The following is a 48242-nucleotide window of genomic DNA, read 5'->3' as shown; positions in this document are numbered from 1 at the left end:
CGGCGGCGGCGAGCGCCGGCGGGGCGACGGCGGCGGCGAGCAAAGCCAGCGCGGGAACGGCGACCGCGACGGTCCGTCCGCGCAGCAGGGCAGAACGCATGAATTGTCCTTCCGAACATCAAGAATGGAGCCGCCGCACGGATCCCCGAATCCACGCGTGACCGAGCACAACTGTCGGTCCCTGGCAGGCCGCGACATTATCAAGACGCCCGGGAAACGCAAAGCAAGATCCGTCGCGCACCGCGCCCGCCCGCCGGTTCCGGTGACCACAATTATCGCAATTTCACCACTAAAGAGTGATGTAACGCGACGCTGGCTCCGCGGTTTTCTCACGCTGAGCTACCGGAACCGAGGCCCCGATGGCGGATTGCCCTTCGCCCCACCCGGAGGAGTGATCCTGCGGAGGGTATTCGTTGACCACCCTCCGCAATGTGACCGCTACCGCCCCTGGTGCCGCCATTCCCGGTCCGCCAATTCGTCCCGCAACCGGGTTCCGGGCGGGCGGAAATTGTCCACAATGGAATCAGCGGGAACGGAACGAGCGAACGGGAAAAAGGGTACGATTTTCTTGCCCAGGGCGGTGACCTGCGGCGACGCTCAATCCGCGGCGTCGCTCCGCACCCGCCGGGCCAGTTCGCCCAGCAGTCCTGCTGCGACGAACACGGCCCGGCCCTCTTCCTGTCTCTGCGGCTCACTCCTGATCCGCGCTCGAGCTCCCGGGGTGGGCGACGCGATCGGTCTGCTCTCCCGGCGCACCAGGATCCGGCCAGAGCAAAGCCGGTTCCGCGCCGTCGTGCGGCGAGCCGGAGCCCGGCCTCCCGTCCGAGTTGTCGTGCCTTGCTTCCGGAACCTCTGGTTGTGTGCCGTCGCCCCCGCCGTCCGAAACCGGATCAGGTGTCTCACCCCGACCGAACTCCGCCTCGTCGTCCGGAACTCGGCCAGCCGCGACGTCGTGCGGCGACCTAGCATCAGCGTCGGCACCTTCTTCGTCCCGTTGAAACCATGCCCGCGCAGCCCCGCTGTCTTGGGCCTGCTGAGCGTCGCCGTCGTAAGCCGGGGAAGCCGAGCTTCCCTGGGCCGATCCGTCCTGGGGCAGCTCCACCTGAACCGGTCCGGACGGCGACGGGTCCGGGTCCAACGCGCCGAAGGCCTCGCGGACCTCATCGGCCGGGTCCGGTTTGCCCGCCGCGGCAAAAGAACTGGCCAGCCGTTCAGCCAGCAGCTCCCGTTCGGGTGCGTCTGCGTCCAGGCCAATCCCGTTCATCAGCGCTTCGACGAGATCGACCACGCTGTCCCGCGGTGACGGCTCGGAGACCGCTGGCGTGCGCTCGGGCACGGTCAGGTCCTCCGGAAACGCCATCTGCCCATAGCCCAGTTCCCGGCCGGCCACCGGCCGCACGTTGTTGGCGGCCGCCGTCAGCTCGGCGAGAGTGTTGATGTCCTTCACTACGTTCGCCACGTCGTTGTTCTGCTTCACCAGCCACCAGACGACCGCACTGCCAGTGTCGCTGAGAACATCTTCTCCGAGATAGCGCCGCCGGTCTTCCTCATGCTTGCGCTCGTACTCCCACACCAGCGCGTCTTTGCGCGTCCTCGCGAACAGCTCAAGCCGCTCCCGGTCGGCGGTCTCGAGATCGAGGCGCACGTCGGCAGCCGAAACCTCGACGAATCCGGAGCTGTCCGGCTGGACCTTGCCCAACACGCTGTTCAACCGGTGGCGGACCTGTTCGTGGTCAAGAGGCAGTTCACCCGCGGTGATCGCCTTCGCTCGTTCCACGACCTCGTTGATCGCTACCGCACCGGGGCTGGCGTGCACCGGCCCGCGCACCCCTGGGCACAACCGCCACCACACCGTCGCCGAGAACAGGAACCGGTAGTCCTCGGACCGGCTCGGCAACGCTGTCGCGGTCACTTCAGCCCGCTCGAACTGAATCGGAGCAGGCTCCGGCACCGGCTCCGGCACGGGCGGTTGCACAGCAGCCAGGTGCGCCGTCATGCGCCGGTCGAGCTCGGACTCGTAGGCGATCCGGGCCCTGATCCGCTTGTAAACGGCTGCCGGGACGATCGCCAGCGGAAGCACGAGCAGAAGCCAGAGAAAAGAGTCCAGTGCGATCGTGAGACCGATCGGAACACCGGCGCAGACAAGCAGTGCGATGGAGAGCGTGGCCTTGTCCGATGAAGTCATGATCGGCCTTTCTTCTCGCGGAGAGTGGCATCCGGATCGACCACACCCTGCGCTTCGTTGATCAGCTGGATGACAAGGAGCGCGAGGCGGGCGTCTGAAACGCGATCACCGCTCCGCGCCCAATCCCTGGCAGCCACATAGACGGCGGCGAGGGTCCGGGGGTCGCCGCCTGCTCCGGCGAGCACCTCGCGAACGAGCATGGCCGCGTCCGGAGCTTCCGCATCAACGCATTCGGTCAGCCAAGCCCGCAGAAGCTCCTGCCATTCCCGTTCGGGCAGGCTGGTCATGAGCGCGCGCCAGACCGCTTCTACGCACCTGCGCACAGTGGGATCGGCCCCGAAGCGGCGGCCTCGGACGTCAGTGCTCAGCACCAGCTTCGGACTGAGCACTCGCAGCGCCAGCTCGGTCTCGGATCGCCCGCGCCCCGGCCGGGGAGGATGCTGCCGCAACCGCCAGGCGAGACGGCGGTAGAGCCGGAGATCGCTCGCGACCAGTTCGAGCAACCGCTCCAGCGCATAACTGTCGATGCTGTCCCGATTTCGCTTGACCAAGTGGTTGAGCCTGGTGAGCGCCTCTTCGGGGTACTCCGCCGCCATCTCCGCCGCACACAGATCGGCCAGCACCGCGGCAAACTGGTCCGGCAGGTCGCGCGCCCGCGCCCACGTGTAGAACTGCTGCCGGAAGAATCGGCCGTGCCGCGGATGTGCCAGGCTTCTCGACAGGACGGTCTGCACCTGGTCCGGCCAATCCCGCGCCCGCGGCCAGTTCCTGACCAGCTTCGCCAGGTCGTCGTGCAGATCCGCGTCGAGCAGTTGGATCGCCACCCGGTCAGCCAGCCGAAGCCGGGACCGCCTGCTCAATTCCTCCATGCCTACGAGGCTGGCGCTCCAGTCGCGGAGAACATTGTGCAACCGCGGGTATTCCCGCCAGAAGTAGGCGGCGACCGCGGCGCCGTATCCGGCTTCCCGAAACCGGATCCCGCCGTGCTCGTCCACGGCCACCGCGGTGACCTCGCCCAGGTATCCGGACAACGAGGTGCGTTCCAGCAACGGAACCTCGCTCTCCGGGTGCTCAACCTGCGTCAGCAGCTTGGCGGCAGCCGCGAAGACCACTCTGCGATGCTCGCCCTCCAGCATCGCCACGGCCAACGCGAGCGCGCGGACCACGCCGTCCTTCTTGCCGTCGAGGAGCTTTCGCGCTTCTTCAGTCCGGTCGGCAACCGCCTGCTGCGCTTCCCTGAGCAGATCCAGCAGCCGTTCGCCACCTCGCGCCAATAACCGCGCTCTGTCGGCAAGACGTGCCAGGTCGTTCATGCTCGACGAAACCAGCGAAGCGCAGAATGCCTGGTACTCCGCCGGATCGAGGTCGCCGGACAGCCCGTCCGCAGCGAGATGCCGCCGCAGCACCACCGCCGGGTCGGGCCGCCCCAGCGGAACCAGGAACTGGCGGCTCTCGTCGAATTCGAACTGCTCCTCCACCGCTCGATCGACGATGATCACCAATCTGGTCGATCGGGCTTTCGTGTGCGCCCGGAGGTAAAGCGCCTTCTCCTTCAGCTTCGCGTAGTGCTCGCTCTCGACCGCGGAAAGGTCAAGGAGAAGCAGGTCTCCGTCGGCAACGCTTTCCGGATCGAACGCGTCTTCCTCGACCTCTGTCGGCAAAACCCGGAACAGATGACTGGAATCAGCGTAAGTGCGCAGGAGCATCTTCGCCGCGGTACGCGTCCCAGCTCCGGCCGGCCCGGAGATGAGGACCAGCCCGCACTTCTCCAGCTTGTGCTGAGCGTGCGGAAAACCTTCCGGCGGTTCGAACCTTCGATAGAGCCAGCCGAGGTCCGACTCGTGAAGCAGGCCGAACGGCCGGCGCCGGTTGTGCGGGCCAGCGGTGCCAATGTTGTTGATCTGGGTGTACTGATTGACCGGTGCGCCTGCGCCTGGCCAGGGAAACGGGCCGGGCGACTCGCGCTCGCTCGCAGTCAAGGCCGCTCCTCGCCCTCCGCCGAGCCGTCGTCTTTCCCGACGTTGATCGTGCGTGCGTTGTTGAACGTGCCCGTTCCGGCATGGGTCGGGCCGTTGAACTGGGAACCGCCGAAAACGTCGCCGTTGTACTGGTTGCCCGGGCCGCTGATGATCGTCCCGATCGACGGGTCGCCCCAAACCCCGCCTATACCTCCGCCATGGACTTCGTTCCGCGTGGCAGATTCGCCTGCCTGTTTCGCAGGCTGAGTAAGATCTTTCAGCCCAGGGACGGAATCGAGCACATCCTGAGCGATCCGGTTCAGCACAGTGTCAGGGTCCCGGTGGTGGTAAATCTTGTACTGCAGATCCGCGAGCCGTTTGAGCGGCTGGGGCAACTCTTTGACCGGCAGCGGCGACTGCGCCTGTTCGTCGATCACGGGGATCACCCGCACCCCGTGGTCGAAGGCCATCACCAACTCGCGGTGGATCCAGTCTTCCGGATTGTCGATCTTGCGCCTTCCGGTCCCGTCGGCGGCGGTCAGCCAGGCAGGCCCGATGACGCACAACAAGACTTTGCTGCCCCAGACGCCGTTCTCCAGCGCCTTCTGGAACACCGCGCCTGCCTGAATCGACCGATGATCCTTGAAAACGGCTGCGTCGCCGAAGCGACGGCGCAAATCCTGGTCGATGATCGTCGCCAGCTGCTCGCCGTCCCCGGTGCGGTAGTTCACAAATACTTCAGGCATGACAAATAAACCTCCATACACAAAGAAATCAAAAAATGGGCACGCCCAGTGCGACTAGTCCAGTTGGCCGGTCAGCAGCGGATAGATGTTTCGAACCGCTTTATTTCCGTGGAAGCGGGCTAGCGTCCGCCGCAACCGGCGAAGGTCCTGCGCCACGGTCGCCGAGCCGATCGCCCGCAACGGGCCCTGCAACTCGGCGGTGATTTCACAGGCTCTTTCGACCTCGTTCTGCATCGCGTACGCGAGCGCCCTGCGGACGCCGTAGCGGGCTCTGGTCCGCAGCGCGTGCTCCGGCACCGTGAGGAGCTGCCGGTCGAGCACCGCGGCGGCTTCCCGAGGGCGGCCGAGATCGAGCAAGCACCACCCTGCAGCCATGGCCACCGGGTCCTCGAGGTGCATGGCGCCCAGCACCGGCAACGCGGAATCACCGCGGTCGTCCGGGATCACCAGCAGCGAACGCGCGCGGTCGAGAACTCGCATGCACGATTCGTAGTCGCCTGCCAACGCATGCCCTTGCGCCTCCAGTTGCGCGGCCATGCCTTGGATTCGCGCCGGCGTCGGCCCCGCCTGTGCCTCGCGGCTCAGTGCGATCGTCTTCCCGGCATCCTCCTGGTACAAGGCGACGACTGCCTTCCGCACCAGCGCGTAGCGGGCCAGATGACGGTCTCCGCCGGATTCGGCCATGCGGACCGCCTGGTCAGTCCACCACAGCGACGCCCGCTCGTCTCCGCTTTCCTGTGCCATCCAGCCCGCGTACTCCGCGAACCGGGAAGCGAGCAGGAAAAGCTCCGAGTGGTCGCGGCCGACCGCCTGCCTGGCCAACTCGCGAAGCGTGTGCGTCTGCGCGATGACCGTGGGGATGACCGCGCCGGGACTAGCGGCCTGCCCAAGAGCCCGCATCTGGTCGAACTGGAGGCGGAACACGGACAACGCCGTTCCCCCGGCCGAACGCGCCAAAGCCGGCGCCCCCACGCTGAACCCCAGCCCGGCGCCCAGCGCGATCGCCTCGCGTCTTCCCATCGGACGGAACCAGCTGCCGTCCCTGCCGTCGAGATTCACTATCCAGGCCTCTCCGTCCTCGGCCTCGTCGGCCCATTCGGTTCGGTGCTCCCCGGTTTCGGCCAAGGAAGCAAGCCTGCCTCCTGCCCCCAATTCGGCATCGCACCGGCGCGCGAGATCGGGATGCGCTCGTTTCAGCCCGTTCTCGATTTTGCTCAGATAGCCCTTGCTGTAGTGCACCACGACCGCAAGGTCCGCGAGCGATACTCCAGCTCTGGTCCGCCACCGCCGAAGTTCGGCGCCGAACTGTGCGCGGCTATCCGCCACCGACCCCTCCCCGTTGCCTGATGCCCGTGGCGGAGGACTGGTCAAATGCCTCCGCGCGGTGCTGGCACCGCGGCACTTCGCACAGTCCAGCACAGCGAAGCCCCGCATGGGCAGACGAACTCGGCGATTTACAACGGATGGAGTCATGAATTGGCAGCCGGTCAGCGCGAAACCGCACGAACTCGCGCTCACCGGCGTGGAACAGTCGGCTGTCCCGTCGTCGTGCTTTCCGGCCTTTTTCCGCATGTCGCGACTCAGAGCGCACGAAACAGCCACGGCTCGCGTGCGCTGAATGACATCGTCCACAGCGACGATTTTGCAGATCACGACAGCGCGGCACGAGCGTGAAGCGGGGGTTTCCCAGCGCCTGCTCGATGGGAAACGGGAAACCCCCTAGTCAGGCCGCTTGCCCGACAGCGAGCCGAAACCCGGTTGGGGAATATTCCGCGTTCTCGGCTACTCCACGGTGACGGTCACCTGATAGAAAATCCCGGTCCGGTCCGGGAACACGAGCGCGCCGCGTTCGTCGACCATCTTCCACAGGACGTGGCAGACGCCGGTGCCGGTCGGCGTCACCGGGACGCTCACCTCCACCAGTTGCCCCGGCTCGGCGTCCGGGACCGGGACGCGCGGCGGTGACGGGCACAGCACGGTGGTGCCGCCCGCGACCTGCAAGAAGCGGCTGCGCCACGGGACCGAGCCGGTGTTCTTCAGCCGCCAGATCTTCGTGAACGTCTGGCCGTAGCGGGCTTTCGCGCCGTCCGGGAAGGTGACGTCGCCGGGCAGGCCGTCGCCGCCGAAGCCGGACGAGTCGCCGGGCAGCGGGTAGTGCGGGGCGGCGGCTTCCTTGTCACGGGCGGACGGCGTGGCCAGGACCACGACGGCGGCCACGAGTCCGAGGACGACCAGCACGGTCGCGGCGACGACGATCGAACCCCAGCGGCGGGTCTTGGTCTTCGCCGCGGCCGGAGCGGGAGCGGCGGACGCAGCCGGAACGGCGGTCGCAGCGGGGACGGCGGCCGGTTCGGCGGGAACGGCGGACGGAGCGGGCACAGCCGGATCGGCGTCGGGCGGCGGTTCCGGCGCGGAAGAAGTATCGCCCGCCGACGGCATCCGCTCCCCCGCACCGGGCCGATCGGCGGACGAAGCGCCTTCTTCCGAGTCAGAGCCCCACCCCGACTGCCCCTCGGCCGCCTCTTCCCAGCGCGCCAGCCACTCGCGGCGCACCGTCTCCTCGTCGCGGCCGAGGCCGGTCACCGCGAGGCTGCGGACGAACTCCCAGGTCGTCGGCCAGGACGGTGCGCTGCGGCCGCGCGCGGCGGCCGAAAGGGCGGACTTCGACGCCGCCGCGCCGAGTTCCGTGCGCATGCGGTCGTAGGACGGGTCGCCCGCTTCCCGCTTCAGGTCCAGCAGAGCGCAAGCGAAACGGGCCACCGGGCCCGAGCCGGCGTCGGGCACGATGTGCTTGCGACCCCGGCGGGCCCCGGGCTGCCCGGGCGCGGGCTCGCTCATGACACCTCCAATGATCGACATCGACCCTTGGAGGTTGCCAGGCGGCCCGGGGCGGCGCAGCCCCGGGCCCGCCCGGCGAATCAGCCGCGGAGGCTCAGAGCTTGCAGCCCTTCTGGATGCGCGCGACCGTGTGGTCCGCGCCGATGTGGAACTTCTTCTTGCCGCTGGTGCCGCCGTTGGTGGTCATGCACTGGACGCTCAGCGCGCCGTCCATGTCCTTGAGCACGATGCCCGCGGACACCTTGTGCGAACAGTGGTTGTTGAAGTAGACGGTGACGTTCGTCAACCCGTCGCCCCAGGAGTAGTTGGCCTTCTTCCCGGACGGCTTCGTGCACTTGATGCTCGCGGTGTGCTTGCTCTGCGCGCTCGCCGGAGCCGCGGTGTCCGCCGACGCGGCGGGCGCGGCGATCCCGGCGAGTGCGATCCCCAGCGCGGAGGCGGCCATCAGCGTCTTGCCGATCTTCATGGGTGTTCCCCTCGGACGAATCGGAATGGAGTACAGCCGGGAAATCCCGGTGCACTCATCCCAGCGCGCCGTCCGTTTTGTCCTCAACCGCTCGCTGTCCACGGTCAATGTCCGGGGCTGTCCACGCAGGTCAGCGAATTGTCCACGGCTCAGTCAGCCGGGCCGCGCAATGTCAGGACGACGCGTAAGACGTGTTCGACCGCCGACTCGAACATCGCGGCGCGCAGTTCGCCGCGCGTCTCGAGGTTGCGCGCGGCGAAGTCGAGCATCCGTTCCGGTCCGGCGCGGCGGACGAGCAGCGCCGCGACCTCCTCGAGGTCGAGGCTCGGGTTGTCGAGCCGGGCGAGGGCGAACTCGATGATGAGCTCTTCGTCGGTCACACCTGTCAGGGTAATCACAAAGCGGGGTTCAGCCGTCGTTTCGATAGCGGCCGTAGGGATAAGCCTCGACCAGCGTCACCCGCACAAGCGCGCCACTCGGCACCTCGTACTCCCGCTGCTCCCCCGGCCTCGCGCCATGCAACGCCCGCCCGAGCGGCGAGTCCGGCGAGTAAACCTCCAGCCCGCCGCCCACCTCGTCGCGCGCGGCCAGCAGGAACGTCTCGGTCCCGCCGTCGTCGTAGCGGACCGTCAGGACCATCCCGGGCTCGGCGACCCCGTCGTCGGGCGGGTCCTCGCCGACGACCGCGTTCTGCAGCAGGTCCTGGAGCTGCCGGATCCGTGCCTGCCGGTGCTGCTGCCGGTCGAGCCGGTCGTGTTCGCCCGCGCCCTCGTCGAGGTCGGGTTCGCGTTGCAGGTCAGCGAGTTCCGCGGCGAGGCGGGCGTGCGCGTCGGCGGTCAGCCAGGGACGCGAAGAGGTCGTCGACATGAGAGGTGCCTTTCGGATGACGTCCGTGGGGGCCGGGCAAGCAGGAGGCGTCCAGCCCCCACGGACTTTCGAGGAGTCCCGCGGCGGTCAGCGGGGCTCGGGCTCGGTGCGGCGGTCGAGCACGCCGGCGTCGGCGGCGAACCAGCCCGCTGCCTTCACCAGGATGTCCCTTTCGGTGCGCAGCAAGGCGTTCTCCGCGCGGAGGAAGAGCAGTTCGGCGTGCTCGTCGCCGGTCAGCGGGACGGGTTCGGCGGACACGCGCGGGTCACCGCAGCGGGTCGAACGGCCGCAGCGCTTCCGGGAGCCTGCCGGTGACCATCTGCTCGGCGAGCAGCTTCCCGGTGACCGCGCCGTGGGACAGGCCCCACATGCCGTGCCCGCCCGCGACGTACATCCCGGGCGCGCCGGTCCGGCCGATCACCGGCCGCCCGTCGGCGCTGACCGGGCGCGAGCCGACCCAGACGTCGGTGCGCTGGTCCCAGCGCAGGCCCTTGAGCAGCGGGCGGGCCGAGGCGATGATGGCGTCGACGCGGGCGGGGTACAGCGGGTCGTCCGGCTTGCGGAACTCCATCGTCCCGGCCACCCGCAGCCCGCCTTGGTACGGCGTGCACGCGACCCGGATGTCGGGCAGGTACATCGGGCTCGGCACCGGCTCGTCGGTAGGCACGGTGAAGGAGTACCCGCGACCGGCGCGCACCGGAACGCGCACGCCCCACTTGCGCGCCAGCTCGCCCAGCCAAGCGCCGGTCGCGAGCACGACGGCGTTGGCGTTGACGGTCTGCCCGTTCGCCGACAGGACGGTGTAGGCGTACTCGTGCCGGCGGATCGCGGCGACCTCGAACCGGTGCCGGATCGTGCCGCCTCGGCTGACCACCGCGCGGGCGAGCGATTCGACGAACCGGCCGGGGTCGACGTACCGCTGTCCGTCGAGCCGGATGCCGGCCCCGATCCGGTCGGTGACCTGCGGGAAGTGCTCGCGCAGCTCCGGTCCGGCGAGCTGGGTCCAGGACACCTTCTGCCCGGCGTCGCCGAGCCGGTCCAGTTCCTTGACCAGCGTTTGCGCCTTGTCCGAAGTCTCGAACAGGGCGGTGATGGGCGCGTCGATGGTCGGCGCGTCCACGCCGTTCGCGGTCAGGATGTCGAACGCTTCGAGGCATTCCTCGTTGAACGGCAGGTTCGCGCGCACCGCCCGGTTCCAGGACCGGTGGGTGCAGTTCGCCGCGAAGCGGGCGAGGAACTGCCACAGCCGCGGGTCCGGGGCGGCCGGGACGTGCAGCGGAGCCTGCCGGTCGAGCAGGGTGCGCAGGCCGTAGCGGAGGACGGCGGGTTCGTTGAGCGGGATCGCGAGCCCGGGCGAAAGCCAGCCCGCGTTGCCCCAGGACGAGCCCGCCGCGATGCCCTCGCGGTCGACGACGGTCACCCGCACGCCGCGTTCCTGCAGGAACCAGGCGGTCGACAGGCCGACGATGCCCGCGCCGACCACGATCGCCGAACGCGGCCCGCCGTCCTTCCGGTCGAGATCGCCCATGTGTTCCTCCGCCGATGCTGTGCCGCTGGTTGTGCTGGTGCGGCCAGGATGACCCGGATCCGGCGGACGGGCTTTGTCGAGTTCGGCCAAACGGATCAGGCCCGTTTGTCCGGATCGGTCAATCCTGCGGATCGGCGACGGCCAATTCGATGATCATCGCCAGCCGTTTCGCGGGCAGATCGAGCCGCAGCGGCGTCACGTCGGCCATCTTCCGCAGCCGGTAGCGGATGGTGTTGGGGTGCACGCCGAGCCGTTCGGCGGCCTCGGTGAGATCGCCCTGGGTCTCGAGCCACGCGCGCAGGGTCGCGACGTAGCTGGTCGAGTTGGCCGCGTCGTGCCGGGCCAGATCGGCGATCGGACCGCGCGCCGGGGCTCGTCCCGCTGCCGCCGCGGCGCGCAGGCGGAGGATCAGGATGTCGTCCCAGGACTCGTCGTACGCGACGGTCGCGCCGGGTTTCGGGCGGACGTCGTGCAGCGCCAGGCACTCGTCGGATTCCCGCCTGCTCGCGGGCAGGTCCGCGGTGGACGCGGGCGCGCCGATCCCCGCCGCGACCGTGACCTGCGCGGGCAGCGCGTCGCGGATCCCGCCGATCCACGCGCGGGCGGTTTCGACGTCCTCACCGGGCAGAACGGTGTAGACGGTGTTGCTGAACAGCGTGCTCCGGCCCGGCCGCGACCAGCCGAACCCGGTGGTCGCGCGCTCGAACGCGAGCAGCAGCGCGGCGTGCCGTTCGTCGGCGATGTGCGCCTGGAGCGCGACCACGCGGAACCGGCCGGGCGGCAAACCGAGCCTGCTCAGCACGGCCGCCGCGTCCGGAGTGCCCTCCAGCAGACGGATCACCAGGTCCGATTCGACCTGCCGTTCGAGGTCGGCGCTCGCTCGCGACCGCAGCAGGTGCAGCCCGACCGTGCGGGAACTGTCGTGCAGGACGGTGCGCCGGACGTCGGACAGCGGCTCCTCGCACTCCACCCAGATCGACCCGAGCGTCTCGCGTCCGGCCCGGACCGCGACGACCATGCGCCCGGTGAGCCCGTGCTCGGGATCGGCCTCGACGAACAACGGCTCGTCCGAAACGGCGAGATGCGCGAACACGCCGCGGCGCTCGAACAGCTCGCGCACCTGGTCCGGCACTCGCCGCCCGAGGATCGTCTCCAGCCGCACGCGGTCCGCGCCCTGCTGACGACTGGAGTACGCGAGCACGCGGGACAGCTGGTCCTCGATGGTGACCGCGCTGCCGAGTGCGTCGGCGAGGCTGTCGGCCAGCGCGAACAAGTCGGTCGGCCCGCGGCCGGATTCCGTCTCGCGGCCTTCGAGCACCAGGCCGTAGACCACGCCGGCGAGCTGTCCCCACGACACTTCCGGGTCCACGAGCAGCACCGCGACCTGGCTGTCCACCTCGGGTCCCGGCGGCGTCACTCCCCGCACCAGCACCACCGACGCCCGTGCTTGAGCGGCCCGTTCGACGGCTTCCGCCACCGAATCGACGCCGACCGCGAGGTAGACGTCGCCGCGCAACTCGCGCGGGTCGGCGGGGTCGTCCATCACCACGTCCCGCAACGCCGCTTCGCGCGCGACGGGACAGCAGCACAACCGCGCGCCGTACCCACCGAGGACGTTGACGAGCCGATCCAGCGTGACCATGCCCTGTTCATACCTGACGTATCGTGGGGGTCATGCGAGCGCGGGTCGAGGACGTGCACGAGCTGGCGCTGGGGATGCCCCACGTCACGGTGGTGCGCGGCTCGCAGGAAAACCCCGTCTACCAGGTCGGCGGCAAGTCGTTCGTGTTCTTCCGGACGCCGCGACCCGACGCCTTCGACCCGGAGACCGGCGAACGGTATCCGGACGTGATCGTGTTCTGGGTGCCGTCCGAATCGGACAAGCAGGCCCTGGTCCAGGACCCGGACAGCCCGTTTTTCACCACTCCGCACTTCGACGGCCACCTGTCGGTGCTGATCCGCGCCGCGCAGCTGGGCTCGCTGACGCGGCAGGAACTCGCCGAGGTCGTCGAGGACGCCTGGCTGTCCCGAGCGTCACCGCGCCGGCGCGAAGCGTGGCTGGCCGGGACCCGGGCTCGGTAAGCGATCAGGAATCAAGAAGCATCCGGGGTGGCGCCGGATTTAGCGTTTACCGCATGACCTCCTTCGAATTTGTCACCCTGGACGTTCCCGATGTCGCCGCTGCCGAGCGCTTCTACACCGCCGCGTTCGACCTGGGCGACCGTCTCCGCTTCCGGCAGGCCTCCGCGCCGAGCACCGGTTTCCGCGGATTTACCTTGTCGCTCACCGTTTCCCAGCCCGCGAACGCCGTCGCTTACCTGGACGCTGCCCTCGCCGCGGGCGCCACCTCGCTGAAGCCGGCGGCCAAATCGCTGTGGGGTTTCGGCGGAGTGGTGCAGGCTCCCGACGGCGCGATCTGGAAGGTCGCGACCTCCACGAAGAAGGACTCCGGCGCGGGGGTCCGGGAATACGACCAGATGGTTTTGCTGCTGGGCGCGTCGGATGTGGCGGCGACCAAGCAGTTCTACGTCCAGCACGGGCTCGCGGTCGGCAAGAGCTACGGACGCAAGTACGTGGAATTCGAGACGAGCCCGATCAAACTGGCGCTTTACGGCCGGAAGGCGTTGGCGAAGGACGCCGGTGTGCCGGAAGAGGGCTCCGGCGCGCATCTCCTGACCATCGGCGGGGATGCGGGGCGGATCACGGACCCGGACGGGTTCGCTTGGGAGACTTCGGTTCTTGCCGAGTGAGGGGCGCGGGGTCGTGAGTGTTCATGCCGGTTAGAACCGGCGTAAACACTCACGAGAACACGCTCAGCGCGCCCCGCTCTCCGGGCAATAACCGGAACACAGCAACACCATCCGCGTGAACTGCCCGTCCGCGTCGTCGTCCACGTATGCCTGCTGTTCCACCGCGAACCACCCCTCGCCGAGCCGTTCCGCTCGCACTCGTGCCCGCCAGCGCAGGTGCAGTCGCGGGCCGACCCGGTCCACCTCGCCCTCGGCGAGTTCGAAGTCGTCGACCTCGCCGAACCAGCGGGTGAACGCGGCGGTGATCTCGGCCGGTCCGTGGAATTCGCGCAATCCCGGCGGCAGCAGGGCGGTCAGCCGCACCGCACTGTCCATTGCGGACGACATCCGCGCGAAGTCCTGTCTGCTCAATGCTTCGATGAAGGCGCCCGCTCGGGAGATGCGGGAGGCCTGGAGTTGTGTAGTCATGCCTCAGGTTTACGGCGCGCCGCACTGCCGGGGATCGGGCAACTGCCCGATCTTTCACCCGGTCAGCCCGCGGCGCATCGCGACCAGCGCGGCCTGCGTCCGAGTCGTCACCCCGAGTTTCGCGTAAATGTGCTCCAGATGCGTCGAAACCGTCTTGCGGGACACCGTGAGCGCGGCGGCGATCTCCGGATTCGAGAGTCCGCGAGCCAAGTGCAGCAGGACCTCGGTCTCCCGCGCGGTCAACCCGTCCGGCGTTCGACGGACCCGCTGGCCCGCCGCTGCCAGAACCGCGCTCACCGCATCGGGATCGAGACGTCCGGCGCGGGCTTCGGCGGTCAGCACCTGCGCGGCCGCGTCGGGAACCAGCGGCGCGCGGTGCGGACGTGGTTCGCCGAGTGCGTGGTAGACGTCGGCGGCGGCGAGAACCCGGGACGGCATCGGCAGGGCGTCGCCGGAAAGTCCGTGCGGATAACCCGAACCGTCGAGGCGTTCGTGGTGGTGCGCCGCGCAGCGGGCGACCGCGGCGAGGCCGGGCATTCCGGCGAGCATCCGTTCGGTCAGGTACGGGTGCGTGCGGGCGCGTTCGGCCTGCGCGAGCGACCACGGCCGGGTCGCGTTCCAGATCGCGCTCGGGACGCCGATCATCCCGATGTCGTGCACCCAGCCCGCGCGCCGGACCAGCCGGACGTCCGGTGCCGGGAGACCGAGCCGGGTCGCACCGTCCGCGGCGAGTGAAGCGACTCCGCGGGAATGCCCCAGCCGAGGCGGGGATTTGAGGTCGGCGAAGTCGGCGAACGCCTGCAATGCGCGGTCAAGTTCGTCCTCAGTCAACTGCGCGCCGAGCCTCGGGTCGAGGGCGATCACCTCGTCCCAGGCCTGGATCCGGTCTAGTTCGGCCAGGATGTCGCCGCGGTGGTTCAGAAAACAGTCGACCAGCTCCGGATCGAACTGGGTGCCGCGGCGTTCCCGGGCGACAGTAACCGCGCCGTCGACGCCCGCGCTGTCGTGGAAAGCCTCGACGTTGTCGGCGAGTTGCACCAGCCGGATCGCCGGGTCGAGGTCCGCTCCGCCGGCGTCGCCGGGGACGCCGCGGCCGTCCCAGCGTTCGAAGGACTGCAGCAGCGGACGGCAGCCGTCCTCGCCGAGGTCGAGCCGTCCGGCCAGTTCGCTCGCGCTTTGGCAGTGCGCCTGCATGACCTGCTGCACCGACCGGCCCGCCGTCGCGAGGAACCGGCCGACGAGCGCGGCGCGGCGGAGTCGCGGACCGCCGCGGCCGAGGTGCCGCAGGACGAACATCGCCATCGCGACCCCGGCGAGGTCGCCGTCGTGGCTGTCGGCGTACAGCTCGGTCTCGTCGCCGAACAGCTCGGCCAGCTCGCTGGTGTCGGCGGCGCAGCCCACCCAGGTCAGCAACGACGTGTAGTAAGCCGCCGCGCGCACGCTGTCGTCGGCGCCCGCCGCGTCGGCCAGCCGCAGCGCGATCACGGTCTGCCGCAGCACGCGCTCCATCGGGCGGCCCATGCCGAGATCGGCCACCAGCGACAGGGTGGCGACCAGCTCGGACAACCGCACCGGCGCGGCGTTGCTCACCCCGGAAAGTCGCGGCTGAAACTCCCGCTGTTACGCCGGACGGGGCAGCGCCGACTTCCAGGCAGAGTCCGGAGGTGCGCGATGGCGACCGAGGTGCCGACGTTCTGCCCGCTGTGCGTGTCGAGGTGCGGGGCTACCGCGACGGTCGAGGACGGGCGGCTGCTCGCGCTCCGCCCGCTGCCTGGCCATCCGACCGGTGCCGCGATCTGTGTCAAAGGCAAAGCCGCGCCGGAGATCGTCGCGCATCCGGACCGGCTGTTGCATCCCCTTCGCCGCACCGCCCCGAAAGGCGCGGCCGACCCCGGATGGGAGCGCGTCAGCTGGGACGAAGCACTGGCGACGATCGCGTCCCGGCTGACCGCGATCGCGGAGGAATCGGGTCCGGAAGCGGTGGTGTTCGGCAGTTCCTCGCCCTCGACGTCGGCGATGTCGGACACCGTCGAATGGCTGACCCGGCTCCGGCGCGCCTTCGGGAGTCCCAACTTCGTCAGCTACATGGAACTCTGCGGCTGGGGCCGCCACCTGGCCACGCTCTACACCTGGGGCGAGCCGGTCCCCGGCGCTTACCTACCCGATCTCGAAAACGCGCAGTGCATCCTCTACTGGGGCTACAACCCGTCGGTCTCGCGGCTCGCGCACGCCACCGCGACCACCGCCGCGCTGCGGCGAGGGGCCAAGCTCGTCGCGGTCGATCCCCGGCGCGCCGGGCTGGCCAGCAAGGCCGACGAATGGCTGCGCGTCCGCCCCGGAACGGACGCGGCGCTCGCGTTGTCGCTCACCCACGTGATGATCGAGAATGATTGGTACGACAAGGAATTCGTCGAACGGTGGACCAACGCGGCGAAACGGGTCAGCCCGTCGCGCCGGGTCTGGGACCTGATCGCCGAGGAGTGCGCGAAGTACCCGCCCGAGGTCGCGCAGGAGATCACCGGCGTGCCCGCGGAGCAGATCGTCGCCACGGCCCGGCTGCTCTGGGAACACCGTCCGGTCGCGTTCTACACCTGGAGCGGGCTGGAGCAGCACAGCAACGCGACCCAGACCGTACGCGCCATCGGCCAGCTCTACGCGCTCACCGGATGCATCGACGCGCCCGGCGGGAACGTGCTGTTCACGCCCGTGCCGACCAACCCGGTCGACGGCCGGGAGCTGCTGGTGCCCGAGCAGCGCGCCAAGACCATCGGGGTGCGGGAGCGTCCGCTCGGACCCGCCCGGTTCGAGTTCGTCACCGGCGAGGACCTCTACCGTGCGGCGCTGGACGGCGTGCCTTACCGGGCCCGGGCGCTGGTCAACTTCGGCGGCAACCTGGTCATGGCGCACGGCGACAGCGCGCGAGGCCGGGACGCTCTCCGTGCGTTGGATTTCTTTGTCCACACGGATTTGTTCCTCAATCCGACCGCGGAGCAAGCGGATCTCGTGCTGCCCGCGACGAGTGCGTGGGAGACCGAAGCGCTGCGGATCGGTTTCGAGACCAGCCAGGCCGCGCAGTCGACTGTCCAATTGCGACAGCCGCTGGTCGCCGCGCGCGGCGAGGCGCGGCCGGATCTGCGGATCATCTTCGATCTCGCCGTCGCGCTCGGAGTGGGCCATCAGTTCTTCCATGGCGACATCGAGGCGGCCTGGCGACACCAGCTCGCGCCCAGCGGCCTCACCCTCGAGCAGCTGCGCGCCGCCCCGGAAGGAATCCGCCTGCCGTTGCGGACGGTCTACCGCAAGTACGAACGGAGCGGCTTCAAGACGCCGTCCGGGCTGGTCGAATTGTACTCAGAACCGTTGCGGACACACGGATATCCGCCGCTGCCGACCTTCGCCGAACCGTCGATCAGCCCGCGGTCCCGGCCGGATCTGGCGACGCGCTACCCGTTGATCCTCACCTGCGCGAAGTCGCTGTTCTTCTGCGAAACCCAGCACCGGGAAATCACCAGCCTGCGCAAATCCGCGCCCGACCCGGTCGTCGAACTCCATCCCGAAACCGCCGCGGACCGGGGAATCTCCGCCGGGGATTGGGTGCGGTTGGAGACGCCGTTGGGGAGAATCCGCGCGAAGGCGAAGTTCAACGGCAACCTGCGCCCCGATGTCGTGTGCGGACAGCACGGCTGGTGGCAGCCCGCCGACGGACTCGGCCAGCCCGGCTACCCGCCGTTCGGCGACGACAGCGCGAACCTCAATCTTGTGCTGAGCCAAGGCCCGAGCGACCCGACCAGCGGCAGCTCGCCACTGCGCGCTTCCCTGTGCGAGATCACCAAAGACGGCTAGCCCAGAGCCCGCGAAAGCGCACCCAAGCTGATGTCGACGATCGCGCGGAGCTGTTTCTGGCTCGCCCCAGCCCGGCTCATCACCGCCAATGACTGGTTGACCGCCGCGAGGTGCACGGCGAAGTCATCCGCGTCAGGCACCTTCCCGGCACGCAACGCGGTCCGCAGCCGCGTGCGCTGGCGGCCCAGCACTTCGGTCGCGCGCGCCGCGATGCCCGGGCTCAGCACCGGAATCGCCATCGCGGTCTGGGCGACGAGACATCCGTCCGGCACTTCGGGGTCAGCGATGCGGCTCAGGGTGACGTCGAAGAATTCCCGTATCGCCCCCAGCGGTTCCTCGGCCGCCTTCGCCAGAGCTTGGTCGTACCTGTCCCCGTAGCGCGTCGCGTACCGGTCCAGGCAGCGCAGATACAGCGCGTCCTTGTCGCCGAGCGAGGAGTAGATGGAACTGCGGTTCAGCCCGGTCGCTTTGGAGAGGTCGTCGAGCGAGGTGTCGGCGTATCCGGTTCGCCAGAACTGGACCATCGCCGCGTCGAGTGCGACGTCCACATCGAACTGCTTCTTCCCGGCCATCTGCCCAGCGTAGCACATCTTGGACTGATCAGTTCAAGATGCGCTACGCTGGAGTCATGACTGCCGCCGCGAACCCGATTTCCGCACTGCCGCTGCCCGACCTGCCCGGCTTCACGCACCGCTGGGTCGATGCGGATGGCATCCAGCTGCATGCCGTGGAAGGCGGTCAGCCGAACGGCCCCGCCCTGGTTCTGCTCGCCGGATTCCCGCAGACCTGGTGGGCCTGGCGCAAAGCGATGCCGGGCCTCGCCGAGCGATTCCGCGTCGTCGCGATCGACCTGCCCGGGCAAGGACATTCCGACCGTCCGCACGACAGCTACGACACCCACACCGTCGCCTCGCAGGTCCAGGCCGCGGTGACGGCGCTCGACGTGCCGAAGTACTACCTGGCCGCGCACGACGTTGGTGCCTGGGTCGCTTTCTCGCTGGCCCTACAGCACGAAGCGCACCTGCACGGGGTCGCGCTGCTCGACGCCGGCATCCCCGGAGTCACCCTCCCCGAGTCCATCCCGACGGATCCCGAGCGGGCCTGGAAGACCTGGCACTTCGCGTTCCACCTGGTGCCCGACCTTCCCGAGACCCTGCTCGCCGGTCGCGAACGCGAGTACGTCGACTGGTTTCTGAAAGCCAAAACCCTGTCCCCGGATACTTTCGACAGTGCCGAAACCGACCATTACGCCGCCGCCATCGCCGCCGAGGGCGGTCTCCGGGCTTCGCTCGCCTACTACCGCGATGCGGCCGAGTCAGCGTGCAAGAACCGCGCCACCCTGGAGCAACGGCGTCTGACCGTCCCGGTCCTGGGCATCTCCGCCTCCCACGGTTCGATCCCCGACATGGCCGCTTCCCTCAGCCCCTGGGCGGACAACGCGACCGGCGTCGTCATCCCGGATTCCGGACACTTCATCCCGGATGAACAACCCGATGCCGTCGTGGCCGCGTTGACCGAGTTCATCGAGCGCTAGTGCGACGTCGGATTTGCGCCAGCGCATGACGCCCTCGCGGCGGAAGACTGGCGGGCATGATCGACGTTCTCGACCGATTCCTCGCCGCCAGCACCGAATTCGGCCAGCGCTTGCCGTCCGTCCGCCCCGGCCAGTGGACGGCCCCGACGCCCTGTGCGGAATGGAACGTGCGCCAGCTGGTCAACCACATGGTGCGAGGGAATCTCAACTACGTCGATCTGCTGGCCGGGAGCAGCCGGGAGGACTTCCTGCGCATGCGCGACGCCGACGCCCTCGGCGACGACCCGCTCGCTGCTTATGCCGCGTCGGTGCGGCTGGTCGCCGACGCCTTCGGCCGTCCTGGTGCGCTGGATCAGGTGCTCGACTACCCGTTGGGGAAGGTGACTGGGCGCCAGGCGGTGGCTGTGCGTGCTACGGATTCCGCCATTCACGCCTGGGATCTCGCCCGTGCGCTGGGGGTGGATGACCGGCTTGATGCTGACCTGGTCGCTTGGATCAGCGACGGGCTTGGGGAGATTTACGCCGGGTTGACGGAATCCCCCGTCGCTGCCGACACGACACATCGGTTCTTCGCCGCGCCGGGGGTGGTCAGCGGGTCGGTGTCTCGGCAGGAGCGGTTGTTGAACTTGATGGGTCGGAACCCTGGCTGGCACGCGGACTGACCCGCTGCCACCGCGTCGACCCGCTCACTCACCCGAGCCGGGCCATCTGCGGCTTGTCCGCCGAGGTTTCGTTCAGATCCGCCGAACTCAGACGGATTCGCGATACACCCGTCGGGCGATCTGCTCGACTTGTTCGACGGTGAGCACCGGCGCATCCGATCGTTGCACTGCTTGGGTGAGAATCCGCCGCACCAAGGCAGAGGTAGGAATGTGCTCGGCCGCGGCGCGAGCCTTCAGTTCGGCCGCGAGCGCCGCGGGCACTCGCAGAGACAGCGCGGACTGCTCGTTCTCGGCGATGTCATCAGCGACCGCGTCCGCTTCTTCCTCGACGTAGTCGTGCCGGGACCGTGCGTGCCGCAGCATGCGCTCGCGCTTGACGGGATCGGCTTCCTGCCGCGCCGCGGCTTCCTGCTCGGCGATCTCTCCCTGAATCCCGGCCAGCACCTGTTCACGGCTCATGGGCTCAGTCATGATGCATCGTCCTCTCCTCCCAGCGCCGCTCGGTACGCACGCAGGTCAGCGCCGCTGGTCTTCCAGGCGTTGACACCCGAGTGATCCACGTGATCGATGATCACCGTGATCACGAATCCCGCTGCGGACGAGTAGCCGATCACGCGAATGTCCCCCCAATGACTCTTCGGGTCTGGATCGCGGGTGATCCGATGAGGATCGGCTGCCGCCTCCAACGTCCAGGCCGGCTCGATGTCACTGGCACCGGGATATCGAGCCGATCGTGTGCGGATGTACTCACCACCAGCTTCCTCCCACCACAGCCCGATGGTCATAGCGAAATGTAACACATCTGCACACATCTGCACACAGCCGTCTTCGCGAAGCTTCGCGAGCGAGCATCGGAACAGCGGCTCCGCCAGAAGCCGCTCCGAGATCACAACCGGCGCAGCACCCTCTCAAGTGCCTCCCCCGTCGCCTCGATATCCGACGCCGCATGCGCCGTGCTGAGAAAAACCTTCCCCGACGGCATCAACAGCACCCCCTCCCGCACCATCCCCTCCAGCAGCACCGTCCACAGCCCACCCGTGCCGTGCAGACCCGTCGCCCCACCTGCGGGTACGTACTGCAGCAGCGACCCGACCCGGTTGAAGCTCCCGCTGCCGGGAACCGAACCGAGAACACCGCCGACCACGGATTCGAACTCGCCCGAGGTCTTCTCCAGCGTCTCGTAGACAGCCGGATCAGCCAGGATGCGCATCGTCGCCTCGACGGCCGCGAGCGCGATCGGGTTGGCATTGAAAGTCCCGGCATGAGTGACGCCATCCGTCACCTGATCGACCAACTCTGCCCGGCCGACGACGGCGCTCTGCGTGAACCCACCGGCCATCGCCTTTCCGTAGACGGACAAGTCCGGAAGCACCCCGTACTTCTCCGCCGCGCCACCACGCGCAATGCGGAACCCGGCGATCACCTCGTCGAAGATGAGGACAACGCCATGCCGATCGCACAAAGTTCGCAGCGTGGAAAGGAACTCCGGCGAAGGTGCCTCAACCCCTGCATTGCTCATCACCGGATCGACGAGCACCGCGGCGATGTCGCGTTCGACAGACTCGTTCAGAAGCCGCGAAGCCAGCGCGACGTCGTTGAAACGCGCGACCACCAGATCGTCCAGAACGCTCGGCGACTGCCCTTTGCTTGCTGGCTCCGCAGAACGGTCGCCGTCGGACATCCCGGCGTAAACGGTGTCGTGCCAACCGTGGTAGCTCTTCGCGAATTTGAGGATGCGACGCCGGCCCGTCGCGGCTCGGGCTAGGCGCAGGGCTACTTGCACCGCTTCAGTTCCGGTGTTGCTCCACAGCAGACGCTCGCCGTGGGGTACGGCTTCGAGGACCGCCTCCGCGGCGAGGTACTCGAGGGCGTGACCGGTGCCGACTACCTGCATCTTCTTCGCGGCCTCGGACACGGCGTCCAGCACGCGCGGGTCGCCGTGTCCGAGCACCAGTGGGCCCCAGGCCATCACGTAGTCGACATAACGATCTCCGTCCAGGTCCCAGACATGCGCGCCTCGGGCCTCCCGCACGAAGAGCGGATGAGGACGCATCGCGGCGCGCAGGCCTGACCCGACCCCGCCGCCGACGCTGCGCCGGGTCCGTTCGTAGGCGATCCGCGAAGATTCCAGAGCCATGCGGCGAATCCGTGCCTTTCTTCAGCAGGGCTTCAGTACTTGATCACCGAGCGGATGCCGATGCCGCGCTTCATTTCGTCGAACGCCTCGTTGACCTCCGCGAGGTCGATCACGCGCGTCACCAGCGAGTCGAGATCGAGGCGGTGGTTCATGTAGTGGTCGACCAGCAGCGGGAAATCGACGTCCGGCTTGCTCGAGCCGTAGTTGGAGCCGACGAGCGAAAGCTCCTGATCGGACATGACAAACGGGTCGATCGAGATCCGGACGCCGTCCGCCACCTGCCCGGCCACCACGGCTTTTCCGCCTCGGGCGAGCACCTCGTAAACCGCCTCGATGGTGCGCGGCAACCCGATCGCCTCGATGGCGACCTCCACCCCGCGTCCGTCGGTGAGCTGGCGCACCCGGTCCGCGAGGTTCTCCCGCCCGCTGTTGACCAGGTCGGTCGCCCCGAAAACGCGGGCCTGTTCGAGCTTCTCGTCGGAAAGGTCCGCGGCGATGATCTTCCGCGCGCCGACCAGGCGTGCACCCTGGATCGCGTTCAACCCGACCCCGCCGCAGCCCAGCACCAGCACGGTGTCGCTCGGCCGGATCTGCGCGGTGTTGACCGCCGCCCCGACGCCGGTGGTCACGGCGCATCCCACCAGAGCGGCCTGTTCGAACGGCGCGTCGTTCCGGATCGCGATCGCGGCCGATTCGGGCACGAGCGTGTACTGGCCGAACGTTCCGAGGCCCGCGAAGCTGTAGACATCCCGTTCGTCCGTCGACGTGACGCGGGTCCGACCGTCGAACGACAGGTGGTTGGCCGAGTGCTGGCTGACCATGTCGCAGAGAACGGGCCGACCGCTGACGCAGTAACGGCATCGCCGGCAGGAAGGCGTCCAGGACAGGACGACGTGGTCGCCCTTCGCCAGGGTCGTGACTCCTTCGCCGACGCTCTCGACGATTCCGGCGCCTTCGTGGCCGAGAATCATCGGCGCGGGCGTCTCCCATTCCCCGACGAGGACGTGGAAGTCGCTGTGGCACACCCCGCTCGCTTTGAGCCGCACCAGCACCTCGCCGGGCGGCGGCGTGCTGGGAAGCGAAACTCGCTCGACGGTCAGCGGCGCGTCCGGCGAGGTGAAGACGGCGGCGTCGAATTCAACAGTCATCAGAGAGTCCCTCCGGATTCACGCCCGAGCCGTGCGGATGAGCTTCTTGTTGGCGAACTCGTCGATCCCCGCCCGGCCGAGTTCCCGGCCGAATCCGGACCGTTTGACCCCGCCGAACGGCAGTTCCGCGCCTTCGAGGCCGACGCCGTTGACGAAAACCATGCCCGCCTCGATCCGGTCGGCGACCCGCATCGCCTGCTCCGGATCCGTGGTGAACACGTACGAGCCCAGTCCGTACGGAGTGCTGTTGGCCAGTTCGACCGCCTCGGTTTCGGATTCCGCGCGATAGACCGTCGCGACCGGGCCGAACAATTCCTCGGCGGCCGACGGCGAATTCGGCGACACCCCGGTCAGCACGCCCGGCGGGAAGAACGCGCCCTCGCGCCGCCCTTCGCAAACTAGGGTCGCGCCGTCGTCGACAGCCCGCTGCACCTGTGCTTCGAGACGCTCGGCGGCCGCCACCGAGGACAGCGGAGCCAGTCCGTCGGCTGTGGCGAGCACCTTTTTCGTGAATATGTCTAGGAATTCGTCGTAGAGTTCGGCGGCGACGATGACCCGCTTGCCCGCGTTGCAGGCTTGTCCGGCGTTCTCGAATCGCGTGTCCACCGCGGCCTGGGCCGTCGCGTCCAGGTCGGCGGAAGACAGCACGAGGAACGGATCCGAGCCGCCCAGTTCGAGCACTACCTTTTTGAGGTTGCGGCCCGCCTTTTCGGCGATTTCCGCGCCAGCCCGTTCGGAACCGGTGAAGGAAACGCCGCGCACCCTGGGGTCGGCGATGGCGTCGGCGGCCTGTTCGTTGGTCGCGTAGACGTTGACGTAGCAGCCCTCGGGACAGCCCGCGTCGGTGAAGATCCGCTGCAGAGCCGCGGAAGATTCCGGACATTGCGGCGCGGGCTTGAGCACGATGGTGTTGCCCAGTACGAGATTCGGCGCGGCGAATCGGGCGACCTGGTAGTACGGGTAGTTCCAGGGCATGATGCCCAGCAACGTGCCGATCGGCTGGCGGCGGACGAACGCCGTGCCCTCCCCCTCGAGCAACTCGACGGGCTCGTCGGCGAGGAACTTGTGCGCGTTCGCGGCGTAATACGCGTAGATCGACGCGCTGAACTCGACCTCAGCGGCGGCTTCTTCCAGCGGCTTGCCCATTTCCCGTTGTGCGATGCGGGCAAGTTCGCCACTGCGCTCGTTGTGCAACGCAGCGACGGCGTTCAGCACCTCGGCGCGCTCAGCGAGGGTCGTCTCTTGCGACCACTGCCGGTACGCGTTCGCAGCCGCGTCGAGGGCCTGGTCCACGGCCGCGTCAGTCGCGGCCGGATACTCCTGCTCCAGCTCGCCAGTAGCCGGGTTGACCACGGCGTACAACTGCTTGCTCATGACGACGCACCCGCTTCCTGCACCGTCTTCACGCCCGAGGCCACTTTGTGGTTATGCAGCGCGCGGTAAGCGAAGAAGTAGACGAATCCCTGAGTACCCCACGTCGCCAGTGCCGCGGTGTAGAAGAACGTGCGGTTCGCGTCGTCGAACGGGAAGGGGAAGAAGTCGTAGGTGATCGCGATGGTCGTTGCGGCGGCGGTCACCAGCCCGGTCCAGATCGCCGGCCATTTCGCGCCGGCGTTCCAAAGCCGCTTGACGAAGTACGCCAGGAAGACCGCCGTAGCGAGGTTGACCGCGACGTAGAACGCGGCGACAGCGAACGCACCGTGGTCGACGCGGGGGTCTTCGCCGTGGAATTGCCGGAGGAACAGCCCGGCCGCGGTGGCGAGCGCGAACACGCCGACGTCGACGGCGAGGCTCGGCTTGTAGTTGCGGGTGACCTTCATCAGACCCATCACGAGGATGAGCGTGATGCCCAGCGACCGCGAGAAGGCGTCGAAGAAATACGCGATGTCGTAAAGGATGCTGCCCGGGTTGGCCCCGAGCAGCGACCAGACGAGAAAGTTGCTGCCCGAAGTCGCGACGACCATCCATTCGAGACCGAGCAGGTAATTGCCGTAGCGGCGGATGAATTTCCAGCCGAAGAAGTAGCCGACGAAAATCATCCACACATCGGCGAGCAGGAAAAGGATGTCCTTCATCGCGCCAGCACCTCCTGGGATTCGCGCGCCACCGCGGCCGCGACGCGCTCGGCGGCGCGCTGCCCGGTCAGGACGGCGCCGTTCATGCAGCCCGCCCACTCGCCCGCGGTTTCGGTGCCCGCCCAGTGGACGCGCCCGTGCGGTTCGGTGAGAGCGGGACCGTAAGTCGTGGTCGCGTATGGACCGACAGCCGGGTTCGGGCCGCCCGGCGCGAACGGTTCCTCTCCCCAGCAGTGGTCCAGGTAGTCGATCGGCGCGCCCGCTTGCGTGCCGTACAGCTGGACGAGCTGTTCGAGGACCATGCTGCGGCGCCGTTCGGGGCTGAACCCGTCGAACACCCGAGGGTCGCAGAACGTCATCAGAATGCCCGGTCCGCCGGCGTCGGGCGAAACGTCGAAGGTGATGAACACCGTCCCGGTATCGGTCAGTCCCTCGCCGGAAAGTCCATTGGCCCGCCAGAACGGCTTTTCGTACGCGACGAATGCCTTGCTCAGGATGCCCATGCGCCAGTTTTTCGCGAGCCCCGCCGCCTGCTCGGGCAGAGCGGGGCTGAATTCAATCTCGGCGCGCTGCGGAGTCGCGACCGTGACAATCGCGTACTTCGCCGTGATTTCTTCCGAATCGGTGCTCACTGTGACGCCGTTTTCGTCTTGCGCAATCCGGCGAACCGGCGTCCCGAGGACAACGCGGTCACCCAGTTGCTCCGCGACGCGCTTGGCGATCTCCTGGGTGGTTTCGACGTACCGTTCCTGTTGCTGGCCGCCTTCCACGTCGAGCATGTGGTCGACTCCGCCCGCCGCGCGAATGTAGCGCAAGGCGTGCAGCAGTGAAACGTCTCCTGGGCTGCAGCCCCACTGCACCTTGCTGACGACGGTCATCAGGGCGCGGGTGGCCGGAGCCGCGTGCTTCCGGTCGAGCCATTCGCCGAACGAGATCGCGTCGAATTCGCTTGCCTGGGGCGAATTCCAGGCCGCTTCGACGTCGATGCTCGCGACCAGTTTGTTCAGCGCCAGCTGCACGCGCGCCATGTCGACCAGCGCCGCGGGCGAGACCTTCGGAATCGTGCCCTGGTAGGTACGGCGGCGTCCGGCCATCCACAGCACGTTGCGGCCTTCGGCGAACTGGCCGGTCAGGGTGCAGCCCGCCCGGCTCGCGAGGTCGCGGATCGCCGTGTGCCTGCGGGAAACCCAGGTCGCGCCGAGGTCGACCCGCACCCCGGCCACCTCGCCGGAGAACGACCGGCCGCCGACGCGGTCGCGGCCTTCCAGGACGAGGACGGACTTGCCCATGCTCACCAGCCGGTCGGCGGCGCTCAGCCCGGCGAATCCGGCACCGACGACCACGACATCGACCGAAACGGCCTTGGGGCGGGTATTCCGGGAACTCGACATGATTTCCTCCTTTGCCCACGCAGATGCGTGCAGCGAGATGTAGTGCGGGTGAGGCCAGCAGCCGCGGACCGCGCGGGCTGACCATCGCGAAGGGAGGGAATTTCGGCTTCTCCGCCCAAATCCCGTCAAAAATCCTCGTGCCGCGAACCGTCCGCGATCAGCGACCCGGCTTACGGGCAGATGCCGCCCTCAGGAGATCCGCGCATGGTTCCCGCCTTCGGTCACCCGCTTGGCGTGTTCCGCGATGTACTGCGTGATGGGCTCGACCAGCGCCTCGGGGATGTGGTGCCCCATGCCGGGAATGACCACGTGCTGCGCGGAGCGGATCGCCCGCACGGTCGCCGCGCCGCCGCTGGGCGCGACCAGCAGGTCCCGATCACCGTTGATCACCAGGGTGGGAGCGGTGATCCGAGTCAGCTGGGCGGTCCGGTCCCCGGAGGCCTGGATCGCCTGGATCTGCCGGGCCGAGCCCGCGGCCAGGTCCCCCGCGGCACGGTCCCAGCCGCCCGCCGCGACGGCTGCCTCGGCCGCGTCGTCGATGGGGTATCCCGTTCCGGCGATGTGACTGGTGATCCGCAGGTGGGCGCGCACCGCCGCGGTCCGGGTCCGCGCCGGCGGGGCCGCGAGCAGCCGCATCGTCGACCAAGCCGGCTGGCCGATCTTCTTCGCACCCGTGGTCGAGAAGATCGAGGTCAGGGACAGGACTCGCGAGGGTTCGGCCGCGGCGACCGTCTGCGCGATCATCCCGCCCATGGACCGGCCGGCGAGGTGCACCTGCCCGATCCCGAGGTGGTCGAGGACGCCGACAGCGTCAGCGGCCATGTCCGCCAGCGAGTAGGCGTCCGCGCGGGGGCGGGCGAGCAGCTGCCGCCACAGCGCGGGCGGCGGGGTGGCCGCGAACGTGGACTGGCCAACGTCGCGGTTGTCCAGCGTGATGACGCGGAAGCCCCGGTCCACCAGCGAACTGACGAACGAGCCGGGCCAGAAGGTGAGGTCCTCGCCAAGGCCGGCGATCAGCAGGATCGCGGGATCGGCCCGGTCGCCGTGGTCGCGGAAGCAGATCGTCGTGCCGGACGGCAGGGCCGCGTACTGGTCGGTGGCTTCCTCAGACATGGGCCGACCGCCTCTCGCCAGGCAGCGCGACCACGCGGGCGCTGCCGAACTCGAGGTTTTCGTCGGCGACCGGGCCGCGCAGCGCCTTGGCGTCCTCGGGGAACGACATCGCCATCCGCCACGGGGCGGCGGGTCCCTGTTTGGGCAGCCGCTTCTCGGCCCGTTTGGCGTAGCCGGCCTTCAGGTCCATCACCGGCTTGCGCGGCATCCCCGGCACGGCGACCGGGACCACCCGGTCGTGGCCGTGTGCGTCCATGTGCCGGACCAGGTCGATGAAGTAGCGGCACATCAGGCTCACCTTGAGCGTCCAGGACGAGGTCGTGTAGCCGATCGCCATCGCCCAGTTGGGAATCCCGCTCAGCAGCATCCCGCGGTAGGAGACCGAGTCCGCGATGTCGGTTTCGCGCCCGTCGACCACGATCGGCATCCCGTCGAAGAGCCGCATGTTCAACCCGGTCGCGGTGACGATGATGTCGGCTTCGAGCTCCTCGCCCGATTCCAGGACGATGCCGCGCTTGCTGAACCTCGTGATGGAGTCGGTGACGACCGAGGCGGTGCCCGCCGAGATCGCGTCGAAGAAATCGCCGTCCGGGGCCAGGCACAGCCGCTGGTCCCACGGGTCGTACGGCGGGTTGAAGTGCTTGTCGACGTCGAATCCCTTGGGCAGCCGCTTGAGGTTCTCCCGCCGGATCAGCGCGCGCCCGATCTTCGGGAACGCACGCAGGCCCTTGACGATCCCGTGTTCGATCCAGATGTTCTTGAACCTGGTCGCGGCGTACCCGCGCTTTTCTCCCAGCAGCTTCGTGAGCGTCAACGCGAGCCGGTCGACGCGGGCCAGCGACATGATGTAGGTGGGCGTGCGCTGCAGCATCGTGACGTGCTGGGCAGTTCCCGCCATCGCGGGCACGAGCGTCACCGCGGTCGCGCCGCTGCCGATGACGACGACCTTCTTGCCGCTGTAGTCGAGGTTCTCCGGCCAGTGCTGCGGGTGGACGATCGTCCCCCCGAAGTCTTCGCGGCCGGGGAATTCCGGGGTGAATCCCTTGTCGTAGCGGTAATAACCGGTCGCGGCGAACACCCAGCCCGCCCGGATCGTCTTCGTCGTGACCGACCCGGTGGCCGGGTCCGCCGCCTCGACGCGCAGCGTCCACCGCGAGTCCACTGTGGACCAGTCCGCCCGGACGACCCGGTGGCGCAGCCTGATCAGCCGCGCCAGGTCGTTCTCCGCCACCGTTTCCTGGAGGTACTCCCGGATCAGCGGAGCGTCGGCGATCGCGGCCTCGTGGCGCCACGGCTTGAACTCGTACCCGAACGTGTGCAGGTCCGAGTCCGACCGGATGCCCGGGTAGCGGAAAAGATCCCAGGTGCCGCCGATGTTGTCGCGGCCCTCCAGCACGACGAGCGATTTGCCGGGAAGCTCCCGGCTGAAATACGCGGCCGCGCCGATCCCGGAGATTCCCGCACCGATGACGACGACGTCGAACTCCTCGATCGCGTCCGACACCTCATCTGTCATGTCTGCCTCTCCTCGTTGAGCCGGCTGCTGATGTGCGCTCCACTGTCGCGAGACGCGACGCCGGTCACAACGACAGCGGGCACCGGCTTCGCCGGGAGCGTGTGCACGATGCACTCCCCCGGCGCGTGCCGTGCCGATTCGCCGGAGCCGAGGCACACTTCGGGGATGGAAGAGCTGTGGCCCCCGCCCACCGCCGAGGCCGCCGAAGCGATCCGGGCCGTGTGCCAGCGGCTCCTGGCGGACGCCGAAGCGCTGGCCGACGCCGTCTCCGCGTCCACCCGCCGGGTGCAGTACAACCCGGTGGCGCTCACGGACGCGTCGCTGGGCGAGGAAGACCACGAGCTCAACCGCTCGGATCTCGTGCAGTGGCTGACCTCGAACATCCAGCGTCCGGGACAACGGGTGGAGCCCTACGTCGGGCCGAGGATCGCCGCGTACATCGGCGATCTCGTCGCCCGCGGCATCGCACCCGACTTCGCCGAGGGCTGGCGCGCGGCGCTGGGGCTCGGCTGGCGCCGCTGGCTGGAGGAATGCGCGGCGCACTGCGCGGACCGGGACCTGCTCGTGGACGTCCTGGACGTGTCGGCGAAGTCGCTGATGCAGTACGCGCTCGACTCGGTCGCGACCCTGCACGAGACCAGCCTCGCCGCCGCGATGGGCAACGCGGACGCCGAGGCGATCGCCCTGATCCAGATGATCGCCAGCGGCACGCCGGTGTCGGAGGATCTGGCCGAGCGGCGGTTGCGCTACCGAATGGGGCGGTGGCACGTGGGTCTCGTGCTGTGGGTCGACGATCCCGGCCAGCAGGACTGCCTGGAGGAAGCGACCGCCGCCCTGCGCTCCCCCGACGCGAGCCGGAGCACGCTGGTCGCCCGTGCCAGCACCACCTCGCGCTGGATCTGGCTGTCCGGAGCGGACGTCCCGGACCTGCATCCGGCGGAGAAGATCTTGGCAGTCAACGAGGTCCGCGTCTCAGTGGGACGGCCCGGACGCGGGCTCGACGGGTTCCGGTCCAGCCACCAAGACGCGCTCTCGGCGCAGGCGCTGATCGTCCGGCTCGGCTCCGACCGCCGGTTCACGGCCTACGCGGACGTCGAACTGATCGACGCGCTCACGAAGGATCGCGACAGCGCACGCCGGTTCGTCGTCAACACTCTCGGTCCGCTGGCCGAAGCCGACCCGGCGCTGCGGCAGGCACTCCTCACCTACGTGCAGTGCGGCTTCAACACCACGCGGGCGGCCGCCAACCTCTACGCACACCGCAACACCGTGGAGCGGCGAGTCTCGCGCGCCAACGAACTTTCGGTCGTCAAGGTCGAGAACAACCCCACGCATGTCGCGGCCGCGCTGCTGGTGCTGGACATTGCGCCGGAAGTCATGGCCGACGGTTCCGACTGAGCTCGCTACTGCTCCAGCTTCCGGAACCAGTGCAGTGCCGGAAGCGCGAGCAGGGTCGCCCCGGCCAGCGCCGCGAACGCGATGGCCGGGCTGGCGACGAGGAAGCCGACGACCGTCGCCAGCAGCACCCCGCCCAGATTGCCCGCCATCCAGATGAGCCCGGCCGCGGTGCTCTCCGCGTCGAGGGCGTGCCGTTCGCTCAGCGAAAGCACGATGGGCAGTGCGGGCAGCAGCACGAAACCAGTCCCCAGCAACGCGAGGTAGGCCATCGGGACACTCGGCACCAACGCCAGGTGCAGGCACGCCACAGCGGTGAACGCGATCCCCGCGCCCATGAGCCCGACCTCGCGGCCCCGCCGATCCGCCCACACCGGCACGACCGCACAGCCGAGCACACCGGCGATCATGGTGAACGCGAGAATGAGCCCCGCGGTGGACTCCGGAATTCCGGCCGGAGCCAACAACGGTTGCGCGAACGTCGCGAGAGCGATGAACGTACCCATGGGAATGGCAACGACCGCGCACAACCGGCGGACGTACCGATTCCCGAACGCCGCGCGGAAGGCCCGCAGGCCGCCGCTGGGGTTCGCCTGCGCCGGCGGCAAGCGCAACGCTCCGATGACGCACAGCCCAGCGTCCAACGCGATCAGCGCGGTGATGAGCGTGAGGGTGCGGATGTTGCTCTCGCCGGGCAGGAACGCGCCGAGCAGATACCCCAGGACCATGCCGCCGAAGGTGGCCGACGACGCGACGGCGATCCCCGTCGCGCGGTCCTTCACGGCCAGGTACCCGACCGCGAGCCCCGGAATGGCGTTGAGGATGAGCGGCTGGCCCACCGCGGCGACGACCTGTCCGGCGAAGGCCCAGGTGAAGTCGTCGTCGACCAGTCGGAGGAAGGCCCCGGCGGCGGTCAGCACCGCGCCGATTATCAGGGCAGGCCGGAGAAACCGGTCGAGCGCGAGCCCGGCCGGGATGGCGAGAACGACGTAGATCAACGGGAAAACCTGGGACAGCCACCCGATCTCCCCGACGGAAACCCCGAAATGCCGCGCGGCATCCGCGGTCACCGGCGCGTAATTCACGAAAAGCGCCTGACTCGCGGCGGCGAGCAACCCGTAGGCGAGAAAAACCGACCACCGGCTCTTCACCTGCGGCAACGCCTGGGGGATCTTGCGCACGACCCGGGCCTTGCAAGGCCGCGCCTGCAGACCGAACGACTCGTCACGCCTGCGGGCATTGCTTCCGATCAAAACGGTGGCGACCGCGACCACGCCTGCGGCGGCAGCACCACGCACTCGTCGTTGAGTGGGCATCTGAGTGTCCTTGTCGGTCGAACGTGAGGACTCACTGTCGCCATCGCGTTCGCCCTTGGGTACGACACTCCGCACCCAGATTCGAGCCAGGCAGTGCACCCGGCACCACCCGACGAAACGACTACGGCCGTTGAGGCACGAAACGGTCAGCGGGCAAGCCAGGGAGCGAGCAGCTTCTCCAGCGCGTCGCCCGACAGCGCCGCCGCTCCGCCATGGAATTCATGCCACCGCGACGCCTCTAGAGCCGCGTGGTAGTCGAGCTCGAAGGCACGCCCAGGTGTCCCGCACCGCGCACGCCACCCTCTTCTACGTGTCTCCAACCGCCGTCCCAGCAGCCGACCGCACGACGACGACTGAAGTCAGCCCCCGTTCCGGTAGGCCTCGCGCAGGTCGGTGAGCCGGCGACCGTCGGGAAGCAGCCAGAAGTACCAGCCGTTGGTCGCACCCTTGCGCAGGTGATGTCCAGCCGCAGAAGGAGAGCTGAATACCTGACCCCCGAGGGAAAGCGCGCCGTTTTCCAGCACGACGGCCTCGTGATCGCCCCAGTTGCCCGGCCGGCTTCTGAGAGTTGTTCCCGGAGTCAGGTGGCCCGCAGCGATGAGCTGCTTGAGAGATACGGAGGCAAGCGACTCAGCCGGCGCGTCTTTGACCTCCCCGACGTGCCCCTCAGGTACGGGCCACGTCGCCAGCAGCGCGCCGATCAAGTCCGAGGTTCGCCGGTCGATAAGACCCTCGTCCCAGCCATCGGCCGAGATGTCCTCAAGCTTCCGGTTCAACAAGAAAACGTCGTGCTCGCGAAGTTTCGCACGCTTCCCTCCATCGCCGAGCCAAGGGCCATTGGAGATGCTCGAATTCAGCGACTTCGTAAGCAGCGTGAGATTGCCGAGCCGGTGCACGTGTTCACGTCGGTCAACGTCGGCAGCAAGGTCATCAACGGGCCAATACGTCTCCCATTTTTGAGGCATGACGTGTTCGATCGGGTAGCCGACGCGGGCTATCCGACCACCCGAAAGGCCGGATGAATCAGCGTATCCCCTCAGGCAATCCTCTGCGGCTTCCAGGAAGACTCGCAGCCGGCCCCGCTTGAAGCGCCGGTAGACCGGCTCAGTGGCGAGCACGCGCTGGATCTCCGCGTCCCCGGGCCAGTAAGTACTCGCCACATTTAGCCGCGACAGGTAGGTTTCGACCTGGGCCGCGAGTTCGTCCTGCGAGGTGGTCCGATGAGTCTTGATGAGATCAGCGACGACTCGACCCAGATCCGCAGTGGGCAATCGCAAGAGTGCCCTGCGAAAAACCCAGCTCTCGACCGCTCGGACTACTCGATCAATCACAGCGTCGGCATAGCGCCCTTCCGACTCATGCAGCCAGATAAGTATCGGTTTCATGAGTTCGATTTCACTAGCTTGCTGGCGGTACACCGAAAGTTCCACGACACTCAAGTCCGCATGCGGGTCAGCGGCCCGATTAGTCCAACGCTCGTACAGAATCGCTTGACGTTTCAATACCGGAAGCAGCTGCGCCATCGCCATGCCCGATTCGTGTTCGACAAAATACTTGAACCGGGCGAACGTTTGTCGAGGAGAAGTCTCTTCGCCGACCCGCGACATCAACCATTGATTAAGAAAGAGAGAGCTTCGACCGATAGAGTAACGGCCCACGCCGATTTCTTTTTCCCAGAACGCCGACCCGAAAGGCCAATCTTCGACGTACGCCTTTTCCGTGTCAACGCGCTCAGCGGCAAGTCTTTGGAAGACGAAGTTTTTGATGAGATCTGCCGCCGTGAGCGGCGTACCGCGGGCATTGAGGGTCTCGAAAATTTCCTGCGAATTCTCGTCCGCCCGCAAGTCGATAACGACGATCTGCAAAGCTCGAGTTATGACACTAGTGAGAACTTGCGCACGCATCGCAAAATCTGGACGACTATCATCGCCAAGCCACTGCTCAACCTGCCCGCTGAAGAACTTGTGACCGAGAACCAACAAGCTTCGGCTTTGCTTCAGTTCACTGTAGGCGATCGGCGGATCGGCACGCATCACTTCGTCGTAACCGGCCCGATCGCGGTTGGTATGCTGAAGTTTGAGAACGTCCTTGTCAGACTGGACGTAGTGGGCGGAATTGTGCGTCAACGCTTCCAGTTGGAGTGCAAGGTTGTCTTCGGCACGGGATTCCATGACGCTAGCAGTTGCGTCCATAAGCAGTTGCAGTGTCGTCAGCCTCTGCTGACCGTCGATGACCTGCCGAAGCTGAATCGTACCGGTCGGATTGCCCTGGGCTTGGAGCACGATCGCCCCTAGAAAGTGCGTCGCTGTGCTGGCAGGGTCAGCCAGGCGAAGTTCGGCCATGCGCCGCACGTCCTGCCACAGAGACGCCCACTGCTTCTCCTCGTTCCAGACGTAGGGTCGTTGGAAGAGTGGGATCACCAAGTGCTGAGGCAGGTTGAAGATGTCCAGCGGCGTGCGTACTACGGTTTCCACAGCCCTCCTTCTGGTCGAGCCCATCATGCCTTGTCTACCACGCTGGCACATACAAGTCGGCCAAGCTGCTTCACTGCCGCCAAAGCCGAATCTCGGTGTCACGCCGTCCGCCGCATCGAGAATCCTGAACCCCGTCACAGCGGACATGTCAGCGCGTCCAGAGCATCCGGGCGCAGGCAGCACCGACTGATCGGCGAGACATATTGGACGGCGGCGGTTAGCCGTGCTGGGAACTCAGTCGCATCTCGACGGATCCGCGATCACGACCGAGCGCGGAAGCTGATGCGCATCAGCCTGCTGTCAGCCCAGTCTTCGAGCCGAGTCGGCCGGATCGTGCCAGGGTCGTGCGGCTGATTGAGATCCGCCACGATCTCCGCCAGCACGGTCTGACGTTCGGCCGGGTCGGTGACCGGCGTGGCCCGCGCGGGCAGATCCGCTCGAAGCCCGTTCTTGAGGTGGAAGGTGAAGTCGGGATGGGCGAGGAGGTTCGCGTGCCAGTCGGTCGCGGCACCGCCCGCGCCGCTGCACAGGTACGTCGCGCCCGCGGCCCGGTAGAAGAAGATCTCGATGCGGCGCGCCCGCCCGGTGCGGCGGCCCAGCGTCGTGATGTCGATGATCCGTTCCCTGGCGCCCGCAGCGGGAGTGATCTCGATGGCTCGCCGGATGTGATCGGGCAAAGACGCGTCCCGTGCGGCGTCACTCGGCCCGGCCCTGCTCACGCGGCCTCGGCCTGAAGCGCGGGGCCGAGGAGGAGCCCACCGTCGATGACGTACTCCGACCCCGTGACGAACGACGCGTCCGACGACGCGAGGAACAGCAGCAGACGGCTGACGTCGGCAGGTTCCCCGAGCCGTGGGACAGCGAACGGCTCGGGCGAGTAGAAATCGGCGATCGCCGCCGCGGCACCGGCTGCCGGTTCATGGATGAACGGAGTCGAGATCACGCCGGGATGGATGGTGTTCACGCGGATGCGGTCGCGGCCAAGCTCGAGCGCGGCCGTCTGGGTGAGACCTCGCACGGCCCACTTGCTGGCGACGTACGGCGCGTAGTGCGCTGTGCCGCCCAGGCCCATCACCGAGGCGATGTTGACGATGGCTCCCCCAGCCGCGCGGCGCAGAGCCGGGGCTGCGGCCTTGATACCGAGGAAGGTCCCGGTGAGGTTGATGTCGAGGATGCGCGACCACGTGGCCTGATCCGTGTTTTCGATTGTCGCGGGCGGATTCTGCACGCCCGCGTTGTTGACGAGGACGTTCAGCGCACCGAAAGTGTTCTCCGCGGCCAGCACAGCGGCGGACCACGAGCTCTCGTCGGCAACGTCAAGACGGACAAAGCGTGCGCGCGTCCCGAGCTCGTCGACCAGAGCGGTGCCACGTTCCGCATTGAGGCCGCCGATCACCACGTTCGCTCCCTCCGCGTGAAAGGCGCGCACGTGGTTCGAGCCCTGACCGCCGGTCACGAGCACGGTCTGATTTTCGAAGCGGGGCATCAGAGGTTCCTTCGATACGAGAGGAATGACCGGCTTCGATGAGCGACAGCCAGTGGTGAGCCGGTTGACTCACCTCTCCGAGGCTAGGTCGGCAGCAGTGGCGAGTCAAGCCACTCACCTCGTATGCTCGGCCCATGAGCAAGGTCGTGCCGACGTATCACCAGCGCGTCGCCCAGGAGAAGCGCGCGCTGATCGTGACCGCCGCGACCGCCCTGTTTCTCGAGTTGGGCTACGACCGGACGTCGCTGGCGCGGATCGCGGAGCGCTCGGGCGTTTCGCGGGCCACTTTGTTCAAGCAGTTCCCGAGCAAAGCCGCGCTGTTCGACGCCATCGTGACCGAGTCCTGGTCCGCCGCTGACGAGGCGGATCCCCCGCCGCCGGGCAACGTCGTCGACGGACTCGGCATCATCGGCCGCCGTTACGCCGAACTGCTCGGCCGCGCCCAGATGACCGACCTGTTCCGGATCGTCATCGCCGAACTGCCGCGGTTCCCCGAGCTGGCGCATGCGCAGTTCTCGCAGGGAAAGATGCCCTACTTCGAGTCCGTGCGCAGCTACCTCCTGGCCGAACACGAGGCGGGCACGGTGCGGATCGAGGACGCGGACCTCGCGGCCACCCAGTTCCTGGGCATGATCTCGAACTACGTCTTCTGGCCGACCCTCCTGGTGCCAGGCTGGGAAGTGAGCGCCGAACGCGTCGCGCAGGTAGTCGACGAGGCCGTCCGCACCATCGCCGCCCGGTACGCCGTGAGCTGATCTCGGCGTTACCTCCGGGACAGAGATCAGCAACACTCTTGTCCAGACCGCCCCGGACACGGTAAAAGCAGCAGGTCACACCGAAAAATCCGCCGCACGCAGCGGGCACGTCCGGCAGGCCGCCGACCGGGTGACTCCAGATCACTAGGAGAGGTCTTGACCGCGCTCGCTTCCCCCGCCGCCGTGCTGCCCGCCGCCCGAAGACCCCGCGTCGGAATCGCCGCCCTGGCAGCCTTCGCCGCCCTCCCCGCCGCTCTGGCGTTGTGGACCGCCCTGCACGCCCCGCGCGCACACGTCCTGCTCGACTACTGGCACGTCCTCGCGAAAATCACCGACGACCGCGGAAACCTCGTGCTGGGCCAGGTGCTCACCTACCACCTCGACCAGCCCTTCGTGATCCCCTCGCTGCTCTTCTACGCCGACGCCGCCTGGTTCGGCGGCGACAACCGCGTCCTCACCGTCCTCACCGTCGCCGGGATCGGTGCCTGCCTGTACTCGATGCTGCCTGCGTCCATGTCCCTGCACCGGAAAGCGGCACTCGCCGCCGGGATGTCGTGGCTGCTGTTCACCTCGCACCTGGCTGAGATCTGGCTGCAAGGCACCAACGGAATCAGCTGGATCCCCGCGGTCTTCTTCACCGTCCTCGCCGCCGCCCAAGCCCACCGCGGTCGCCTGTGGACCGCCGCGACCGCTGCGCTGCTCGCCAGCCTCAGCTTCGGCGCCGGACTCCCCGCGTTCTTCATCGTCGCCGCGATCTTCCTGCTCCGCCGGGAACACCGCGGCAAAACCATCGCCATGGTTGCCGCCGGGGTCGTCGTCCTCGCAGGCTGGCTGCTCACCAAACCCGCCGGCGCCCAATCGCTGGCAACCACCGCACTCGACCCCGACGGCCGCCTCTCCGTCGCCGCCGCCGCGCTCGGCAGCCTCTGGTCCGGAGACCACGCCGTCACCGCCGTCCTCGCCGGAGCCCTCACCGCCGCGCTCCTGGCCGCCTGCGGGTTTTCAGCGAAGAACGACCCACGCGCCGCCGGATGGATCGGCATCGCCGGATACGCCGCCGCCCTCGCCGTTCTCGTCGCCCTCGGCCGCACCAGCGCACTCGCCCCTGGTGGGAACATCGGCCTCATCAGCCGCTACGCCATCGCCAGTGCACTAGCTACCTCTGCGCTCCTCGCGCTCGCGACCTTCGTCCGTCCACAATGGCCGCTCACCGCCGTTGTCATCGGGATCTGCGCCATCTCCCTGACCACCCACGCCCTCGGCGGCGCCAAAGCAGACCTCACCCGCCGCGGCTACGCCCCGCTCGCCCTGGCCCCCGTCGCCCTGCGCACCGAAGCCACCAGCGTCCTGGACCAACTCCACATCCAAAGCCAAGTCATCCCCGCCGCGAAAGCCCTCGGCGCCTACCCCTTCAACCCCCACTTCACCCTCGGCTGCCACGGCCCCGAACTCGGCACCACCATCAACCCCGCCGCTGCCACCGACCTCCCCGCCGCCCACGGCGCCGTCACATCCGCTGGCGGTGCGCTCATCACCGGATGGACCGACCTGCACCCCGACTGCATCCTCACCACCAACCCCACCGGCACCGTCACGGGCGGCGGCATCACCAACCTGCCCTCCCCGGCCCCCGGCATCCCCGACGGAAACGCCTGGCAAGCCACCGCACAACCCGGCACCGGACCGATCACCGTCTACGCGGTGGTCGGCGACCGCCTCTATCGGGTGCACGAATCCGCGGGTAGCGCGAACTGAGCAAGAAAGCGAAATCGGGAGTCACGCATCGGCAATGTCGCGAACGCCCTGTGCGGCCTTTCCGATGCATAACGAGGTGAAGAACGTGAAGCTGTCGTTTTCCGGATTAGCCGCCCCGGACCTGGACGGCCGTTCGCGAACGGAAGTGTTCGTCAACGTGGAAGCCGATCTCACGGTGCTGGACGGCGGCCGGGAGGTTCTCCGGGCAGGTGCCTTCCCGGTAGTGGAACTCGCGTCAGCATTGTGTGCTTGGAAGGCGCGGCCATCGGATGACCGCGGTGATTTCACGCTCACGAGCCTGTCGCTGGAAGGCCACTGGCGGCTGCGACTGCTCCGTTCAACTGACGGTTGGCAGGTAGTAGACGACGGCCATCCCGACGCCTTCACCGGTGCGCCTCATTCCGCCGTCTTCACCGGTGCGGCCCGCTCTGCCGCTGAGGTGGACGCCGCGATCGACGAATTCACTACCCGTTTGCGGGACGACTGCCTACAACTGCTCGGCCCATGGATCGAGCAGTACTTCGACTGAGACACCAATGGCCGCTTCGGGGGCGCAAAACCGGTCACCACAATTCGCAGAATTCTGGGTTCAACAAATCTTCATCGCCCCACACCGTACCCTGTGACCTGAAAGAATCTGAAGTTGTGACCATTTAAACCAATCAAGCAAGCTCTGCGCCGACTACCCAAATTTCATACTCCTCAGTCGTCACCCCGCAAATCACCCGAGCGTCAACTGACATTGCCACAAACTCCGGTTCACCGGGATTACTCACGAGATGGCGAGCGAGAGAACGGTCTTGATCGGGGCGGACGCGCGCCCAAGGCAATCTCCCCATCGGACTGCCTGCAACACTGATCAAAAACTCCCCATCGTTCCCGAAAATTCCCAGCTCTTCCGCGACCGATTCCCAGCTTCGATCCACTTCACTTAGGTAGTCAAATTCCGAATCAGTCGCCACCCCTACAGTCGGAACAGTGTTCCCACCGATGATGATTCGCCACGCATCCATCGGAGCCGGACCGACAAAAGACGAACTCGCCTCCAACACCATAAGACCCGAGGCGCGGAGCATACCACTCCTAAGGTTTTCCGCCGAAGAATAGTCATTCATTTTAGTAGTATATAATGCTTTCCTCCGACCTGGCTGTAGCGTTCGAGTTCCGTGGATGAGTCCCATCCGAAGTTCACACCGGTGCGGGTCGAGTCAACCTTGGGCTGTCCGGCTCCTCCGGATCGTTAGCGTGCTCACCGTTAACCCTGCTCCCGCCTTCAGTTTCGAATTGCTCGCAGTTGCCGTGAGCGCCGAGGTTATTCGCATCGTATCGAGAGTCCGGCGTTCCACGGCGGGTTATGTCGTCGCCAACCATCCATACGGCGTCAGGTTGAGCACCCGCAGGCACTCCCGCACGGTCGTATGCCGCAGCTTTCGCCGCCTCGCGGCTTGGCTCTACCACGAAGGCAAGGCTTCCCGCACCGACCTCGCCCTCGATAAGACGAGCACCGCCTGCGACGGCCAATTCCCCGCCCCTGACCGCGGCACCGCCGGGGACGAACACGACCCCGACCTCGAGCACACCCTTGATGCACCCGACGACAGCGGGATCGCGGAAGCAGCCGTCCACTAAGTCCTTCGCGCCGGAGACCTCGTAGACAGTCTCCCCGAAATCCTTGAGTCCGCCCCAGATGGTCCCCCACAGGCCTTTGTCGTCGTCGGACCCACCGGTGCCTGATGCCCCGTGCTGTTTCGGCGCGGCCTGGCGGTGCCCGCCGGACGACGCGCGAGCGCCGTGGTCGGCAGGGTGCTGCTGGGCCGCCCTGCAACCGCAGCTGGGGTTGTCTGGCCTGTCGCAGCTCCAGCCGCCGATGCGGCAGGCGTCACCGCCGCCGATCGATCCGTCGGGCCGGCGGCACGCGCCGCCGGGGACGAGAGCGCCGTTTGCACTCGAAGAGGATCAGGAAGTCGGCACCCATCAACCTGAACCTGGCGGTCACGTCGATGACGTACGTGCCACCCATTCCCTCGACCGACTCAGGTGCCGGACCTGCCAGTCGACGACGTCGTAGCCCGCGGCCCTGACCAGGTCAGCGACGGCGCGCTCCTACTCGGCCGGACTCAACGCGAACGTCGGGCCAGCGGTCGGAACCGTCTTCCACCGCCATCAGATCGCCTCCGCGAGCGGACCTCGGCGTCAACTCGCGGCGCTGCCTCACTAGGCAGAGTCGTCGCTGAGCCAATGCGCGTTTCAAGCTGTCATTACGACTACACCAGGGAAGTACCGCAAGACGCCTGCACCTCAGCGAGCACCGCTAACCAAGCAACGCCCTACTCGCCTCCACCGTTTGGGACGAGCATCCCTGGACTCGATGAGCCACCACGCTTCGAAGGATCCGGAGAACACCAGCAACTCGCCGGGCACGCGGGCTGACCGCGCCCCCCAGCGGCTGACCGCAATGGTCAGCGGGCGAGCCACGGAGCGAGCAGCTTCTCCAGATCAGCATCCGACAACGCCCGCGGGCCGCCGTGGAACTCGTGCCACCGCGAAGCGTCCCGCGCCGCCGTGTAGTCCACCTCGAACGCCCGCATCAGCACGTACATGAACGTCACCGAACTGAACCGCTCACCCAACAGAGTCCGCGCCTCACGCGCCACCTCGGTCGCACCACGACCCACCACATCGGCGAGCCGCAGCTCCTCCGCAGCCGGTTCCAGCAGGCTGGGGGCATACATCACGACAGACACTCCATCATCGAAACGAACAACTCAGCCTTCAGCAGCCAACTGGCCACACGCAGCAGCAATGTCCTGACCGCGGGTGTCTCGCACCGTGCACGCCACCCCACCGGCGTTCACCAGCCGCACGAACTCGCGCTCCACCGGCTTCGGCGAGGCATCCCACTTCGAACCCGGCGTCGGATTCAACGGAATGACATTGACATGCACCAACTGGCCCAAATGCTTCCGCAGCCGCTTCGCCAGCAACTCCGCCCGCCACGGCTGATCATTGATATCCCGGATCAACGCGTACTCGATCGACACCCGACGGCCGGAAGTGTCCGCGTAATACCGGGCGGCCGAAAGAACCTCGTCCACCGACCACCGATTGTTGACAGGAACGAGAGTGTCCCGCAGCTCATCGTCCGGCGTGTGCAAGGAAACCGCCAAACGAACCTGCATCCGCTCGTCCGCCAGCTTCCGAATCGCCGGAGCAAGACCCACCGTCGACACCGTCACCGAACGCTGGCCAATACCCAGACCACCCGGCGCAGGATCCGTGATCCGACGCACCGCAGCCACCACACGCTTGTAGTTCGCCAGCGGCTCGCCCATGCCCATGAAGACGATGTTCGACAGACGCCCCGGGCCGCCGGGCATGGAGCCGTCTCGCATGACCGCGGCGGCGTCGCGGACCTGGTCCACGATTTCCGCGGTCGAGAGGTTGCGGTCGAGGCCGCCCTGGCCGGTCGCGCAGAACGGGCACGCCATGCCGCAGCCGGCCTGGCTCGAGATGCACAGCGTGGCGCGGTCCGGGTAGCGCATGAGCACGCTTTCCAGCAGCGTCCCGTCGTGCGCGCGCCACAGGGTCTTGCGGGTCGCACCGCCGTCCGCGGCCAGTGCGCGGACCTCGGTGAGCAGCGGCGGCATCAGGTCGGCGACGAGCTTCTCGCGCGAGGCCGCCGGGATGTCGGTCATCTCCGCCGGGTCGACGGTGAGCCGCGAAAAGTAGTGGTTCGACAACTGCTTGGCGCGGAACGCCTTCTCCCCCAGTTCGACGACCGCCTCCGCTCGCTCGGCCACCGTGAGGTCGGCGAGATGGCGCGGCGGCAGGCCGCGCTTGGGCGCGTCGAAAACAAGAGGGAGGGCAGTCATGACCGATCAAGTGTCTCATACGCGCGAATCCGGCGCTCCGCCCCCTCGCGGGCGGCGGGCGAACCGGGTCAGCGGGCGGCCTCGGCGCGATCCGGCCGCCGGGTCGCCGGAACGGCGGCCGACGAAGGACGGGCGGGATTCAACGGAAAAACACCCTACGAAAGTCGGATTGCCGAATGCTTTCCGGGATGAATTCCCTTATAGTCGACGCCGGGCGCACAAATAATCGACCGGCGTAGAAATATCCGGCGCGGCACTTCGGCAACGGAATACCCCCGTTAGTCGGTAGTCGCCGCAAACTTCGCGCGCGTACCGTTCGCGGCGCATCTCCCCTTCCCCACCGGTCCGGAATTCCCCGGACCGGCCGGGCTTCCCCGTTGGAGGATCCCGTGAAAGTGCGTTCTTCGATTCTGCGCGCAATAGCGGCGGTCGCGACCGCCGCGGCCGCCGCGCTCGCCGTTCCCGCCGCCGCGGACGCGGGCGAAACGAACATCTCGATGCAGGCCCAGCAGAAAGACCAGTGGTGCTGGGACGCCAGCGGCAACACGATCGCCGCGTACTGGGGCTATTCCCTTACCCAGACCCGGTTCTGCCAGATCGCGCACAACGAGTCCGGCAGCGACTGCGCGAACAACCAGGGCTATCTCAGCGACCAGCAAAGAGTTTTCCGCTACCTCGGGTTCCGCAGCGTCGGCTCCTACAATTCCAACGGCTACCGGCTCTCCTTCTCCGGCATCAAGAACCAGATCGACGCCGGGCAGCCCATCGGCACCCGGATCGGCTGGACGTCCGGCGGTGGCCACATGCACGTCCTCTACGGCTACGACGACTCCAACGGCCGCAGCATCGTCGAATACGGCGACCCGTGGCCGTCGAACAACCGCTACAACTCGATGAACTACAGCTCCTACGTCTCCAACAACCAATTCGCCTGGACCCACACCGTCTACGGAATGGTGGGCTGACTCATGCTGCGAACCATCCTCCGCACCGCTGTCGCATCGGGAGCCATCGCTGCCGCCGTGTTCGCCGCGAACCCGGCGTCCGCCGCGCAGTCGCCGACCGGACCGTCCTCCTCGGACACCGCGGCGATCTCCGGTCTGCTCGCCAGCCCGGACACCGCCGCCCGTCTCGCGCACACCAAGTTCCCCGGCGCGGCCCCGGCGGCCGCGCACGCCACTCGGGCCGCGGCTGACGCCAACACCCAGATCCCGGTCTACGAACCGACCGCGGCGTTCATCAATGGCGAATCCGACGTCCCGGCCGCCCTCGCGTACGTCGCGTCTCCGGCCCACCTCGCCGACGGGCGCGCCGCGACCGTGTGGGCGCAGCCGAGCAAGGCCGGATGGCAGGTCATCAACGTCGCTTCCGGCAACGACGAACAGGTCCACGCGGCGGCCGCGCACGGCGGCTATCTGCTGCACGAACCGCAGGTCAACGCCTGGTACTCGGTCAACGGCGACACCGTGACCGTCCTCGACGGCGCGGTCTCCGGCGTCCCGGCAGGCACCCGCGTCACCTTGGCGGACTACCGGGCCGAGCTGCAGAAGCGCTACGGCGACAAGCTGCCCGGCTCGACGTATGACAAGACCGGCGCGGGCGGCGGTTATGCCGTCACCGCCCCGAACACCGGCGGGGACGGAAGCCCGGCCACCGCGCTCGCCATCGGCGGGGCGGCCGCGGCAGCCGCGGGCGGCGCGTTCCTCCTGCGCCGCCGTTCCCAGCACAGCAAGTGATCCGTCGGCGGCAGGGGTCCGCCCCTGCCGCCGATCACTCGCCGCCGTCGAACGACGCGGCCCACCGATCCGCCCACGACACGAGCGGCCGCAGCGCGTCGAACGCCTCGCGGCCCAGCGTCGTCAGCGCGTAATGCGATTCGCCGGTCTGGTGCACCAAACCAGCCTCGCCGAGTTCGACCAGGCGTTGCCGCAGCACGCTCGAAGACATCCCGTCGCACCGTTGCTGCAACGCGCGAAACCCGAGCGTGCCGACCTGCAGCTCCCACACGATCCGCAGGCACCACCGCCGCCCGAAGAGGTCGAGCGCGGCCATCAGCGGACGGCCGGTCGTGGAGCCCCGGACCGGCTGTCCCGGCTTCGGCGTCGCCATCCGAATCTCCTTGTGCTTCGATTTCCGAAACACTAACATCGGCCGCCATGATTCGATTTCCGAAGCAGGTCTGCGCCGCGCTCGGCATCGACGTGCCGATCGCACAGGCCCCGATCGGCTCCGCCTCGACCCCGGCGCTCGCCGCGGCGGTCTCGAACGCGGGCGGCCTGGGGACCCTCGCGCTCACCTGGACCGACCCGGACGAGGCGGTCCGCCGGATCCGCGAGGTGCGCCGCCGCACCGACCGTCCGTTCGCAGTCAACCTCGTGCTCGACTTCCCGATCGACGACGTCCTCGACGCCTGCCTCGCCGAAGATGTCCCGATCATCTCGACGTTCTGGGGCGACCCCGCCAAGGTCGCCGCCTGCGCGAAGGACACGCGGCTGATCCACACCGTGGGCTCGGTCGCCGAAGCACGACAGGCGGCGGAAGCAGGCGTCGACGTCGTGGTCGCGCAAGGCTGGGAAGCGGGCGGACACGTCCGCGGCCAAGCGTCGACCCTCGTGCTGGTGCCCGCCGTCGTGGACGCGGTCGGTCCGATTCCTGTGCTCGCCGCAGGCGGAATCGCCGACCGCCGCGGGCTCGCCGCAGTACTCGCCCTCGGCGCGCAAGGCGGCTGGCTGGGCACCCGATTTCTGACCGCGACCGAAGCGGCGACCCACGATTCCTACCGCGAAGCCGTGCTCGCCGCGGAACTCGAGGACGCCGTCCACACCCGCTGCTTCGACGGCGGATGGCCCGACGCGCCGCACCGCGTGTTGCGCAATTCGACGCTCACGCAATGGGAAGCGGCAGGCCAACCGCGCGCGGACCGCCCCGGCGAAGGCGACGTCGTAGCAACGGATGCGGCCGGAAACCCATGGCAGCGCTACGACGACATGATTCCCGTGCCAGGCATGACCGGAGACCTCGAAGCCTTGGCACGCTACGCCGGACAAGCCGCGGGGTTGGTCCAAAACGTCGCTCCGGCCGCGCAAATCATGGCGGACCTCGTCGGCTAAACCTGTTCCACCGCCGCCGGAAGCTCGACCGGTTGCTGCAGCGCGTCGAGCACCGCGTTCACCGCCGCCCGTCGCGGCGATCCGCGCCGGGTGACCGCGACGATCGTGCGCGTCACCGGCGTCGACAGCGCTTTCGTCGCGACCCGGTACCGCGGATCCACCGCCAGCCCGGGCAGCAACGCGATCGACAGCCCGGCCTCGACGTGCTGCAACGTCATCAGGTAATTGCTGAACCGGCACACCGCGCGCGGCTCGAAGCCCGATTCGCGGCAGAGCCGCAGCGTCAGAGTCGCCATGTAGGACTGGGGAATGTCGAGCGCCCACGGTTCGCCCGCGTAGTCCGCGAGCACCGCCGGCCCGGGCGGCTCCGGCCGGTCGAGCGCGGTGACCAGCACGATCGGATCGGTCGCCAGCCGGATGATCTCGAGGTCGGGACCGAGGGGCAGGTCGACGAAATCGGTGGTGGTGATGATGACGTCGCTGTCGCCCGCGCGCAGCGCCGGGACGCTTTCGTGCGGTTCCCGTTCCGCCAGTTCGGTTTCCAGCCGCGGATAAGCCCGCGCGAGACGGGTCGCGGCGGGCACGGCGAAGGTGTGGATCGCGCTCTGGAACGCGCCGATCCGCACCAGCCCGGCCGGTTCGTCGCCGCGCAGTTCGGCCTCGACCGCGTCGAGATGGTCGAGGATCGCCCGCGCCTGCCGGGCCAGTTTCTCCCCGGCTGGTGTCAGCCGGACGCGGCGGCCGGTGCGTTCCAGCAGCCGGGTGCGGGTTTCGGTCTCCAGCAGCGCGAGCTGATGCGACACCGTGGAGGCGCTGAGGTTCACGTCCTGCGCGACCGCGCGAACGGTGCCCAGCACGGCGAGCCGGCTCAGCAGCCGCAGCCGCCACGGGTTCAACATGCCCCCATCGTTGTTCGACGCCATCGCACAGGCAAGCGGAAACTGTGAGATGGACGCGGCGCTCGGTCCGGCCCTACCGTCGAAGCCATGGCCACCGACACCTTCTGGTCCGACGTAGACCGGCACCTCGTCCGCTATGCCGGCCCCGGCTCGTTCACCGGCGAAATCATCGACCGCGCCGAGGGCAGTTTTGTCTTCACCGAGGACGGACGGCGCATCCTCGACTTCACGTCCGGGCAGATGAGCGCGATCCTCGGGCACGCGCATCCGGAGATCGTCGAGACCGTCCGGAAGCAGGCCGCGAAGCTCGACCACCTGTTCAGCGGGATGCTGAGCCGTCCGGTGGTCGACCTTGCCCGGCGGCTCGCGGAAACGCTGCCAGCCCCGCTGGAGAAGGCGCTGCTGCTCACCACCGGCGCCGAGTCCAACGAGGCCGCGCTGCGGATGGCCAAACTGGTGACCGGCAAGCACGAGGTCGTCTCGTTCGCCCGGTCCTGGCACGGGATGACGCAGGCCGCGGCGAGCGCCACCTACAGCGCGGGCCGCAAGGGTTACGGTCCCGGCGCGCCGGGCAACTTCGCCATCCCGGTGCCCGGTGCGGACTGGGAGCACCAGCTGGACCTCGCGTTCGACCTGATCGACGCGCAGTCGGTCGGCAGCCTCGCCGCGTGCCTGGTGGAGCCGATCCTCAGCTCCGGCGGGATCCTCGTTCCCCCACCGGGTTATTTCCAGGCGCTGCAACGGAAATGCCGGGAACGCGGCATGCTGCTGATCCTCGACGAAGCACAGACCGGGTTGTGCCGCACCGGAACCTGGTACGCCTTCGAGCACGACGGCGTGGTCCCGGACATCCTCACGGTGTCCAAGACGCTCGGCGCCGGACTGCCGCTGGCCGCGGTGCTGACGAGCGCGGAAATCGAGCAGGAAGCGCACGAACGCGGGTACCTGTTCTTCACCACGCACGTCTCGGACCCGCTTCCCGCCGCGGTCGGGAACACGGTGCTGGACGTCCTGATCCGCGACCGTCTCGACGAACGCGCCCGCGACCTCGGCACCCGGCTGCGCACCGGATTGGACGAAATCGCGTCGCGGCACGAGGCAGTCGGCGAGATCCGCGGCCGAGGCCTCCTCGCCGGACTGGAACTGAGCGGCGGCGGCCCGGACGCGGACAAACTCGGCGCGCGCGTGACGCAGCGCTGCCTCGAACTCGGGCTGCACATGAACATCGTGCAGTTGCCGGGGATGGGCGGGGTGTTCCGGATCGCGCCGCCGCTGACCGCCGCCGACAGCGAGATCGACCTCGGACTGTCCATTCTGGACGAGGCGATCGGGGACGTCTCGTAGCTCAGCGCGGAACGCGGCCCGCGACGGCGGTCGCCGCCTTCTTGGCGAGGTCGCAGGTGTCCACGGCGACGGTCACCAACTCGCGGATCGTCACCGCGAGGACGACCCCGTAGCCGCTGCCCTGGCACCAGCTGGCCGACGGTCTTGGGCGCGGTACCGCTCCCGTGGCTGAGTTCGGGCACAGCACGGCCCCCGGCGTCCGGTTCCCCCTACTCGTCCCGGTTCAGGGGTGGGTCCCCGCGCTCGCCGCGATTAGCGTGCGCGGGGTCAACGCTGCTGCCGGGGGTGGGGAAATGCGGTCCAAAGCTACCGTCCTGATACTCGTTCTGACGCTGCTCGGCACCGCCCCGGCCGCGTCGGCGAACGCCGGGCACACCGTCGCGCTGGACGGTCTTACCCGACCGGTCGACCTGCTCGTCGACAAGTGGGGCGTCCCGCACATCTACGCCGCCAACACCGCGGACCTGTTCTACGCGCAGGGATTCACCGTCGCCCGCGATCGGCTCTTCCAGCTCGACACCTGGCGCCGCCGGGGGCTCGGGTTGCTCAGCGAGGTCCTCGGTGAGTCCTATGTGGACCAAGACCGCGCCGCCCGGCTTTTCCTGTACCGC

General features: G+C 68.0%; 47 protein-coding genes (1 of these 47 only partly in view). 15 read left to right on the top strand and 32 right to left on the bottom strand.

All coding sequences use genetic code 11. From position 1 onward, the window contains the following. Positions 1–691: 691 nt before the first annotated feature. The 11 genes from EIZ44_RS34095 to EIZ44_RS34050 all read right to left on the bottom strand — a co-directional run bounded on the left by EIZ44_RS34095 (position 692) and on the right by EIZ44_RS34050 (position 12230). Positions 692–2185 (bottom strand): ICP22 family protein, encoded by a 1494-nt coding sequence (locus tag EIZ44_RS34095; protein WP_134733237.1) that lies wholly within the window; start codon positions 2183–2185, stop codon positions 692–694. Continuing rightward, positions 2182–4164: an nSTAND3 domain-containing NTPase gene (locus EIZ44_RS34090; RefSeq protein ID WP_134733235.1), complete on the bottom strand. Its 1983-nt coding sequence runs from the start codon at positions 4162–4164 to the stop codon at positions 2182–2184. The genes EIZ44_RS34095 and EIZ44_RS34090 overlap by 4 nt, the downstream gene beginning before the upstream one ends. Beyond that, on the bottom strand, positions 4161–4874 hold the full coding sequence (locus EIZ44_RS34085; protein WP_167754359.1) for a TIR domain-containing protein: 714 nt from the start codon (positions 4872–4874) through the stop codon (positions 4161–4163). Before EIZ44_RS34085 ends, EIZ44_RS34090 begins: the two co-directional genes overlap by 4 nt. A 69-nt stretch (positions 4875–4943) precedes the next feature. Continuing rightward, the gene (locus EIZ44_RS34080) at positions 4944–6215 is read right to left on the bottom strand and encodes a helix-turn-helix domain-containing protein (protein ID WP_238607763.1); all 1272 of its coding nucleotides are present in this window, start codon (positions 6213–6215) and stop codon (positions 4944–4946) included. A 456-nt stretch (positions 6216–6671) separates the two neighbouring features. After that, positions 6672–7727 (bottom strand): NBR1-Ig-like domain-containing protein, encoded by a 1056-nt coding sequence (locus tag EIZ44_RS34075; protein ID WP_134733231.1) that lies wholly within the window; start codon positions 7725–7727, stop codon positions 6672–6674. Positions 7728–7821: 94 nt separating this feature from the next. Further along, positions 7822–8193, bottom strand: a complete 372-nt coding sequence (locus EIZ44_RS34070; protein WP_051728743.1) for a hypothetical protein — start codon at positions 8191–8193, stop codon at positions 7822–7824. Between the two features lie 149 nt (positions 8194–8342). Then, on the bottom strand, positions 8343–8573 hold the full coding sequence (locus tag EIZ44_RS34065; protein WP_037810389.1) for a hypothetical protein: 231 nt from the start codon (positions 8571–8573) through the stop codon (positions 8343–8345). Positions 8574–8601: 28 nt separating this feature from the next. Beyond that, a complete protein-coding gene (locus EIZ44_RS34060) occupies positions 8602–9060 on the bottom strand; it encodes a GreA/GreB family elongation factor (RefSeq protein ID WP_043827743.1) in 459 nt (152 codons plus the stop codon). Positions 9061–9147: 87 nt separating this feature from the next. After that, the gene (locus EIZ44_RS44940; RefSeq protein ID WP_037810387.1) at positions 9148–9318 is read right to left on the bottom strand and encodes a hypothetical protein; all 171 of its coding nucleotides are present in this window, start codon (positions 9316–9318) and stop codon (positions 9148–9150) included. Positions 9319–9325: 7 nt separating this feature from the next. Then, on the bottom strand, positions 9326–10588 hold the full coding sequence (locus EIZ44_RS34055) for an NAD(P)/FAD-dependent oxidoreductase (RefSeq protein WP_134733230.1): 1263 nt from the start codon (positions 10586–10588) through the stop codon (positions 9326–9328). Positions 10589–10706: 118 nt separating this feature from the next. Continuing rightward, positions 10707–12230, bottom strand: coding sequence for a PucR family transcriptional regulator (locus EIZ44_RS34050; protein ID WP_134668083.1), 1524 nt, complete (start codon positions 12228–12230; stop codon positions 10707–10709). A gap of 32 nt (positions 12231–12262) precedes the next feature. On the opposite strand from EIZ44_RS34050, the gene EIZ44_RS34045 reads away from it, so the two are divergent. Together EIZ44_RS34045 and EIZ44_RS34040 are read left to right on the top strand one after the other, a co-directional pair. After that, the gene (locus EIZ44_RS34045) at positions 12263–12670 is read left to right on the top strand and encodes an MmcQ/YjbR family DNA-binding protein (RefSeq protein ID WP_134733227.1); all 408 of its coding nucleotides are present in this window, start codon (positions 12263–12265) and stop codon (positions 12668–12670) included. 53 nt (positions 12671–12723) lie between these two features. After that, positions 12724–13338: a VOC family protein gene (locus EIZ44_RS34040; RefSeq protein ID WP_134733225.1), complete on the top strand. Its 615-nt coding sequence runs from the start codon at positions 12724–12726 to the stop codon at positions 13336–13338. A 63-nt stretch (positions 13339–13401) separates the two neighbouring features. Here EIZ44_RS34040 and EIZ44_RS34035 read toward each other — a convergent pair whose 3' ends face one another. Together EIZ44_RS34035 and EIZ44_RS34030 are read right to left on the bottom strand one after the other, a co-directional pair. Continuing rightward, positions 13402–13806 (bottom strand): nuclear transport factor 2-like protein, encoded by a 405-nt coding sequence (locus EIZ44_RS34035; protein WP_037810375.1) that lies wholly within the window; start codon positions 13804–13806, stop codon positions 13402–13404. 54 nt (positions 13807–13860) lie between these two features. Then, positions 13861–15396 (bottom strand): HD domain-containing phosphohydrolase, encoded by a 1536-nt coding sequence (locus EIZ44_RS34030; RefSeq protein WP_134733223.1) that lies wholly within the window; start codon positions 15394–15396, stop codon positions 13861–13863. An 81-nt stretch (positions 15397–15477) separates the two neighbouring features. Between EIZ44_RS34030 and EIZ44_RS34025 the strand changes: the two genes are divergently transcribed. Beyond that, complete coding sequence (locus tag EIZ44_RS34025; RefSeq protein ID WP_037810372.1) at positions 15478–17649, top strand: molybdopterin-containing oxidoreductase family protein; 2172 nt, start codon at positions 15478–15480, stop codon at positions 17647–17649. Here EIZ44_RS34025 and EIZ44_RS34020 read toward each other — a convergent pair. Then, a complete protein-coding gene (locus EIZ44_RS34020; RefSeq protein ID WP_037810474.1) occupies positions 17646–18221 on the bottom strand; it encodes a TetR/AcrR family transcriptional regulator in 576 nt (191 codons plus the stop codon). The genes EIZ44_RS34025 and EIZ44_RS34020 overlap by 4 nt on opposite strands. Before the next feature lie 56 nt (positions 18222–18277). On the opposite strand from EIZ44_RS34020, the gene EIZ44_RS34015 reads away from it, so the two are divergent. Beyond that, complete coding sequence (locus EIZ44_RS34015; protein WP_205673394.1) at positions 18278–19183, top strand: alpha/beta fold hydrolase; 906 nt, start codon at positions 18278–18280, stop codon at positions 19181–19183. 56 nt (positions 19184–19239) lie between these two features. Continuing rightward, on the top strand, positions 19240–19845 hold the full coding sequence (locus EIZ44_RS34010) for a TIGR03086 family metal-binding protein (RefSeq protein ID WP_134733219.1): 606 nt from the start codon (positions 19240–19242) through the stop codon (positions 19843–19845). An 87-nt stretch (positions 19846–19932) separates the two neighbouring features. Here the strand turns inward: EIZ44_RS34010 and EIZ44_RS34005 are convergent, their stop codons facing one another. From EIZ44_RS34005 to EIZ44_RS33965, 9 genes are all read right to left on the bottom strand, one after another. After that, a complete protein-coding gene (locus EIZ44_RS34005) occupies positions 19933–20316 on the bottom strand; it encodes a ribbon-helix-helix protein, CopG family (protein ID WP_205673393.1) in 384 nt (127 codons plus the stop codon). Continuing rightward, a complete protein-coding gene (locus EIZ44_RS34000) occupies positions 20313–20630 on the bottom strand; it encodes a hypothetical protein (RefSeq protein ID WP_134733217.1) in 318 nt (105 codons plus the stop codon). Before EIZ44_RS34000 ends, EIZ44_RS34005 begins: the two co-directional genes overlap by 4 nt. Before the next feature lie 101 nt (positions 20631–20731). Continuing rightward, the gene (locus tag EIZ44_RS33995) at positions 20732–21982 is read right to left on the bottom strand and encodes an aspartate aminotransferase family protein (RefSeq protein ID WP_134733215.1); all 1251 of its coding nucleotides are present in this window, start codon (positions 21980–21982) and stop codon (positions 20732–20734) included. 32 nt (positions 21983–22014) lie between these two features. Continuing rightward, entirely contained in the window at positions 22015–23130 is a 1116-nt protein-coding gene (locus EIZ44_RS33990) for a Zn-dependent alcohol dehydrogenase (protein ID WP_134733213.1), read from the bottom strand. Between the two features lie 18 nt (positions 23131–23148). Continuing rightward, positions 23149–24504, bottom strand: a complete 1356-nt coding sequence (locus EIZ44_RS33985; RefSeq protein WP_134733211.1) for an NAD-dependent succinate-semialdehyde dehydrogenase — start codon at positions 24502–24504, stop codon at positions 23149–23151. Further along, positions 24501–25205, bottom strand: a complete 705-nt coding sequence (locus EIZ44_RS33980) for a transporter (protein WP_134733209.1) — start codon at positions 25203–25205, stop codon at positions 24501–24503. The genes EIZ44_RS33985 and EIZ44_RS33980 overlap by 4 nt, the downstream gene beginning before the upstream one ends. Then, positions 25202–26596, bottom strand: a complete 1395-nt coding sequence (locus EIZ44_RS33975) for a flavin monoamine oxidase family protein (RefSeq protein WP_134733207.1) — start codon at positions 26594–26596, stop codon at positions 25202–25204. Before EIZ44_RS33975 ends, EIZ44_RS33980 begins: the two co-directional genes overlap by 4 nt. A 189-nt stretch (positions 26597–26785) precedes the next feature. After that, positions 26786–27709 carry an alpha/beta fold hydrolase gene (locus EIZ44_RS33970; RefSeq protein ID WP_134733205.1) on the bottom strand — a complete coding sequence of 308 codons (924 nt, stop codon included), beginning with the start codon at positions 27707–27709 and terminating at the stop codon, positions 26786–26788. Then, positions 27702–29225: a flavin-containing monooxygenase gene (locus tag EIZ44_RS33965; protein WP_134733203.1), complete on the bottom strand. Its 1524-nt coding sequence runs from the start codon at positions 29223–29225 to the stop codon at positions 27702–27704. Before EIZ44_RS33965 ends, EIZ44_RS33970 begins: the two co-directional genes overlap by 8 nt. Positions 29226–29390: 165 nt before the next feature. Between EIZ44_RS33965 and EIZ44_RS33960 the strand changes: the two genes are divergently transcribed. Continuing rightward, positions 29391–30623, top strand: a complete 1233-nt coding sequence (locus EIZ44_RS33960) for a PucR family transcriptional regulator (RefSeq protein WP_134733201.1) — start codon at positions 29391–29393, stop codon at positions 30621–30623. A gap of 5 nt (positions 30624–30628) precedes the next feature. On the opposite strand, the gene EIZ44_RS33955 is transcribed toward EIZ44_RS33960, so the two are convergent. The 4 genes from EIZ44_RS33955 to EIZ44_RS33940 form a co-directional block, all read right to left on the bottom strand. After that, complete coding sequence (locus EIZ44_RS33955; RefSeq protein ID WP_134733199.1) at positions 30629–31936, bottom strand: MFS transporter; 1308 nt, start codon at positions 31934–31936, stop codon at positions 30629–30631. A 359-nt stretch (positions 31937–32295) separates the two neighbouring features. Next, positions 32296–34410, bottom strand: a complete 2115-nt coding sequence (locus tag EIZ44_RS33950) for a GmrSD restriction endonuclease domain-containing protein (RefSeq protein ID WP_205673392.1) — start codon at positions 34408–34410, stop codon at positions 32296–32298. A 260-nt stretch (positions 34411–34670) separates the two neighbouring features. After that, positions 34671–35087, bottom strand: a complete 417-nt coding sequence (locus tag EIZ44_RS33945) for a nitroreductase/quinone reductase family protein (protein ID WP_134733197.1) — start codon at positions 35085–35087, stop codon at positions 34671–34673. A 38-nt stretch (positions 35088–35125) separates the two neighbouring features. Next, complete coding sequence (locus EIZ44_RS33940; protein WP_134733195.1) at positions 35126–35896, bottom strand: SDR family oxidoreductase; 771 nt, start codon at positions 35894–35896, stop codon at positions 35126–35128. A gap of 134 nt (positions 35897–36030) precedes the next feature. Between EIZ44_RS33940 and EIZ44_RS33935 the strand changes: the two genes are divergently transcribed. The 3 genes from EIZ44_RS33935 (at position 36031) to EIZ44_RS33925 (ending at position 38935) form a co-directional block, all read left to right on the top strand. Continuing rightward, complete coding sequence (locus EIZ44_RS33935; protein WP_134733193.1) at positions 36031–36651, top strand: TetR/AcrR family transcriptional regulator; 621 nt, start codon at positions 36031–36033, stop codon at positions 36649–36651. Positions 36652–36807: 156 nt separating this feature from the next. Continuing rightward, positions 36808–38406, top strand: a complete 1599-nt coding sequence (locus EIZ44_RS46010; RefSeq protein ID WP_134733192.1) for a DUF2079 domain-containing protein — start codon at positions 36808–36810, stop codon at positions 38404–38406. Positions 38407–38482: 76 nt separating this feature from the next. Beyond that, on the top strand, positions 38483–38935 hold the full coding sequence (locus tag EIZ44_RS33925; RefSeq protein ID WP_134733190.1) for a hypothetical protein: 453 nt from the start codon (positions 38483–38485) through the stop codon (positions 38933–38935). A 133-nt stretch (positions 38936–39068) separates the two neighbouring features. On the opposite strand, the gene EIZ44_RS33920 is transcribed toward EIZ44_RS33925, so the two are convergent. Then, entirely contained in the window at positions 39069–39521 is a 453-nt protein-coding gene (locus EIZ44_RS33920) for a hypothetical protein (protein WP_134733188.1), read from the bottom strand. A 130-nt stretch (positions 39522–39651) separates the two neighbouring features. Here EIZ44_RS33920 and EIZ44_RS33915 point away from each other — a divergent pair, with 130 nt between their 5' ends. Further along, positions 39652–40035, top strand: a complete 384-nt coding sequence (locus EIZ44_RS33915) for a hypothetical protein (RefSeq protein WP_134733186.1) — start codon at positions 39652–39654, stop codon at positions 40033–40035. Between the two features lie 830 nt (positions 40036–40865). On the opposite strand, the gene EIZ44_RS33910 is transcribed toward EIZ44_RS33915, so the two are convergent. Both EIZ44_RS33910 and rlmN read right to left on the bottom strand, forming a co-directional pair. Continuing rightward, on the bottom strand, positions 40866–41141 hold the full coding sequence (locus tag EIZ44_RS33910) for a hypothetical protein (protein WP_312872254.1): 276 nt from the start codon (positions 41139–41141) through the stop codon (positions 40866–40868). Positions 41142–41171: 30 nt separating this feature from the next. Next, entirely contained in the window at positions 41172–42278 is a 1107-nt protein-coding gene (gene rlmN / locus EIZ44_RS33905) for a dual-specificity RNA methyltransferase RlmN (protein ID WP_134733182.1), read from the bottom strand. A gap of 395 nt (positions 42279–42673) precedes the next feature. Between rlmN and EIZ44_RS33900 the strand changes: the two genes are divergently transcribed. Together EIZ44_RS33900 and EIZ44_RS33895 are read left to right on the top strand one after the other, a co-directional pair. Then, on the top strand, positions 42674–43243 hold the full coding sequence (locus tag EIZ44_RS33900) for a papain-like cysteine protease family protein (protein ID WP_439098632.1): 570 nt from the start codon (positions 42674–42676) through the stop codon (positions 43241–43243). A gap of 3 nt (positions 43244–43246) precedes the next feature. Further along, positions 43247–44014 (top strand): LPXTG cell wall anchor domain-containing protein, encoded by a 768-nt coding sequence (locus tag EIZ44_RS33895; protein ID WP_043827754.1) that lies wholly within the window; start codon positions 43247–43249, stop codon positions 44012–44014. Positions 44015–44048: 34 nt separating this feature from the next. Here the strand turns inward: EIZ44_RS33895 and EIZ44_RS33890 are convergent, their stop codons facing one another. Beyond that, a complete protein-coding gene (locus EIZ44_RS33890) occupies positions 44049–44387 on the bottom strand; it encodes a winged helix-turn-helix transcriptional regulator (RefSeq protein ID WP_134733180.1) in 339 nt (112 codons plus the stop codon). A 47-nt stretch (positions 44388–44434) separates the two neighbouring features. On the opposite strand from EIZ44_RS33890, the gene EIZ44_RS33885 reads away from it, so the two are divergent. Next, a complete protein-coding gene (locus tag EIZ44_RS33885; RefSeq protein ID WP_134733178.1) occupies positions 44435–45388 on the top strand; it encodes an NAD(P)H-dependent flavin oxidoreductase in 954 nt (317 codons plus the stop codon). Here the strand turns inward: EIZ44_RS33885 and EIZ44_RS33880 are convergent. Further along, the gene (locus EIZ44_RS33880; RefSeq protein ID WP_134733176.1) at positions 45385–46287 is read right to left on the bottom strand and encodes a LysR family transcriptional regulator; all 903 of its coding nucleotides are present in this window, start codon (positions 46285–46287) and stop codon (positions 45385–45387) included. The two genes, EIZ44_RS33885 and EIZ44_RS33880, sit on opposite strands and share 4 nt — an antisense overlap. A gap of 87 nt (positions 46288–46374) precedes the next feature. Here EIZ44_RS33880 and EIZ44_RS33875 point away from each other — a divergent pair, with 87 nt between their 5' ends. Both EIZ44_RS33875 and EIZ44_RS33865 read left to right on the top strand, forming a co-directional pair. Next, complete coding sequence (locus EIZ44_RS33875; RefSeq protein WP_134733174.1) at positions 46375–47631, top strand: aspartate aminotransferase family protein; 1257 nt, start codon at positions 46375–46377, stop codon at positions 47629–47631. A 293-nt stretch (positions 47632–47924) separates the two neighbouring features. Further along, positions 47925–48242, top strand: the beginning of a protein-coding gene (locus EIZ44_RS33865; RefSeq protein WP_205673391.1) for a penicillin acylase family protein. 2043 nt of this gene lie beyond the right edge of the window; the window shows 318 of its 2361 coding nt (coding positions 1–318); its start codon is at positions 47925–47927; its stop codon lies beyond the right edge, outside the window.

This window comes from Amycolatopsis nivea (assembly GCF_004522235.1).
GTDB lineage: Bacteria > Actinomycetota > Actinomycetes > Mycobacteriales > Pseudonocardiaceae > Amycolatopsis > Amycolatopsis nivea.
The sequence above is the reverse complement of the archived record's forward strand: the minus strand, read 5'-3'. Positions and strand labels throughout refer to the sequence as shown.

What these genes read in the sequence shown, in the direction of transcription:
- EIZ44_RS34095 (WP_134733237.1), bottom strand. Translation starts at nt 2,185, where the DNA reads ATGACTTCATCGGACAAGGCCACGCTCTCCATCGCACTGCTTGTCTGC.
- EIZ44_RS34075 (WP_134733231.1), bottom strand. Translation starts at nt 7,727, where the DNA reads ATGAGCGAGCCCGCGCCCGGGCAGCCCGGGGCCCGCCGGGGTCGCAAG.
- EIZ44_RS34070 (WP_051728743.1), bottom strand. Translation starts at nt 8,193, where the DNA reads ATGAAGATCGGCAAGACGCTGATGGCCGCCTCCGCGCTGGGGATCGCA.
- EIZ44_RS34060 (WP_043827743.1), bottom strand. Translation starts at nt 9,060, where the DNA reads ATGTCGACGACCTCTTCGCGTCCCTGGCTGACCGCCGACGCGCACGCC.
- EIZ44_RS34055 (WP_134733230.1), bottom strand. Translation starts at nt 10,588, where the DNA reads ATGGGCGATCTCGACCGGAAGGACGGCGGGCCGCGTTCGGCGATCGTG.
- EIZ44_RS34050 (WP_134668083.1), bottom strand. Translation starts at nt 12,230, where the DNA reads ATGGTCACGCTGGATCGGCTCGTCAACGTCCTCGGTGGGTACGGCGCG.
- EIZ44_RS34045 (WP_134733227.1), top strand. Translation starts at nt 12,263, where the DNA reads ATGCGAGCGCGGGTCGAGGACGTGCACGAGCTGGCGCTGGGGATGCCC.
- EIZ44_RS34040 (WP_134733225.1), top strand. Translation starts at nt 12,724, where the DNA reads ATGACCTCCTTCGAATTTGTCACCCTGGACGTTCCCGATGTCGCCGCT.
- EIZ44_RS34035 (WP_037810375.1), bottom strand. Translation starts at nt 13,806, where the DNA reads ATGACTACACAACTCCAGGCCTCCCGCATCTCCCGAGCGGGCGCCTTC.
- EIZ44_RS34025 (WP_037810372.1), top strand. Translation starts at nt 15,478, where the DNA reads ATGGCGACCGAGGTGCCGACGTTCTGCCCGCTGTGCGTGTCGAGGTGC.
- EIZ44_RS34020 (WP_037810474.1), bottom strand. Translation starts at nt 18,221, where the DNA reads ATGGCCGGGAAGAAGCAGTTCGATGTGGACGTCGCACTCGACGCGGCG.
- EIZ44_RS34015 (WP_205673394.1), top strand. Translation starts at nt 18,278, where the DNA reads ATGACTGCCGCCGCGAACCCGATTTCCGCACTGCCGCTGCCCGACCTG.
- EIZ44_RS34010 (WP_134733219.1), top strand. Translation starts at nt 19,240, where the DNA reads ATGATCGACGTTCTCGACCGATTCCTCGCCGCCAGCACCGAATTCGGC.
- EIZ44_RS34005 (WP_205673393.1), bottom strand. Translation starts at nt 20,316, where the DNA reads ATGACTGAGCCCATGAGCCGTGAACAGGTGCTGGCCGGGATTCAGGGA.
- EIZ44_RS34000 (WP_134733217.1), bottom strand. Translation starts at nt 20,630, where the DNA reads ATGACCATCGGGCTGTGGTGGGAGGAAGCTGGTGGTGAGTACATCCGC.
- EIZ44_RS33995 (WP_134733215.1), bottom strand. Translation starts at nt 21,982, where the DNA reads ATGGCTCTGGAATCTTCGCGGATCGCCTACGAACGGACCCGGCGCAGC.
- EIZ44_RS33990 (WP_134733213.1), bottom strand. Translation starts at nt 23,130, where the DNA reads ATGACTGTTGAATTCGACGCCGCCGTCTTCACCTCGCCGGACGCGCCG.
- EIZ44_RS33985 (WP_134733211.1), bottom strand. Translation starts at nt 24,504, where the DNA reads ATGAGCAAGCAGTTGTACGCCGTGGTCAACCCGGCTACTGGCGAGCTG.
- EIZ44_RS33980 (WP_134733209.1), bottom strand. Translation starts at nt 25,205, where the DNA reads ATGAAGGACATCCTTTTCCTGCTCGCCGATGTGTGGATGATTTTCGTC.
- EIZ44_RS33975 (WP_134733207.1), bottom strand. Translation starts at nt 26,596, where the DNA reads ATGTCGAGTTCCCGGAATACCCGCCCCAAGGCCGTTTCGGTCGATGTC.
- EIZ44_RS33970 (WP_134733205.1), bottom strand. Translation starts at nt 27,709, where the DNA reads ATGTCTGAGGAAGCCACCGACCAGTACGCGGCCCTGCCGTCCGGCACG.
- EIZ44_RS33965 (WP_134733203.1), bottom strand. Translation starts at nt 29,225, where the DNA reads ATGACAGATGAGGTGTCGGACGCGATCGAGGAGTTCGACGTCGTCGTC.
- EIZ44_RS33960 (WP_134733201.1), top strand. Translation starts at nt 29,391, where the DNA reads ATGGAAGAGCTGTGGCCCCCGCCCACCGCCGAGGCCGCCGAAGCGATC.
- EIZ44_RS33955 (WP_134733199.1), bottom strand. Translation starts at nt 31,936, where the DNA reads ATGCCCACTCAACGACGAGTGCGTGGTGCTGCCGCCGCAGGCGTGGTC.
- EIZ44_RS33940 (WP_134733195.1), bottom strand. Translation starts at nt 35,896, where the DNA reads ATGCCCCGCTTCGAAAATCAGACCGTGCTCGTGACCGGCGGTCAGGGC.
- EIZ44_RS33935 (WP_134733193.1), top strand. Translation starts at nt 36,031, where the DNA reads ATGAGCAAGGTCGTGCCGACGTATCACCAGCGCGTCGCCCAGGAGAAG.
- EIZ44_RS33920 (WP_134733188.1), bottom strand. Translation starts at nt 39,521, where the DNA reads ATGAATGACTATTCTTCGGCGGAAAACCTTAGGAGTGGTATGCTCCGC.
- rlmN (WP_134733182.1), bottom strand. Translation starts at nt 42,278, where the DNA reads ATGACTGCCCTCCCTCTTGTTTTCGACGCGCCCAAGCGCGGCCTGCCG.
- EIZ44_RS33895 (WP_043827754.1), top strand. Translation starts at nt 43,247, where the DNA reads ATGCTGCGAACCATCCTCCGCACCGCTGTCGCATCGGGAGCCATCGCT.
- EIZ44_RS33890 (WP_134733180.1), bottom strand. Translation starts at nt 44,387, where the DNA reads ATGGCGACGCCGAAGCCGGGACAGCCGGTCCGGGGCTCCACGACCGGC.
- EIZ44_RS33885 (WP_134733178.1), top strand. Translation starts at nt 44,435, where the DNA reads ATGATTCGATTTCCGAAGCAGGTCTGCGCCGCGCTCGGCATCGACGTG.
- EIZ44_RS33880 (WP_134733176.1), bottom strand. Translation starts at nt 46,287, where the DNA reads ATGTTGAACCCGTGGCGGCTGCGGCTGCTGAGCCGGCTCGCCGTGCTG.
- EIZ44_RS33875 (WP_134733174.1), top strand. Translation starts at nt 46,375, where the DNA reads ATGGCCACCGACACCTTCTGGTCCGACGTAGACCGGCACCTCGTCCGC.